Source organism: Flavobacterium sp. LAR06, assembly GCF_041946075.1.
Classification (GTDB): Bacteria; Bacteroidota; Bacteroidia; order Flavobacteriales; family Flavobacteriaceae; genus Flavobacterium.
In genome coordinates, this window is record NZ_JAUTYT010000022.1 from 1 (window position 1) to 57671 (window position 57671).

The window sequence follows — 57671 nt, forward strand, 5'->3', positions numbered from 1 at the left end:
GAGTGAGAAAAATAGATTTTTTCCTGTTCAGATTATCTAATCTTTTTGCCTAATCCCCAACTTTTGCGTATGATCCTAAATTTAACCGCAAAGAACGCTAAGATTTACGCAAAGGGCGCTATGTTTTTCTGTAAAAATTGAAATGGATTTTAGATAACCAAGACATAGCCAACGGTTTCAACCGTTGGAACATCATATGTAAATAGAAAGTGAATATACAAGTCTTAATCCTTGCGGTTAATCCTAATTGGAATTTGGACTCGAGCGCTAGCGACAGGTGAAGCAATTTTAAAAAATTGGAATTTCAAAATTTCCCTAAAAGTATTAAAAAACAAAAAACCCGAATATTTCTATTCGGGTTTTAAACGTGGTACCTCCAGGGATCGAACCAGGGACACATGGATTTTCAGTCCATTGCTCTACCATCTGAGCTAAGGTACCGTGTTGTGCTCATTGCGGGTGCAAAGATAGAATCATTTTTCGTTTATCCAAAACATTTTTTTAAAAAAATCAATTCGTATCTTCGCAGTGATAAAAAAACAAACATGGTTTTAGCGGTTGATGTTGGAAACACTCGAATTAAAGCGGCTGTCTTTGAGGGTAGTACTGTTCTTGAAAATTTTGTTTTTGAGAAAAATAAGCTCGAAAAAAAAATAAAAATAATTTTAGAAAAATTTCAAAATTGCTCGGATTTGGTTGTTGCTTCAGTCGGAAACGTCGAAAAACAATCTTTTTTGACATTCGAAAATCAGCTAAAAATCCATTTTTTAACACATGAAGATGTTTTTCCTTTTATAAATAAGTATGCAACGCCAAAAACTTTAGGAATTGATCGAATGGTTTTGGCAGCCGGAGCAACTTTGCAATTCCCAAAACAAAATAGATTGGTTGTTGATGCCGGAACTTGTATAACCTACGATTTTATCGACGAAAATGATAATTATCTGGGCGGAGCGATCTCGCCAGGCTTGAGATTGCGTTATGAAGCATTACATAATTATACTGCCAAACTGCCTTTGCTGACACTGGCTGCTCCTGAATCCTATATAGGAAACTCTACAAAAGAAGCGATCCATTCCGGAGTTGTTAACGGGTTCGTCTATGAGATTGATGGTTTTATCGATGAATATCGGGAGAACTTTTCAAATTTTATAATAATTTTAACGGGTGGGGATGCAGAATTTTTGGCTAAACGATTAAAAAATACCATATTTGCCAATTCAAATTTCCTACTGGAAAGTTTGAACCAAACATTTCAATATAAAATCGACAATGATTAAAAAAATTATAATAAGTGCTTGTTTACTTATCTCGTTCGTTTCATTTGCTCAGCAAGGTACAGCTTCTCCTTATTCTTTTTACGGAATTGGTGATGCAAGATTTAAAGGTACACTCGAATACAGATCGATGGGTGGGGTGGCAGTAGAACAGGATAGTACCCACTTGAATATTGATAATCCTTCAAGTTATGCAAGTTTAATGCAAACTACATTCACGGTTGGAGGAAGTTTTGGGACATCAACGTTAAAAAATAGTAACCAATCTGAAAAAGCACAAAGAGCTACTTTTGATTATTTAGCAGTCGGAATTCCAATGGGTAAATTTGGAGCGGCTTTTGGTCTGGTGCCATTGTCTTCTGTCGGCTATAAAATTTTAAATAACAATTCAGATGTAAGTGGTGCCACAAATAGTCAGTTTGAAGGAAAAGGTGGTGTTAATAAAGTGTTTTTTGGTCTGGGTTATAAAATAATGCCAAACTGGAATATTGGAGCAGATGCGCAATATAATTTTGGGCAAATTACAACAACAAGTGTTGAGGGTATTACAGACGTTGCAAGTGCAACACGTGAAACGAATCAATCTGAATTGTCTGGTCTGAATTTTAATATTGGTACGATGTATCAGAGAAAGATTTATAAAAAGATGAGTTTGTTTACTAGTTTAAGTTATACTTTTGCTAGTACTTTAAGATCTGATAATGAACGAATTATTTTTGTTTCTGGAGATCCAGATCCTTATGAATATCCAAAAACGGAGACTGATTTGAAATTGCCTAATAAATTGACGATTGGTGTTGGGGTTGGAGAGGCAAGAAAATGGTTAGTTGGTACTACGTTAGCTTTTCAGGGTGATGGGCAATATGCTAATTACTATAACTCTAGTGATGATGTTCGTTACGAGAAATATTCGAAATATGCAATTGGAGGTTATTATATTCCAAACTATACTTCGTTTTCAAGTTACTTCAGTAGAATTACTTATAGAGCTGGTTTAAAATATGAAAAAATTGGTTTAGTAATTAATAATCAATCAATTAATGATGTCGGAATGACATTGGGAGCTGGTTTTCCAATTACAGGACAATTTTCAAATGTGAATTTAGGTCTTGAATTTGGTAAAAGAGGAACTACGGATGCTGGTTTAATTCAGGAAAATTACTTCAATTTTAGTTTAAGCTTCTCTTTTAACGACAGATGGTTCGTGAAAAGTAAATTCAACTAGACATAAGCTTTTATGTTTTTTTAAGCTCATTACAATTTACTACATTTGGCAAATGAATTTACCAAAGAAATATATTATAAATGCTGTCACAGTTCTTGCTGTGACACTGTTTTTTGGATGCGAAAGTAATTTTAAGGAAGTTCAAAAGATTAACTTTTCAGAATTTGTTCCAGGAAGTGATAATGATACAGTTGATATAAAATACACTGATTCCGGACGCATTACAGGGGTACTTAAAAGCCGAAAAATGCTTGATTATTCTAATCTTGAATTTCCGTTTACTGAATTCCCAAAAGGGATTGATGTTACACTGTATGATAAAAAACAAAAGCGTACTTTTATAAAAGCAAATTATGCCGTTTCGTATAAGCAAACTGGTATTATAGATTTGCAGGGAAAAGTAAAAATTACTTCAGAGACAGGTCAGATGCTCGAAACAGAACAGTTGTATTTTGATCAGAAAAACGAATGGTTTTACACGGAAAGAAAATTCAAACTTACCGATGCTAAAGGAGTGTCAAACGGTCAGGGAATTGATTTCAGTAAAGATTTTAAGGTGATAAATTCACAACGAATAACAGGCGAATTAGAAGCTAACGAATAAAATAATTATGGGTTACTTAAAATATACACAATACGTTTATATCGCATTTGCGGTTTACTTTATTTATGATGGAGTTATCAAGTTGAATGAAGGTAGTGAAAACTATGCCTTGAGCTTTATAATTGCCGGAATGGCGGTTTTTATGTTTTTCTTCAGAAGAAAATTTGTCAAGAAATTTGATGATCGTAATAAAAAACAATAAAAATGGAAATTAGTATTATAATACTTTGTTTAATACTATCAGCCTTTTTTTCAGGAATGGAAATAGCCTTTATTTCCTCGAACAAAATTTATCTTGGAATAGAAAAGAAACAAGATAATTTTGCTTCACAAATTCTAACTAAACTTACTGAAAATCCTTCAAAATTTATCGCCGCAATGTTAATTGGTAACAATGTTGCTTTGGTAATCTACGGGTTTTTCATGGGTGATTTGGTTTTAAGATGTATAGCCAAAGTAGGTTACCATTTTTCAGATATTACCAGTTTACTGATTCAGACTATTATTTCAACTTTTATAGTTTTGATTACGGCTGAATTTCTTCCGAAAGTTTTTTTTCAAATTTATGCCAATTCATTAATTAAGATTTTGGCTGTTCCTGCTTATTTATTTTACAGGTTATTCTATTATATTTCTACCTTTTTTATCTGGATTTCAGATTTTGTTTTAAGGAAATTTTTCAAAACAGAAGGAGATCAGGTTCAGTTGTATTTTAGTAAAATTGAGCTTGGAAATTATATTACAGAACAAATGAATTCTGTTGAAGATGATGACGAAGTGGATTCTGAAATTCAGATTTTTCAAAATGCATTAGAATTTTCGGGTGTAAAAGCGCGTGATATTATGACGCCACGTACCGAAATTGTTGATATTGATTTGTTTGATAGTATCTCGGATTTAAAATCGCTCTTTATAGAAACAGGTTATTCTAAAATTGTAGTAAGTCAAAATTCTCTTGATGATATTGTGGGATATGTGCATTCATTTGATTTGTTTAAAAAGCCAAAAACAATTAAATCAGTTTTAATGACGGTGGAGTTTGTTCCTGAAACTATTTTGATAAAAGACGCTTTAGGCATTTTGATTAAAAAGAGAAAAAATGTTGCTGTTGTTTTAGATGAATACGGAGGTACTTCCGGAATTGTTACAATAGAAGATATTGTGGAGGAACTATTCGGAGAAATTGAAGATGAGCACGATTTAGATGAAGAACTAATTGAGCAGGAATTGGGAGAGGGTAAGTATTTGTTTTCTACCAGATTAGATGTGGAATATTTGAATGAGACTTATAAATTGATGATTCCTGAAGAAGACTCTTACGGTACTCTGGGAGGATTTATTGTAAACTTTACGAAGGAAATTCCTCAGAAAGGGGAAGAAATTACAATAGATCACTATCATTTTGTGATAGAAGAAGCTACAAATAAGAAAATTGAATTGGTAAAAATGACAGTAAAAGAGTGATTTCTTTTATTAATTGAAAAAATTGTGCAAAATAAATTGCTAGTTGTATTGTTATTAACTAGATAATTGTATTTTCGCAAACTGAATATAAAATTAACGATAATAAAAATGGCAGTTTTAGCAAAAATTAGACAGCGTTCCGCTTTATTGATAGGAGTTATTGCACTTGCATTATTTGCATTTATAATACAAGATCTAATCGGTAAAGGGACATTTAGTCAAAGTTCAAAGGATGTGGGAAGCATCGACGGAAAAGATATTTCATTTGAAGACTTTAGAGTTAAAGTTAGTAATGTTGAAAAAAGTGGGCAAGGGATAACTTCCACTGAAGCTGCAAACAGAGTTTGGGATCAAGAGGTTTCAATCGCATTATTATCAGCTCAGTTTGATAAATTAGGATTAAGAGTTGGTGAAAAACACTTACTTGAAGTTTTGAAAGCAGATCCAAATATTGGAAAAAATCCTATGTTCCTAAATGCAGCAGGTATGTTTGATGTTGTGAAATTTAAAGAGTATTTCAAAACAAATCCTGAAGCGGCACAATATATTTCTGAAAAAGAAAAAGATGCTGAATTAAATGCAAAATTTCAAATCTACAATACGTTAATCAAATCTGGACTTTACACAACTGCTAGTGAAGGAAAGTTGAAATACGAAATGGAAGCTAACAAAGTAAACTTTGCTTACGCTGGTGCATTGTATTCTTCTATTAAAGATAGTGAAGTGAAAATTTCTGATGATGAGATTGTTGATTATATGAAGAAAAACGAGAAAAAATTCAAAGCGGATGAAACTCGTGAAATTCAATATGTTTTAGTAGAAGATAAAGCTTCAAAAGAAGATGAGGCTGAAATTAAAGCTAAAATCACAGGATTATTAAACGGAAGTGTTGTTTATAATGCTAAAACTGGTAAGAATGATACTTTGGCAGGTTTTAGAAATGCAACTAACATCGCTGAATTTGTAAATGCAAATTCTGATGTACCTTATGATTCTACATATGTACCTAAAAATAGTTTACCTGCAGTAGATGCTGATAAATTATTCAGTTTGCCTGCTGGTGCAATTTATGGACCTTACGTTTTTGGAAGATACTACGCAATTTCTAAGTCTTTAGGATTTAAAGCAGGAGTAAATGCAAAAGCAAGTCATATCTTAATTGGTTACGAAGGATCTCAAACTCCTAACCAAAAAGAAAAAAGAACTAAAGAAGAAGCTAAAGCTAAAGCTGAAGAGATTTTAGCTCAGGTTCAGGCTAATCCTGATAGTTTCATGATGTTAGCTTTTACAAGTTCTGATGATTCATCTGCACAACAAGGTGGTGATTTAGGATATTTTGGTCCAAACCAAATGGTAAAACCTTTCAATGATTTTGTATTCAGTAACGGAATTGGAAAAGTTGGTTTAGTAGAGACTCCTTTCGGATTTCACATTATTAAAATCACTGATAAACAAGACGGAATTCGTTTAGCTACAATCGCTCAAAAAATAGAGCCATCTGAAGCTACTTCTGATAAAGTATTTACATTGGCAACTAAATTCGAAATGGATGCTGCTGATAAAGATTTTGCTGCTACAGCAAAAGAATTAGGTTTAAAAGTTGCTGCTCCGGTAACTGCCAAAGCTATGGATGAAGCATTTGGTCCATTAGGAAACCAACGTAACATTGTTAGATGGGCATTTGATAAAGAAACTAGTATTGGAGATGTAAAACGTTTTGAATTAGCTAATATTGGTCACGTGATTGCTCAGTACAAAAGCGAAAACAAATCAGGTTTAGTATCAGTAACTTTAGCTAGACCATATGTTGAGCCAATATTGAAAAACAAGAAAAAAGCTGAAATGTTAAAAGCTAAAATGACAGGATCAAGCCTTGAGGCTATTGCTAAAAGTGCTGGTGTAGCTGTTCAGCAAGCTGCTAATGTTACTATGGATAATCCAGTTTTACCTGGTGGAGTTGGACAAGAGCCAAAAGTTGTTGGAAATGCATTTGCTTTAACTGCAAACAAAATTTCTGCTCCAATTGAAGGGAATACTGGTGTATATGTTGTAAAAAATATCAGTACTGTAAAAGCTCCGGCAATTGCTAACCATGCAGAATATGTTGCTAAAGTAAAAGCTCAAAGCGCATCTGATGCAAGCAGAATTTTACCAGCATTGAAAAACAATGCTAAAATTGAAGATAACAGACTGCAATTTAACTACTAGTATTTAGTATTTAATTATCATATAAAACCCGAAACATTTAAATGTTTCGGGTTTTTTGCTTTTACTTGTTTTTTAGAATAATTACTTACGCTTTTTTATTTAATTATATAGGAATAATCGAAATATAATTTAAAAAATTTGTGATATTCAAAATTTAACAGTTAATTTGCTCGAATTTTCGTTTTAGAAAAGTGGATTTGATTTAGTGAATGTTAAATAAAAAGTGTGGAAAAATGATAAAAAATTACCTTAATAATCAGGCGTTTAATGTTTTTCATGTTTAGTTTTTTTAAAAGAAAGCCTAGAGTATATTCCAAAATAGAGAACCATATTTATGGAATAATAACGGAACTTTTAAAAGTGAGCAGCACCGACATCAATGTCGATGAGCTAGGAGGTAAATATTATTTAAGTAACGAAGAACAGCATTTTAAAGTCACCATATTAAGTAACGATTATGTTATAAGACTGACTAATACACGCGATTCTGTTGCCGAAAAATATGATAAGACTTTTGTTGAAGATGTCTTAAAAGCGGTAAAAGAAGAGAAGCATCGTAGGATGGAATTAGTATACGATTCTATTAATAATAGTATCGAAAAAATGGCAGAACGTTTACATAATACGCTTATTGAATCTAATGAGCAGGAAAGTCAAAAAGTTCGTCGTTTAGAAACAAAACATGTTAAAAGCAAAAAAGTGAATTATTAAATTCACTTTTTTTGCTTTTAAATAGTGTCAGAATTTACTGTTGTAAAATCATTTCATCATAAGTTAGGATTGTTTCATATCCTTTTTTTGTAAAATATTGTTTTGGGTTTTCTTTTGAAATTGCCATTACAAAGTCGCCACCCCAAGCGCCAAGACTTTTGACTACCCCATTAAAATCTGGAAATGCAATTTCTTTAATAGTTTCCAGTTCAAGAATATTGCTCAAATGAATTTCGTGTTTTTCTACAAAATGGGCAAACTCGTTAAGTGTTTTTGCTTCGAGAATAGCTTCGGTAATTTTATTGTTGTCCAGGATGTTTTTAGCTAAATTTTCATTTTTATTGTTGTAATAAGCAGTGATTGCTGCTTTACTACTTTGTTTCTTATTTAGGTAAACAAAAAAAATGTTTTTAGTGAATTTGGGATTAAATTCTGTTTTTTCTACAATTGGAGTGTTTTGCTCTATTTGATAGATAATTGGTGTGTTGTTTTGAGCGCACGCAATGTCATAACCGCTGCCTCCAAAACTATTTTTAAGCAGTGTATAAGCGTCAGTCTTGGTCCATTGTGCTATATTGTTTAATAATGTAGATGAAGTGCCTAGACCCCAATTTTTTGGAAATGTCAAATGTGTACTAATTTCATACCCTTCAGCATTATTTATGAAATCAGTGTTTAAAAGATAGGCTTCATGTAGAATAGTAATCAACGTAGTTTTAACAGTTTCTATTTTTGCTTCAACATTGTTTGTAATTTCAGCAAAAGAAATAACATCTTCAAACCAGAGTTGATCATCATAATTGTAACTTTTCCATTTTACTTCTTTGTTGAAGCCACTTTCAACAACTAAATCCTGACCAAATTTTGTTGGTAATGCAAATGCTTTAGCTCCGTCTAAAACTAGATATTCGCCCGTTATTAAGAGTTTTCCGTTACTGTAAAAGGTTGTTTTCATTCAATGAAATAGCTTCTAATTATTTTCTTAAGTTTTCAATAAATTCAGCAACAGCGCTATGAGAAACTGCATTTTTCTTAAAATGTGATTTTATTAGATAGCGTTCTTCTTCGTTGGCTTCAAATTGATTAATGATATTATTTAAGTGCATTTTCATATGCCCTTCCTGAATTCCTGTCGTAGTTAACGAACGTAATGCAGCAAAATTTTGCGCCAAGCCTGCAACGGCAACAATTTCCATTAATTCTTGTGCAGAAGGTTTTTCAAGCATTTCCAAGCATAATTTTACCAACGGATGTAAAGAAGTAAGTCCGCCAACTGTTCCTAAGGCTAGCGGAATCTCTAACCAGAAAGTAAATATTCCTTTTTCGATTTTAGCATGCGATAGACTCGAGTACTGACCATTTCGAGAAGCATAAGCGTGAACTCCTGCTTCAACTGCTCTAAAGTCATTTCCTGTAGCGAGAATTACAGCATCAACCCCGTTCATGATACCTTTATTGTGGGTTACAGCTCTAAAAGGCTCAACTTCGGCAATTTGAACGGCCTGAACAAAACGTTCTGCAAAATCCTGTGGATTGGTAATGTGTTTTTCAGTTAGGTCTTCAACTGGGCATGAAACTTCTGCTCTTACAAGGCAATTCGGAACATAATTGGATAAAATGCTCATAATTACTTTAATATTTTCGTCATCTGAAAAGAGATCAGATTGCTGAAATTCTTCTTTTAAAGTTGTAGCAAATTGTTCCAGACAAGAGTTAATGAAGTTAGCACCCATACTATCTTTCGTTTCGAAAGTGGCATGTAGCTGGTAGTAATTTTCAAGTAAACTTCTTTTGTCTTTAAGTTTGATGTCTAAAATTCCGCCTCCGCGCTGCTGCATATTTTTGGTAATATTTTGCGTCTCAGAAAAGAATTTTGATTTTATTTTGTCAAAGAAAGATTGTAGTTTATCGGCGTCTCCATTGAATGTAAAATGTACCTGGCCAATCTTTTCAGTACTAATTATAGTTGTTTTAAAACCGCCACGAGTAGACCAATATTTTGCTGATTTTGAAGCTGCAGCAACAACTGAACTTTCTTCAATTGCCATTGGGATCGTTTTGTATTCTCCGTTGATTAAAAAATTAGGAGCAACTCCAAGTGGAATATAGAAGTTTGTGATCGTGTTTTCGATGAATTCATCGTGCAATTGTTGTAGCTTGTCGTCTGAATTCCAGTAATTTCTTATAATATTTAGGGCTTCTTCAGGAGTTGAAAAATACTCATTTGCGATCCAGTTTATTTTTTCTTTTTTGGATAATTTCGAAAATCCGGCAACAGCGTTGTTCATTCTCAGTATATTAAATAATAATGTGCTGACAAAGATACCAATTTAAGGGTTTTGTTTGCAATCTATTTAAAGTTTGAAAAGTACGCAATCGTTATTTTTTTTAACATTTAACACTTAAAATGTGTATTATGTTTATTTTTTTTACTAAAATTGGGCTCTTTTTATATTTAAAATAATTATAATGAATACAAGTAAAATAACGGTAGTACTTTTATTTTTGGTTGCTACTGTCTTTGGACAACAAAAAATTACTGTCGAAAACATTTATGGCGGGACATTCCGGGCAAAAGGAATGGATGAATTACAATCCTTAAAAAATACAGATCAATATACTGTTTTAAATGTTGATCAGGCCAGCAGAAGCATGCAGATCGATTTGTATGATTTTGCAACTCTAAAAAAAGTATCAAATTTAATCGATACTAAAAATCACAAAGAACTTTCAGACGGAATTGATAGCTATACTTTTGATGCTTCAGAAAAAAAGATTTTAATTGCTTGTCATTCTAAACATATCTTTCGCCACTCTTTTACAGCAGATTACTTTTTATACGATATCGCTTCAAAGTCACTAGTCAAACTTTTTGATTTTCAGATTCAGGAGCCAACTTTCTCGCCTGATGGAACTAAAATCGCTTATGCTAGGGAAAATAATCTTTATGTATATGATGTAGCTTCTAAAAAAGTAACAACAGTTACAGCTGATGGGAAGAAAAATGCCGTAATTAACGGTATTACGGATTGGGTTTATGAAGAAGAGTTTGCATTTGTACGTGCTTTTGACTGGAGTAAAGACAGTAAAAAATTAGCCTATATTCGTTTCGACGAAAGTGCAGTTCCGGAATTTTCTATGTCAATTTTTCATAAAGATTTGTATCCAACAGTTGAAACGTTTAAATATCCAAAGGCAGGAGAAAAAAATTCAGTAGTTTCATTACATATATACGATGCGGCTGCAAATGCAACTAAGAAAGTTGATTTAGGAAATTATAATGACTTCTATATTGCAAGGCTGCAATGGACAAATGATAATAATGTATTATCAGCGCAGGTTTTAAATCGCCATCAGGATAATCTTGATTTATTATTTGTAGATGGAACAACGGCCGCTGCAAAAGTTGTTTTAAATGAAAAAGACAAAGCTTATGTTGATGTTACAGATAATTTGACATTCTTAAAAGACAATAGTTTTATCTGGACAAGTGAAAAAGACGGTTTTAATCATATTTATGTTTACGATAAAACCGGAAAACTTAAAAATCAGGTTACAAAAGGAAACTGGGAAGTTGTTTCATACTATGGTTTCGACGAAAAAAATAAAACTATTTTCTATCAATCTACGGAGAATGGTTCAATAAACAGAGATATTTATCGTATTGGTTTAGACGGAAAAAATAAATTACGTTTAACTTCAAAAGTTGGAACAAGTGCGGCGACTTTTAGTCCTAATTTCCAATTTTTTATTAATACTTTCTCAAGTAATTTACAGCCTACAACTTATACTTTAAACGAGGCAAAAACTGGAAAAGAAATTCAGGTAATCGAAAACAATCAGGCTCTTGCCGATAAATTGAAAGCTTATAATCTTCCAGCAAAAGAATTCTTTGTTTTAAAAACAGCTAAAGGGAATGAGCTTAATGCATGGATTTTAAAACCAAAAGATTTCGACCCTTCTAAAAAATATCCAGTTTTCATGTACCAATATTCTGGTCCTGGATCTCAACAAGTAAACAACGATTGGAATAATTCAGATGATTATTGGTTTTTATCGCTTACTCAACAAGGTTATATTGTTGCTTGTGTAGATGGTAGAGGAACTGGTTTTAAAGGTGCTGATTTCAAAAAAGTTACTCAAAAAGAACTTGGGAAATATGAAGTTGAAGATCAGATTGATGCTGCAAAAGTGATTGGAGCTTATCCGTATGTTGATGCTTCAAGAATTGGAATCTTCGGATGGAGTTATGGAGGCTTTATGTCGTCAAACTGTATTTTTCAAGGAAACGATGTTTTCAGAATGGCAATTGCAGTTGCTCCGGTAACGAACTGGCGTTTTTATGATAGCGTTTACACAGAAAGATACATGCAGACTCCACAAGAAAATGCAAGTGGCTATGATCAAAATTCGCCAATAAATCACGTTGATAAATTAAAAGGTAAGTTTTTATTGATTCACGGATCAGCAGATGATAACGTTCATGTGCAAAATTCAATGCAAATGATGGAAGCTTTAATTCAGGCGAATAAGCAATTTGATTCTCAGATATATCCGGATAAAAATCACGGTATTTACGGTGGTAAGACGAGAATTCAGCTTTATAATAAAATGACTAACTTTATCAAAGAAAATTTATAGAATAACTTTATTAACCTTAAACAAATAATGAATAATATGGGAGAAACTCAAGTAAAAACTGCGCATCCAAAAGGACTTTGGGTATTGTTTGGAACGGAGATGTGGGAGAGATTCAATTTTTATGGGATGCGAGCTTTATTGACTTTATTTCTTGTAAACTCATTATTAATGAAGGAGGAAGAAGCTTCATTGATTTATGGTGGTTTCCTTGGACTTTGTTATTTAACGCCAATGTTGGGTGGTTTTGTAGCAGACCGTTTTTTAGGAAATAGAAATTGTATATTATTGGGTGGATTATTAATGGCAACAGGACAAATGTTGTTGTTTACCAGCGGAAGTATATTTGAAAATAATTTACCTTTAGCTAAAATCATCATGTATTCTGCCTTAGGAGTTATTGTTTTTGGTAACGGATTCTTCAAGCCAAACATTTCGAGTATGGTGGGAAGTTTATATCCTAAACAAGAGAAAACAAAATTAGATAGTGCTTTTACTATTTTCTATATGGGAATCAATATCGGGGCTTTCTTAGGTCAGTCGATTTGTCCTTTGTTGGGAGATGTTAAAGATGCTGGTGGGATTAGAGATATCCATGCTTTTAGATGGGGATTCATGGCGGCTTCTTTGGCAATGCTTATCGGAACAGTTCTTTTTTACTTCTTGAAAAACAAATATGTGGTTTCTCCTGAAGGAAGACCATTAGGAGGTTTGCCTTCTAAAAATGAAGCTTCTGATTTTGAAGAGGGAGAAGCGCAAAAAGCTAATTTTTCAAATAAATCTTTAGCAATTGCAAGTCTTGCATTTATCGCGTTAGGATTCTTTTTCCATTATGTTGTAGGCCAGAATTTGATTTATACTTTGATTTATTCTAGTGGATTGTCATTGGCGGGATTAATTATTTCCGATACTTCATTGACTAAAATTGAAAGAGACAGAATTATTGTAATTTATATCGTTTCGTTCTTTATTATTTTCTTCTGGGCGGCTTTTGAGCAAGCTGGTTCATCGTTAACTTTTATTGCAGATAACCAAACAGACAGAAACTTCTTTGGGTTTTTAATGCCTCCATCAATGGTTCAGATTTTTAATGGACTATTTGTTGTAATTATGGCAGTACCATTCAGTATTTTATGGGATACTCTTAGAGCAAAAGACAGAGAGCCTATTTCTCCGGTAAAATTAGCTGCAGGACTAGTGATAATCTCGATTAGTTTCTTCATGATTGCGACTCAGGTTTCTTACATTGGAACTTCTGGTTTGTTATTGGTAAAATGGCTTATATTATTATATTTCTTAAATACATGTGCTGAATTATGTTTATCTCCAATTGGTTTGTCATTGGTTGGTAAATTATCTCCAAAACGTTTTGCTTCATTGCTTTATGGAGTATTCTTTTTGTCAAACGCTTCGGGTTATGCTTTAGGTGGAACTTTAGGTTCTATCTTGCCTGCAACTGGAGATAAATTTGCAAAAGCAAAAGAATTAGGAATTGATCTTCAAGCAGTCTTAGATAACAAAATTACACCAACTCCTGAGCAATTAGCTTTATTGGATCAACACCAAATTAGTGCTCATAACCACTTTTTTGCTGGATTTGAAATTCATAACTTATATGAGTTTTTTATGGTATTTGTGGTTCTTACGGGTATTGCGGCAATTATATTATTTGCATTGACTCCATTCTTGAAAAAAATGATGCACGGTGTTAGATAATATGGAAAACAATACAATTACTCTAGAGCAAATACAAAATTTTGAAGGCAAGTACCCAAAACAATTGTGGTACTTGTTTTTAGTTGAAATGTGGGAACGTTTTTGTTTCTACGGAATGAGAGGTGTTTTGGCATTTTTTATGGTAGACCAATTAGGTTTACTTGAAGGAAAGGCCAATCTTCAATACGGAGCTATTCAGGCTTTTGTTTATGCTTTTACTTTTATTGGTGGAATATTCGCTGATAAGGTTTTAGGTTTTAAAAAATCACTTCTTTTCGGTGGTATTATTATGATTTTGGGGAATTTGCTAATTGCGGCTTCTCCTCATGATTTCTTTTATTACGGAATAACTTTGTCTATCATCGGAACAGGTTTCTTTAAGCCAAACGTTTCTTCAATGGTGGGTGAATTATACCATGAAAGTGATGGGCGTAGAGATGCGGGTTACGGACTTTTTTATGCTGGAATTAATATTGGAGGAATGCTTGGAGGTGCGATTCCAATTTATTTAGGAAAAAATTATTCCTGGAGTTTATGTTTTCTGTCGTCGGCAGTGGTTATGATTATTGGAGTGGTGACATTTCTTTTAACTAAAAAACATTTGGCTCCAATTGGGAATTCTCCTTTAGAGAGTCAAGCTCCTAAAAAAAGGAGAATGAAGGAAATTGCAGTTTATCTGGGTTCTATAATTGTAATTCCGTTTATATATATCATGGTAATTAATTCTGATTATACAGATTATTTCATGTATACGATTGGGGTAATTGCAATTGGTTATTTCTTGTTCGAGTTAATACGAATTAAAGATAGAAAACAGCAATACAAATTATTGGCCGCATTCATTTTTATCTTTGGATATTTTATGTTTATGGCAATTTCTGAACAATCCGGAGGATCTTTATCGTTATTCGCGAAAGATAATTTATCAAGCAAATTGTTGTTTTTTAATATCGATCCAAACGTGGTTAATAATAGTATTAATTCAATGTATGTTATTATTTTCAGCCCGTTAGTTGGTTTGTTGTGGATCGCTCTTTATAAAAGAAAAATTGAACCAAATACGGTTATCAAATTTGGACTATCCTTTATATTATTAGCAGCTGGTTTTTTTATTTTTTATAGTGCCAGGTTTTTTGTTGATCCTCAAGGGTTGAGTTCTTTAAATGTATTTGCTTTAGGTTACTTAATTTATACGCTTGGAGAATTGTGTATTGGTCCTATTGGAATGTCTGTAATTACTAAGTTGTCGCCTAAACGTTTGTTTGGAATGATGATGGGATTATGGTTTCTTTCTAGTGCTTTTGGACAATTAGCGGCAGGGAAGCTTGGTTCTGAAATGTCTAATGCAAATACAGGAGCAACTTTAATGTCTAAACTTATAGCTTACACTGATGGGTATTATCAATTAGCGCTTTATTCGCTTATTGCGGGTATCATTTTAATAGTAACAACACCTTTGATCAAAAAATTAATGCAAGAAGTAAAATAGACGATATTTAGCAATAGATATTTTGTTTAAATTTGTAGAAAATTAATGCAGCATGAAAAAAATATTATTGATTATCTTGTTTTTAACTGGTGTTTTTTCAATACAGGCACAGGAGTTGAAATGGTATACAGATGTAAGAGAAGCTATTACTGAAAGTAATAAGGTACATAAGCCAATGTTGATGTTTTTTACAGGAAGCGATTGGTGTGGATGGTGTATTCGTTTGCAAAATGAAGTTTTAAAAACGCCTGAGTTTACAAAATGGGCAGCTGAAAATGTAGTTTTAGTTGAATTGGATTACCCTAGAAGAACGCCTCAGGCTCCGGAAATAAAAAATCAGAATAACGAATTGCAACAAGCTTTCGGAATTCAGGGGTTTCCTACGATTTATTTTACAAGTGCGGAAGCAATAGACGGAAAAGTAAATTTTAAAGGTTTGGGTCAAACTGGTTATGTTGCTGGTGGTCCTACAGCATGGTTAGCAGTTGCTAACGGAATTGTAAACCCTAAAAAGTCTTAATGGATAATTTTTTTTTAAAATATATTTGAAATCCCTATACTTTGTATAGGGATTTTTTTTTGTTTAGTAAGAAAAGGTATCTTTAATTTTGTTTTAAATTGTTGATTTAATATTTATTTATAATTAAAAAAACACATAATGTATTTTTTGTATTAATTAAAATTGGAAAATTAAAATATTATGTTAATTTCGTCATGCTAATCTAACCAAAACCAAAATAATATGATCAAAAAATTACTTATCCTACTATTTTTTTTAGGTTCATTTTTTATGCATGCTCAGAATTTAGTTTGGAGAACTAATATGAGTGATGCTATTGCTATTAGTAATGAACAAAGAAAACCAATGTTAATTTTATTCACTGCCTCAGGTGTACCGGAAAATCTTCAAAATGAAATATTTAAAACACCAGACTTTGCCGTTTGGTCACGTGATAATGTCATTTTAGTAAAGCTTGATTTGTCTGATTCATCTGCTTCTGATGGGGATAAAGAGCAAAATGTAAGACTTAAAAATGCTTTTGGTGTTGAAGAACTGCCTGAAGTTTGTTTTGCACTGGCATCTATCCGCAAAAACAAAACTACTTTTAGTGCTCTGGGAAAAATTGCCTATAAGCCTGGTGGGGCAAAAGCATGGATAGCAGAATCAAATGCGCTTTTACATCCAAGCGAATAATATTTTAATTATTTTTTTAGTTTAATCTATAGAATCCCTTTTCATTTGTAGAATGAAAAGGGATTTTTTTATAGCAGGAAGTTTTCCAGTGTTGTTGAAATGAATAGGAATTGGAGCTATCTGCGATAACTGTTTTTGGATGTAAATCTTCCAATACGCGATCTAAGTTTATTTTTGGAGAAGCTGTCAGTACAAGAATATCTGGTTTAAGTTTCTTTTCATAGATGCCGGAACTATCGATCAACAAAATTTTCTTTCCATCAAAAAATATACATTTTTAATTTTATTTATCGATTTCAAAACTCCAAAATTGGCAACTAAATAGACTTGTAACGCGTCGTTTTTTGATTCTTTTTCTGATAACGTATTACTTGTAAAAAGGTTGATGTCTTTGCCAATTCTTTCAGTAATTATGGTTTTTTTCTTCGCATGGAAAACAATAAATTCTTTTTTACTTTCAATTTCTTTTTTGGTTTGTATGAAGTTAATCTGAACCAGAACTATAGTAACTAGTGTAATAACAAGCTTGTTGTAACAAGGTTTTTTTAACCAAGTGATACTTGCTACTAAAAGAGAATGAAAGAAATAATAAGCCAAAGGAAATTGATAGTACTGAAATTATAATTGGAGGTGCCCAATAATACGCTGCTAGAATGCCAAAAACGTAGCCAAACATTATTTTAGCCAATGGGAAATCTAATACTTTCATGCTATAAAAGTATTAAAAATTTGTAAGAAAAATAATATATTAATATTAATCAACAACTCTGTTAATCTGAGCAAAAGAATTTTTGTAATACGGCTCTTTTGTCGACGAAATTATAACACCTTTTGAAGTCGAGGAATGTACAAATTTTATCTCGTCTGACTTTACTTCCGTAATTAATCCAACATGATTGATTTGTCTGCTTTTATTGGTTTTGAAGAAAATTAAATCGCCTTTTTGGGCATCATCAATATTAATTATTTTTCCAATTTTAGACTGCTCATAAGAACTTCTGGGAAGTTTTATATTTTCAGATTCAAAAGAAGTAAACACTAATCCGGAACAATCAAATCCGCTTTTTGTAGTTCCGCCGGCTTTGTATTTTACTCCAATATTATCTGTTGCATTCTCAATTAAATGATTGACGATATATTTGTTTTCCTTCTTTGTTTCTTTATTACTTACCGCATTTGAAGTTGATTTACAAGAAGTAAAGACAAGAGTTAGTAGAAGAAAAATGAGTGCTTTTTTCAAAACAAGAAATATTTAAGGTTGCTTTAAATCGGCGACAATTAGTTTAGCCGTTTTTTTACTGGCACCAATTCCTCCTAATTTGTGCTCTAAAATGTCATAATTTTTAAGCAGTTTTTCACGATAATGAGGTTCAAGTAATTTTTGAAGTTCCTCTTTAATACGTTTCGTGTTGCAATCAGCCTGAATTAATTCGGTTACAACTTCTTGATCCATAATTAAATTGACCAAAGAAATATATTTTAGTGTAATAATTCGTTTTGCAATTTGATAAGATATATTGCTTCCTTTGTAACAAACAACTTCAGGTACTTTAAAAAGAGCGGTTTCTAGAGTTGCGGTTCCTGAAGTTACCAAAGCAGCGGTAGAAGAACGTAGTAAATCATAAGTTTTATTCGAAACAAATGCGATATTTTCGTTAGAAATAAATTGCTTATAAAACTCATATTCCTGACTTGGTGCACCTGCAATTACGAATTCATAATCCTTAAAGTCGTCAACAACACTAAGCATTACACTAAGCATTTTGGTAATTTCCTGTTTGCGGCTTCCTGGCAAAAGCGCAATAATAGGTTTGTCTCCCAATTGATTTTCTTTTCTAAAAACAGCTTCGTCAAAAGGAGGCTGATTCTGAATAGCATCGATTAATGGATGCCCCACAAAATCTACAGGAAAATGATGTTTGTCTTCATAGAAGCTTTTTTCAAAAGGCAAAATCACAAACATTTTATCGACATCTTGTTTGATGGCTTTGATTCTGTTTTCTTTCCAGGCCCAGATTTGAGGTGAAATATAGTAATGAGTTTTGTAGTTGAGTTCTTTAGCCCATTTTGCGATACGCATATTAAAACCAGGATAATCAATAAAAATGATAACGTCTGGTTTGAATTCCAAAATATTTTTTTTGCAAAAAGTAATATTACTTAAAATAGTTTTCAAATTAATGACAACTTCAATAAAACCCATAAATGCCAATTCACGATAGTGTTTTACTAAAGTTCCGCCGGTTTTTTGCATTAAATCGCCGCCCCAAAATCTAATATCAGCCTGAGGATCTTCCTCATATAATGCTTTCATTAAATTAGAACCATGTAAATCTCCGGAAGCTTCACCAGCAATGATGTAATATTTCATATGATTTTTTTTTGCAGTGCAAAGATAAGATTTAAATAAACAAAGTAGAAATTGCCAGAACAATCACAGCCAAAACCACGCCTCTCGCCATCAATTCTTTATCTCTTTTTAATAAAATTAAAAATACAGCTAAGTCTAAAAGAGTACCAAGGGTAATTATTTTTCCTAAGTAACCGTAATGTTTGATAGTTTCAAGTCCTGATGAAAGATTAAAAGTCGTAAAGAATGTGATAAACAAATAACTGCCAAGAAGTGCAGTGAAAATTCCGATAATAAAACCAATAACAATGTCTTTTTTATTCATTTAATTTCCAGGTATTAAGTTGTTGCATAGTATGATGTGCTGTTAAATCAAATTGAACAGGAACAACTGAAATGTAGCCATTTTCCAGAGCCCATTCATCAGTGTCTTCCCCTTTGTCTTCGTTTGTAAATTTTCCTGTAAGCCAGTAATAATCCTTTCCGTAGGGAGTTTGGCGCTTGTCAAATTTTTGGGCATAATACGCTTTCGCCTGACGACAAATTTTTATCCCCTTAATTTCCTTTTCCTTTAATTTCGGGAAATTAACATTTAAAACCACTCCGGTAGGTAATTTATTGGCAAGAGTTTCGAGTGTGATTTTTTTGACAAACGACTTAATTGGTTCAAAATCGGCATTCCAGTCAAAATCTAGCAACGAAAAACCAATAGCCTGAATACCTTCGATTCCGGCCTCAACTGCGGCACTCATTGTTCCTGAATAAATGACATTAATAGAAGAATTTGAACCGTGATTGATGCCTGAAACGCATAGATCAGGTTTTCGATGCAGAATTTCATTTACTGCCAGTTTTACACAATCTACAGGTGTTCCGGAGCAGCTGTACTCCATTACACTGTCATTTTCTTTTGAAATTTTATCCAGAAATAAGGTGTTGTTGATGGTTATGGCATGTCCCATTGCGCTTTGAGGTTTGTCGGGGGCAACAACGATTACTTCGCCAATAGTTTCCATAACACTGATCAAAGCCCTGATTCCGGGTGCTAAAATCCCGTCGTCATTAGTAACTAATATCAAAGGTTTTTCATTTTTCATGCGTGGATGTCATTTGTGAATTGTCAAAATTAAAGCTTGTTAAAGCAAATGTAGTAACAGATTTTGGTAGAATACTAACAAATAAATAAAAATTGTCAACTAAATTAAAGAACGTTTTCGTGCATTAAACATTTTTATATCTTTAACAAAAAATTATAGTGAACTTGGCTGTCGTGGCATAGTTTTTACCGTAACTTAGATTAAAAAATTGATGAATGCTATTATTAAATTTATGAAAAGAAATTATAAAATACTTATAGCCGTATTATGCTTGTCATTAACCTTATTTGCTTTTAAAATAAATGCAGATAAGACAGAAGATCCGGACCCAAACAGAGATAAAACACTTTTAGAATTACTTGCATTCGTTATTGAAAAAGGACATTATAGTCCGGCAGAAATAAACGATGAGTTCTCTAAGGGAATTTTTAAAGATTATATTGATGCTTTAGATCCTTCAAAAAGGTTCTTTTTACAGTCTGATATTGACGAATTTAAGCAATATGAGCTGCAATTAGATGATCAGTTTTTGAATAAAGACCTGACGTTTTTCAATCTGACTTATACCAGATTGATGAAGAGAATGGAAGAGAGCAAAAAACGTTACAAAACGATTTTGGCACAACCTTTCAATTATAACGTTGATGAGACTTTTAATGCAGATTATGAGCATCTTCCGTATGCTAAAAATGCTGTGGAAATTAATGAAAGATGGAGAAAACAAATCAAATTATCTACACTTTCATCTCTTGTTACTAAACAAAAAATAGAGGAAGATAAAAAGAAAACAGATCCTGCTTACAAGGCAAAATCTTTTGAAACTTTAGAAAAAGAAACTCGTGAGAGTTCTTTAAAATCTTTAGATGATAACTTTAGTTTAATTAAAGATTTGAACAAAGAAGATTGGTTTTCTGTGTATGTAAATTCGATCATGACACGTTTTGATCCACATACAAGTTATTTTGCACCAGAAGAAAAAGATCGTTTTGATGTTAATATCAGTGGAAAATTAGAAGGAATCGGCGCGAGATTAACAAAGAAAAATGATTTTACTCAAATTGATGAGTTGATTTCTGGTGGTCCAGCATGGAAAGGGAAACAACTTGAGGCTGGAGATTTAATTTTGAAAGTAGCGCAAGGAAATGAAGAGCCTGTAGATGTTGTAGGTATGCGTTTGGATGATGTTGTGAAAAAAATTAAAGGACACAAAGGAACCGAAGTAAAACTGACAGTTAAAAAAGTAGATGGAAGTATTAAAGTGATTTCAATTATTAGAGATGTGGTTGAAATTGAAGAAACATACGCTAAATCAAGTATCGTAGAAAGAAACGGATTGAAATACGGGGTTATTTATTTGCCTAAATTCTATATTGATTTTGAAAATAAAGATGGCCGTGATGCCGGAAAAGATATTGCTCTTGAAGTAGAAAGATTGAAAAAAGAAGATATTAACGGAATTGTACTTGATGTTCGTGATGATGGAGGTGGGTCTTTGTCTACAGTAGTTGACATTGCAGGTTTATTTATTGAAGAAGGACCTATTGTTCAGGTAAAATCTGCAGGTAAAAAGAAAGAAGTTTTATACGATAAAGATAAAAAGATCGAGTGGGACGGACCATTAGTAATTATGGTAAACAGTTTCTCCGCTTCGGCTTCAGAGATTTTGGCTGCTGCAATTCAGGATTACAAACGTGGAGTAATTATAGGAAGTAAACAAACTTATGGAAAAGGTACAGTACAAAACGTTTTAGATTTAAACCAATTTGTTCGTAATGCAAATTATGGAGATTTAGGTGCTTTGAAAATTACCGGACAAAAGTTTTATAGAATCAATGGTGGTTCAACTCAGTTAGAAGGTGTTCATAGTGATGTGGTAATGCCAGATCGTTATGCTTACTTAAAAATGGGTGAGCGCGATATTGACAACGCAATGCCATGGGATAAAATTGATCCGGCTGATTACAATACCTGGACATCTAATGAGAAATTTAATCAGGCAATTGCAAATAGTAGAAACAGAATTGCAGGTAATGCTCAGTTTAAATTAATTGAAGATAATGCGAGGTGGATTGATGTTAAAAATAAAGAAAACACTTACAGCTTAAATATCGATAGCTTTAAAGCAACTCAGGAACAAGTTGAAAATGAAGGCAAAAAATACAAACCAATTTCAGATTACAAAAACAATTTGGTTTTTAAATCTTTACCTTATGAGGAGCTTGAAATGAACAGCGATGCTACTTTAAAAGAAAAGAGAGAAGCCTGGCATCAGGCATTAGCTAAAGATGTTTATGTTGAAGAAGCATTAAATGTTTTGGATGATTTACAAACGAAAGGTTTAGTGAAAAATAGTGTTAGTCCTAAAATGAAAAAAGATAAATTAGTTAAATCTTAATTTTACAAAGATAATTTGTTATTAAACGCTCCGAAAAATTTATTTTTAGGAGCGTTTTTTTTTGTACGTTTAATGAATAAAGATAGCTTGTAAATGAGGAATTATATTTTGTTAGGTTTGATGATTTTGGTGTCGATTTCATGTAAAAAAGAAACAGTAGGAAGCAATGTCAAAGATGATTTAAAAGAGACTGAATCTAATTTTGTGTCCAATCAGAGTAGAACAGATTCGATGTATACTTTTGCTTATTTGCCAACGTCAACAACTGAACAAATTGTAAAACATAGATATTATACACTTTCGTATAATGAGAAATTCGAACAAGCCGAATGGGTGGCTTATGAATTGAAGAAAGAATATCTTAAAAATAATGATTTTAAAAGACCTTATTTTATCGAAGATCCAAAAGTAACAACAGGTTCTGCTGATTGGAGGAACTATAAAAATTCAGGTTATGACAAGGGACATCTTTGTCCGGCTGGTGATATGGAGTTTAATAAGGATGCCTATATTGATACATTTTACACTTCAAATATCTCACCTCAAAAACATGATTTTAATAGTGGAATCTGGAATAGATTAGAGCAGAAAACACGTTATTGGGCTGAAAAGTATAATGATATATATGTCGTAACAGGAGGTGTTCTGAAAGATTCAGATAAAAAAATAGGGACAGAAAAAGTTGCTGTCCCTAAATATTTTTATAAAATCATTTTAGCTAAATCAGGGAAGGAGCATAAAGCAATTGCTTTTTTGGTTCCGAATGAAGAGAGCGATAAGTCACTTTATGATTTTGTTGTTCCAATTGAAACTTTAGAAAAAATGACCGGAATTGATTTCTTTCCCAATTTAAAAAATTTAAAAAGTAGTAAGAGTTTTTAGTTCCCCAATAGTTTGTGATGGGTTTTCGGCTTTAAAAACAAAGCTTCCGGCAACTAAAACATCTGCTCCTGCTTCTGCTAATTGTTTTGCATTTTTGCTGGTTACACCGCCATCAATTTCAATAATTGTTGAGGCATTTTTGCGTGTAATTAAAGCTTTTAGCTTTTCCACTTTAGCATAAGTGTTTTCAATAAATGATTGTCCTCCAAAACCAGGATTCACACTCATAATAAGTACTAAGTCAATATCGTTGATTACATCTTCTAATAAATCAATATTAGTATGAGGATTGATGGCAACTCCCGCTTTCATTCCTTCAGCTTTAATAGCTTGTAGCGTTCTGTGTAAATGAGTGCAGGCTTCATAATGAACTGTTAGGATATTGGCACCTAAATCAGCAAAAGTTTTAATGTAGCGGTCTGGATCAATGATCATTAAATGTACGTCGATTGTTTTTTTAGCGTGTCTTGAAATCGCTTCTAAAACGGGCATTCCAAAAGAGATATTCGGTACAAAAACCCCGTCCATAATATCAATGTGAAACCAATCAGCCTGACTGTTATTGATCATTTCGATATCACGTTGTAAATTAGCAAAATCAGCTGCAAGAACAGAAGGGGCAATAAGTGTATTCTTCATTTTTTGTAGTTGTGTGTTGTTTTTACAAAGGTAGATTTTAGTTTCTTTAAAATGAAATTAGATTTCATTTTTTGAACCATTAAGAGGTTAAGGAAATAAAGCTTTAGATGCTTAATGATATTTGTTCTCAATTAGTTGAGAGTTTTTGCTTAATGAAACTTAATGTCTTAATGATTCATAATAATACAAATAAAAAACTCCGGTAATCAGCCGGAGTTTCAATCATCAATCAAAAAACGAACAGTCAATCAAACTGTTGTTTGCTTTACGGTCCAATATAGGCAGTTTCGCAATAAATTCCAAATTCCAATAAAATAATTGGGATTTGGAATTTCTAATATTGGATTTTGTGGGGTTTTATCCCAAATAAGTTTTAAGAATTTTACTTCTTGAAGTATGTTTTAATCTACGGATTGCTTTTTCTTTAATCTGACGTACACGTTCACGCGTTAAGTCGAAAGTCTCTCCAATTTCTTCTAATGTCATTGGATGCTGATCACCAAGACCAAAGTACAAACGAACAACATCAGCTTCTCTAGGAGTTAATGTTTCTAGTGAACGTTCAATTTCAGTACGTAATGATTCGTGAATTAATTCTCTATCCGGGTTTGGAGATTCACCAGAACGTAAAACGTCGTAAAGGTTAGAATCTTCTCCTTCAACAAGAGGTGCATCCATTGATAAGTGACGGCCAGAGTTTTTCATAGACTCTTTTACGTCGTTTACAGTCATGTCAAGTTCTTTTGCAATTTCTTCAGCAGAAGGCGGACGCTCATTAGATTGCTCTAATAACGCATACATTTTGTTGATTTTATTGATAGAACCAATTTTGTTTAATGGTAAACGAACGATACGAGATTGTTCTGCCAAAGCCTGAAGGATCGATTGACGAATCCACCAAACTGCGTAAGAGATAAATTTAAAACCACGTGTTTCATCAAAACGTTGAGCGGCTTTAATTAATCCTAAGTTTCCTTCGTTAATTAAATCAGGAAGTGTTAATCCTTGATTTTGATATTGTTTAGCAACCGATACTACGAAACGTAGGTTGGCTTTTGTAAGTTTTTCTAAAGCTCTTTGATCACCAGCCTTTATTCTTTGTGCTAATTCTACCTCTTCATCAGCGGTAATTAGGTCAACTTTTCCGATTTCTTGTAGATATTTATCTAACGATGCAGTTTCACGATTGGTTACCTGCTTGGTGATTTTAAGTTGTCTCATTTTCTTGTCTCCTTATTTTTAAAGTGTACAAATGGTTATACGTAAGAAGTTTCAAAAAGGTTACAACGATTTGAAAAAAAAATAAAAATTCCCGTTTCTGGCTTGTTGAAACGGGAATTTTTATTGTAAATGAAAGTTTTTAATTGGCGGCAGTGTCCTTTATTTCAATAGTTTCTCTTAATGATACAGGAGATCCATTTTTCGCAAATCCTTCGAGTGTGATTTCAAATATGCCTGAATTATCAGAGGTGTAGAATGTATTATTATTGTTATTGCCATCTAGTTTTACTTCTGGATTCCAAAGCAATTGATTTCTAAAATCTGGAATTCTTTCGTTATCAGCAGCATTAGAATAATCAATTTTATGATATATTTTTTTTAACTGTGGTCTTAATATGGAAGTATTTACAATTGAGCTTTCCTTTTGAGTGCTTTTAAAATCTTTGTCGAAAGTAGAAAAAATAATTACTCCGTTAAATGATTTTGCCCCTACATAATATCGTCCTACAATTAATTCAATTTTATATACATTTTTCATGTTGTAGGTCATCAATTCAGTCTGATTCTCCAAGTATAATCCATCAACAAGTACTAAGGCAGATTCCGGCAATTGTGGAAAAACACTAGCGTCATTTACGTGCAAATAAACTTTGTCACCTTTTTGCTTGTGATATATTTCGGTCGCAACTTCAGTTATAGTTTCTTTTAAGGTTTTAAATCTGGTATAATCATCTAAAACATACTCTTTTGCTATAGGATAATAAAATGGATCATAGCTTGGCGCTTTGACAATGTTGTCTGTTTTTTTGTGATAGTAAGCATTTTCTATTTGGCTTGATATTGATCTGTTTACCAAGCTTTCCTTTATTATATAAGATAATGGAGAATCTGCATTAAATGTTAATTTAGAATATTCTATTTTAGGTAATTCGTCTACCAAAATAGTATAATGAGATGCATTATCATCAATAATTTGAACTGTAATGGCGGCATTGTAATTTGCTTTGTCTATGCTAAAAATAAACTTCCCATTGCTGTTTGTTTTTACTACTTTAAAAGCAAATGATTTACCGGGAAGTGATAAGGCAACAGTAATATTTTCGACTTTATCGCTGCCGTTTAGAGAAGTAATTTTTCCGGAAATAATTTCACCTCTTATTTCAGGTAGAATAATATTTGAATCCTGATTGAGAAGTGCAACTGTATTATTTTGGCTGAAAGATGAAAAATTGGTTGCTGTAATTTGATCATTCACAGGCAGATTGTCTATTTTTCGAACAGATAATGAATAACTTCCGTCTTTAAAAACAGGGTTGACAGGTTCAATTTTTAACGATACTAATTCGCGGTTACCAAAGCTTTTTTTGTTAAGATTGAATTTTACATTCTCATTAGTAATGCTTTTTTCTGTTAAAGTCGATTGGCTTCCATTTGCAGTAATATTGGTGCTGTTGGTAGCAATTACATTTGATATAGCTTCTTTTTCGCTTGACTTAAAAGGATTAATAATCGTAATGTCTATTTGGAAAAAATCTGTAGTTGGTTTGTTTAGCATCCAATCGGTATAGCCAATTAATTTATAATTCCCTGTTTTTAAATTTGTGGGTATGAAATAGTCTCCTTGTCCATAAGAATTTTCTAAGGCGACTTTAGCTTTAAAAACCGAATTTTTATTACTGTCAACAAGTTCTATATAAGCAATTTTGCTAATGATGCTAGGTGTTTTATCTGAAGATTTTAAGCAATATATTTTGTATAATAAGCTCTCTCCTGAAACAAATGTTGTTGCATTTGCATGGATAAATACTGTTTCGTCTAAAGCAACGATCGATTGTGCGCTGGTTAATTGCGTATTAATTAATACAAACAATAATATAAGGTGTTTTAATTTGTCCAAAATGAAGGTATTTCGTTAGATGAAAAGGAAGTGCAATCGCCACATTCTACAGGAACCATGTAATAAAAACTGGATTCTATATTGTATTTATATGTAATAGCATTAGCAGTAATTCTATCAATTAAAACATTGCCACGACATGGAATAGGCATACTAAGACCAAAGCAAAATTTAAATTCTTCTTCGGTACAATCTGTATAGTATGGCGGAAGTGTTTCTCCAGGAAATAAATCAGAATAATTAAAAAATATTCTTTTTGATGAAAATGATGATACTTCAAAAAAGCCAATTACTTTTTCACCAGTATTAGAAACACATTTTAAATTTCCGTTGATAAAACCTGGCTGTTTAGGAGATAATACACTAGCCGAACTAGAAATTTCTTTCATCGTTTTACGAAAGGTATAGGATTCTAAATTTTGCACATATTGCTTCACCAGGATGCTGTAACGATGGCTGATGATATAATTTTGATCACTGATAAAACGAACAGGAAAGTTAACGCGATCTTCTTGCAAATTTGTTGTAGTAGTTAAAATGATATCATTTGAGGCTTTAGTACTGTAACATATTCTGGTATTAGGATCGTTAGGCTCTAATCCAACTGATTGAGGACCTGTTACTACTAATTTTTCCTGGCGGTATACAGGTGCGATAATTTTATAGGTCTCTTCATACTCGTATCTGTAGTATTTTGACGTATTGCTCGGATCATAGTTGTTTACTCTGATTTGAACTCCTCTTCCTTCTTTGCTGTCTGTAACAACGGTAGGAATGACGCTTTCAATTTGATTTTCAGTAGTAAGAGTTTCGTTTGAAGATTGATAAACTTTACCATTCTTGGTTTTTATTTCTAAAGTATAAATTCTGTTTGGCACAGCTTGAAAATCGGCTTCTGACACATAGATGTTATTTTCTTCTTTAAAAGCATATACAGTTCCTAAATCGTCTTTAATCGTTACTGTGGCACCTGTTTCATTTACAACTCCGTCGTCTTCAAGTTTGGCAGTTTTAGACAGTTTAACTTCTTGTTTTTTTAATTCATTAGTTATAGTTGCCTCGACAACCAGAGCTTCTTCATAAGTGTCTGATTGTAATACATAAGTCTCTGTGCAGCTGCTCAAAAAAAGACTCAGTACTAGAAGGAGGGCGTATTTATTTTTATAAAATGTTTTCATGATTTTTGAATCCGTTTGGGATATTAAAATTTAAAGTTATAAGTAATACTAGGAACAGGAATAGAAAAAATTGATGTTTTATATCCCTTCACTTTACCGCTAGGATCTGTTACAAAATAAATTGAATACGGGTTATTGCGGCCTAACACATTGAAAACAGATATGTTCCAGAAACTATGAGCTAGTTTTTTTATCTTATGGTTTCCTTCAATGTTAATTCCGATGTCTAAACGAATATAATCCGGAATTCGGTATTTATTTCTATCGCTATAAAGAGTGTATTCTGCTCCTCCATAATTATATGTTCCAATAGGAAATGTAATTGGTCTTCCTGTTTGATATAAAAAGTTGGTCGAGAAACTATATCTTTTTGTAAATTTATAATTTAATACGGCACTAAAGTCATGAGGTTTGTCAAAATTTGATGCGAAATATTTACCTCCGTTTACCTTTTCTTCGTTAAATTGACTATCTAATTTTATAAGAGATCTTGAATAAGTATATCCGATCCATCCGTTTAATTTTCCTACTTGTTTTTTTACTAAGAACTCGATTCCATAGGCTTTTCCTTCACCTTGCAAAAGTTCAGTTTCTACATTTTCATTTAATAATAATTGTGCTCCAACTTTATAATCGAGAATGTTTTTAGATCTTTTGTAATAACCTTCCAAACTCAATTCATACTCTTCGTCTTTAAGGTTTTTGTATAATCCTAATGAGACTTGTTGTGCGCTTTGAGGTTTTACATTTGCGTCCGATAATTTCCATGTATCGGTTGGCGATTGTGTAACATTACTAGACAAAAGGTGAATGTATTGTCTTGTCATGTCATAACTTGCTTTGATTGAAAAGTCTTCAGCAAAGAAATACCTTGCAGCTACACGAGGTTCCAGCCCTCCATACGTTTTTACAACTTCATTTTTGCCATAATGCTCTGTTCTGGTTACTGTTGCGTCATTTAAAGGTAGGCCTTCCTGATAAAAATTCACATCAGCTTCTCCTAATGAAGCATAAAAAGAATATCGAAGACCTAAATCGACAAGTAATTTTTCACTTAATTTATAATTGTCGCCAAAATAAACAGCAGATTCCAGCGCTTTCTCTTTTGCTATATCAGTCGGGACTAATGTAGCATTTGGATTAGTAGGATGCTGGTATCCTGGAGAAATGTTATATAATTTGCTTGCAATTCCGTATGAAAAATTGTGTTTTTCATTAAATGCATAATTGAATTTTAATTGCAATTGCGATTCGTTGATCTTATAGCCAAAATCAAATGAATTGATGTCATCAGTATTATAATCAATATTGAATTTGTATTCGCTGTTTGTAAAAAGAAGAGCAGATTTATGTCTTTTACTAAAAGTATGATCCCATTTAACAGAAGCTAATCTATTACTGTATTTGTAAACCGAGTCTGAACTAATGCTAAAACGGTCATGGCTGTAATATATTGTAGCTTCTAAATTGTTGTTTTTGTTGATGGCATTATTGTATTTTAGAATTCCGTCATAAAAACCAGCTTGACTGTTTTTAAGGTTTTCGTCGTCTAAAGTTTTTAATATCCAGTCCGAATAAGTTGCTCTCGCTCCAAAAAGAATGCTCGATTTGTTTTTTTGTATTGGAAGACCAAAACTTAAGTTTGATGTAACAGGGCCTATGGCGCCTTCTCCTGAGAATTTTTCAGGATTTCCATTCTTTGTCGTAATATCAAATACAGATGAAAGTCTTCCTCCAAAATCGGCAGGAATACTTCCTTTGTAAATATCTGCTTTTTTCGCTGTATAAGGGTTTATTGCAGAGAAAAAACCTAAAAAGTGTTGTGGATTATAAAGGACTGCATTGTCAAGAAGAATTAAATTTTGATCTTCTTTACCACCTCTTACGTTAAAGCCTGCAGATCCTTCTCCGGTAGTTTTAATACCCGGAAATGTTGTTGCTACTTTTAATATATCTCTTTCGCCTAGAATTAATGGAACGTTTTTCATTCCTTCAATGTCAATTGAAACCAAGCCTGATATAACAGTTTCTGTGGTTTTTTGTCCTTTTTTCTTAATTACAACTTCATCCAGCTGATTTGATTTTTCATTGATGTCGATGTCTAAATTTCCGTTATCATATACAATAACCGTTTTTGTAATTTCTTTGTGGCTTAAAGATTTTATTTCAATAACGTTTACTCCTCTCGGTAATTGTAAGCTATAATGACCATCTAAATCAGTAGAAGTACTAATATTTTTGTTTTTTACTTTTAAAAATATGTTTGGCTCTGGCTTGCCGGTTTCTTCGTTTTTAATAGTTCCGGTCAGTGTAAAATTCTTTTTCGTTGCATCCTTATTTTCTTTTCCTATAAAAACGACTGCAGCTTTTTTTGTTACACTATAATTGTTTAGAGTATCTAATTGCTTGTAAAAAATTGGATTTTCTGAATCACCGTTTTGGTCATTTACATTTTCGGGAGGTGAATCTGTAAAAAAGTTACCGGGCAAATTTTCATGAATAGTGTTGTTTAGAGTTAAGATTATTTTGTTTTTCAGAACAACATAATTTAAATCTGTTTTGGCTAAAAGTTTATTTAATATTTCATCAATTGTTGCATTGTTGAAATTTTCAGAAATTAAAATTTTGTTTGCTTCAACCCAAGTCGGATCAAAGTAAAATTTATAAGATGTAGAAGATTCAATAGCTTTTAATGCAGTTAATAAATTTTGATCTTTAAAACTTATAGTTAGTTTTTCCTTTGAATCTTGAGCAAATGATAAATTAAAGGACAGTAAAATAATTAAGGCGAGTATAGTTTTTTTCATTTGTCTTATTTATTTTGATTTGAAAGAGAGTTATTAATATATTTCATCAAATTTTTCATAAATTGATTTGGATCAGATTTTCTAATATCTCTATTCATTAAATAAAACTCATTGATTTGTTTCTTTTGGTTTGGAAATATTTTTACGATTTCACCTTTACTGTCTACTTTATATAAGTTTTTTTGATATGATAAGTAATAAATGCTGCTCGGCTTGAATTGGTAATAAATACCATCTTCTCTAACTTTTTTCTGCATTAATTTGCTGTGCTTGATATAAAAAACAAAGTCATTGCTGTTTTCTGATACTTCGTAATAGCCCGGGGTGAAATTGGGTAAATTAAATTGTTCTTTACTTAGATTTACAAATTTTTGATTATATATCGAAAAAGATTGGACTTTTTCTTTGATAAGGCTTATTCCTAGTAAATCGGAATTGCCATGTGGATTCAAAATTAAAATATCTCTATATATGTCATATTTAAGAGCAGTTTCATAGTATATCTGTCCTTCATAAGACAATGAGCCTTTTTCAAATTTGTCATCAATATAATAGATATGTCCGTCCGAAGTCCTGAAAGGGTCGGTATATAATATCCCGTTGTTGATGTCTAGATTTTCTTTTCCTACAGTTTTGTCATACAAATTATAGATGTCTATTTCTTTGCTGGTTTGACTGTGTATTGAGCAAATGTTTAGTAATAATCCAAAGAATGTTAGGATTGTTAACTTTTTTTGATAATTTTTCAAAGGATTGTACGGTTTTATTAATTTATTTTGGCGATTCCAAAAGTATTAAAAAAAATATAACAAAGTGTGGTGTGAAATGTTAAATTGTAATAAAATATTTATTCTTTTAAACGAAAAACCCCAATTCAAATAAATGAATTGGGGTTTTCTATGAATAAACCTTTAGTAAACTAAGATCTGATTACTCTTTTTTCTCCTCACGTGGAGGTCTTTGTAAAAGCGCTTTTCTTGACACTTTTTCTTTTTTAGTTTTAGGATCCACTCCTAAGTATTTCACTTCAAATACATCACCCATGTTTACAACATCAGTCACGTTTTCAGTGCGTTCCCAAGCTAATTCAGAAACGTGTAATAAAACTTCATTACCTGGTGCAGCAGTATATTCTACAACAGCTCCAAAATCTAACATTTTAATTACTTTTACTTCGTAAGCTTCTCCCATTTGTGGTTTGAAAGTGATTGACTTAATTTTAGCCAATACTGCTTCAATTCCAGCAGGATCTGTACCTAAGATTTCGATAACACCTTGCTCATCAACTTCGTTGATTACAATAGTTGTTCCTGTAGCTTTTTGTAATTCCTGAATTACTTTTCCACCAGGTCCAATTAATGCTCCAATAAAGTTTCCAGGAATAGTTCTGGTAATGATTTTTGGTGCATGAGCTTTTACATCAGCTCTTGGTGCAGCAATAGTCTCAGTTAATTTTCCTAAAATATGTAAACGTCCTTCACGTGCTTGCCCTAAAGCTTGCTCCATAATGTCGTAACGTAAACCATCAATTTTGATGTCCATTTGACAAGCTGTGATACCGTCAGCAGTTCCGGTTACTTTAAAGTCCATGTCTCCTAAGTGATCTTCGTCACCTAGAATATCAGACAATACAGCAAATTTTTCACCGTCAGTAATCAATCCCATAGCAATTCCAGAAACTGGTTTTACCATTTGAACTCCAGCATCCATCAAAGCCATTGTACCAGCACAAACTGTTGCCATAGAAGAAGAACCGTTAGATTCTAAAACTTCGGAAACAATACGAATTGTGTAAGGACAATCAGCAGGAATCATATTTTTTAACGCTCTTTGAGCTAAGTTACCATGACCAACTTCTCTTCTTGAAGTTCCTCTTAGTGGTTTTGCTTCACCAGTAGAGAAAGGAGGGAAGTTATAGTGTAAGTAGAATTTCTCTTCACCTTGTTCAGATGGAGAATCAATTTGGTTAGCTTCTCTAGAAGTTCCTAAAGTTACTGTCGCTAAAGCTTGAGTTTCTCCACGTGTAAATAAAGAAGAACCGTGAACTCTTGGTAAATAATCAGTTTCACACCAGATTGGTCTGATATCTGTAGTTTTTCTACCATCCAAACGGACACCTAATTCTAATACTACATTACGAACAGCTTCTTTGTTTGTTTTGTAGAAATATTTAGAAACTAAATCTCCATCAGCAGCTAATTCTTCTTCAGTAAATAAAGCTTTTACTTCTTCTTTTACTTCAGCAAATGCAGCGCCTCTTTCGTGTTTAGCTGAACCAACTTTTGCAATAGCATAAATTTTATCGTATGCTGCAGCTTTTACTTTTTTATAGATTTCTTCGTTTTCTTTCTCACCTTCGTAAGTACGAATTTCTTTTTTGCCAAAAGCAGCTTGTAAACGCAATTGCGCCTGAATTTGTACTTTAATAGCTTCGTGAGCAAATTTAATTGCCTCAACCATTTCAGCTTCTGAGATTTCTTTCATCTCACCTTCAACCATGGCAACAGAATCCATAGAAGCTCCAATCATCATATCGATGTCAGATTTTTCTAATTCTACTCTGCTTGGGTTGATAACAAATTTTCCATCGATACGTGCAACACGTACTTCAGAAATTAAGTTATAAAAAGGAATATCTGAAACTGCTAATGCTGCAGATGCCGCTAAACCAGCTAAAGCGTCTGGCATAACTTCTTCGTCATGAGACATTAATTGAATCATAACTTGTGTTTCAGCATGGTAATCGTCTGGGAAAAGCGGACGTAAAACACGGTCAACTAATCTCATTGTTAATACTTCGCTATCACTAGGACGAGCCTCTCTTTTGAAGAAACCTCCTGGGAAACGACCTGCTGCTGCAAATTTTTCGCGGTAATCTACCGTTAATGGTAAAAAGTCAACCGCTGGGTTAGAAGTGCGAGCTGAAACTGCTGTTGCAAGAATCATTGTGTCGCCCATTCTTACTACTACCGAACCGTCTGCTTGTTTAGCTAAACGACCCGTCTCGATTGTGATGCTTCTGCCATCACCTAAATCGATCTTTTCTACAAATAATTGTGGAATCATAATTTTTCCTTATTGGTTATACAATGGGTTTTAGTTGTGTTGTAGTTGTTGTGTGTAGTTGTTGTTTCTAAAACCCAATGAAAAACCAAACTTTTTTTCTTAAAATGCTTGTAATGTAAAAACAAAAAGAGGCACTTTCGCACCTCTTTTCTATATTGATTATTTTCTGATATTCAATACTTTGATAATCTCACGATATCTGTTGATCTCTTTCTTTTTCAAGTAATCCAACAAAGCTCTTCTTTTACCTACTAATAGTACAAGTGAACGCTCAGTGTTATAATCGTGACGATTTTTTTTCAAGTGCTCAGTTAAGTGTGAAATTCTGTAAGTGAACAATGCAATCTGACCTTCTGCGCTTCCAGTGTTTGTTGCAGCACCGTGTTGAGCGAAAATCTCTTCTTTCTTTTCTTTAGTTAAATACATTCCAATATTATTTAATGATTTTTATGTATGTCTCTACAACTTTTGTAAGACGGGTGCAAAATTAGAACTTTTTTTTGAGAAAATAAATTTATAAACTGAAAATTTTAATGATTAGCGAATTTAAGGTACATAAAATCTTTTATTTGTTGATTTTGAGGTTGTTTGTTTTTAAATATCGCTATTTGAAACTGCTTTTAACGGTTACAAACTACTTTTTCTTTTCTGCTTTTTTACCAGTTTGTTTTTCATTTAATGAAGAATAAGAGAGCTTCGTATTATTTTCGTCTGAACTTACTCCCGAAATTAAAATACCTCGATCATAATTATTGATAAAAGTGGTCTTTCGTAAAATGTCATTTCCCTGCCAGACACCTTGTTTCAGTCCATCTTTAACAACTCCTTTTTGTGTTATAAATTTATCAGTTTCCTCATATTCTCCATTTCCATCAACCACGGTTTGATTTTTATCCGGATCCCAGAAATTAAGGATTAAAGTTTGAGATTTTTTAGTTTTTGGATCCCAAAAATTCTGCTTCTCGCATTTTTTAATTTGGTTTTCATACCAGTTAATCTCTTTGCCTTTTTTGTGATCTTCGGAATAATCTACAACAGATTCTTTTGCGCCATTTTTATAATAGTAAATAAATTGGCCATCTTTTTTCAAAATGTCTTTATCTAACGTTGCGCCTGTCATTTTCTTTCTTCCGTTTTTGTAAAAGTCAGTTACAACATAGCGGACGCTTTTTTGAGAATAATTGGTAATTACTCTGGTGTAACTATAGTTTTCTGGTGTAGCTTCGCGATCTAATGAGTCAAGAAAAATTTTCTTTGAGACTACATTAATTTGTGCAGATGTATTGAGTGAAAGGACTAGAAGAAATAAGATGAATAATTTTTTTTTCATTCAGGTCTATTTTTCTACTAAAAATACTGCTTTTAAAACAGTTTTGCAACCTCTTGATTTACAAATTCCAAAAATCGTTCGTCGGCTTCAGTAAAAGGGTCAATAACATGACTGTCAATATCAATCTGACCAATGTTTACTCCATTCACAAACAGAGGAACCACAATTTCTGATTTTACTGTAAAGCTACATGCAATATAATTGTCCTGAGCAGCTACGTCCGGAACTACAAAATTAGCATTGCTTTCTGCAACTTGCCCGCAGATACCTTTTCCAAAAGGAATTACGGTATGATCAGTTTCTGCTCCAACATAGGGACCAAGATGTAAGGTTTTGTTTTCGTGATTCGCAAAATAAAAACCAACCCAGTTATAGTATTCTACATTTTCATTTAATAACTGACATATTGCCAATAATTTTTCGTCTCTTTCTGCGTTGTTATCAATAACAATAGCGCTTATTTTTGGTTGTAATTCCTGAAATGTCATGATATAAAATTTTATACAAAAGTATTTAAAGCTAGTCTCAAAAAATACATAAATTTGAAAAAAAAATCTCTTGAAAAAATATTTAATACAATTTAAGCCTTTTCTTGTTTTTATAGGCACCTTCTTTTCAGCTTATATTGTATTGACTTTACTTTATAAGTTTTATTTAAATAGTTTCGCGGCCAATGATGTTGATGGAGCAACTAGTATTGTTAGTTATAATGTAGAACGGCTAATGCACTTGTTTAATTGTGATGTCCTTATTCAGAAAAGTGTATTGCATCCTTATTTTGAAGTTTGGTATAATAAAAAATATACGATTAGAATTGTAGAAGGCTGCAATGCAATAAGTGTCATTATTTTGTTTGTGTCTTTTATAATTGCTTTTTCCGGAAAACTCAAAACAACTTTACTGTTTGTAATAACTGGAAGTATTTTGATATATCTTTTAAATGTGATTCGGATTGCAATTTTGACCGTTTTGTTATTTCGTTTCCCTGAAAAGGAACATATCTTGCACGGCGTTTTATTTCCTTTAATTATTTACGGATTGGTTTTTATCTTATGGGTATTTTGGGTAAATAAATTTTCGAAATATGCGAAGTAATATAAGGAAGTCTGGGGTTGAAATTCTAACGGCAATATTTGTAGTACTATGTTTTGGATTAATCAGGACATTTGAAAATCAATTGTTTTATGATCCGTTTTTAGAGTATTTTGAGCTGGATTTTAAAAATTTACCATTTCCTCAAGTTGACGTTTTTAAACTTTTCTGCGGACTCTTTCTGCGATATTTTTTAAATACTATTTTATCATTAATACTTATTTATGCATTATTTCGTGATGGAGAAATTTTAAAGTTCAGTACTTTTCTTTATTTGTTTTTTTTAGTGATACTTTTTGTTTTGTTTTTTGTTATTCTGAATTATTTTCCTGACGCGAACTGGCTGCTTTTTTATGTACGTCGATTTATCATTCAGCCCATATTTGTTTTGCTTTTTATTCCTGCATTCTATTATCAGCAACAAAATTTTAAAAAATAACATTTCATTAAATCTTTTCTGCCGTTTTTTAAATAGTTTTGCAGTATGAATTTAAAAAAGTGCACAGGATTATTTTTAGCGTTCCTACTGTTGGTCTCCAACATTGGGTTTGCTTTTGATGTGCATTATTGTGGAGGGGAAATAGCATCTCTTTCCTTAAATACATCGGCTGTGGCTGCTCCGGAAAAAAGCTGCTGCGGATCTGCGGAAAAAAAATCATCTTGTTGTAAAGATAAAGTGGTACACATCGAAAAGAAGTCGGATAATGCTACTTTCAAAATATTCTTTTTTCAAATTGCTTTTCCAGCAGTAATTCAGGAATATCAACCAATTGCTTTTTTGTCAATTCCGAATTTTAAAAGCAATCAAATCATTTCGTATTATTCTGATGCGAATGCGCCCCCCTTATTCAAATTATACAATCAATATATTTTCTACTCCTGATTTTAATATTTTAGAATCAAGTCTTTCTGTGGCTTGTGGTGTGCTGTTTTAGTTTTTCTATTGAGGATAAACTTCAAAAAAAACAGTTTTCTAATTACTATTAAAATCATTTTTTATGCAAAAAAATATCATGCTGTTGGGTATGATTTTGCTTTCAGTATTTGTTTTTTCACAAGAAGATTTACAGGAAGTAAAAGTTACTAAAAAGCAAAAAGGAATAAAAAAATCCTATACACTTACATCCAACACAACCATAATTACAAGTAAAGAGCTGCTAAAAGCCGCTTGCTGTAATCTGGCTGAAAGTTTCGAAACCAATCCATCAATCGATGTTAATTTTTCTGATGCTCTAACAGGAACCAAACAAATAAAAATGTTAGGTTTAACAAGTCCGTATTTAATGATCACGGAAGAAAATATCCCATCAGTTCGTGGTGCTTCTCAGGCTTATGGATTATCATTTACGCCCGGAACCTGGATAGAAAGTGTTCAGATTACAAAAGGAGCGGGGAGTGTTATAAACGGTTATGAAAGTATTTCGGGACAAATAAATACCGAGCTTTTAAAGCCGCTGAGCGATATTCCTTTTTTCCTAAATGCTTATGGATCTACGGATGCCCGTTTTGAATTGAATACACACTTCAATAAAAAAATATCCGATAAATGGGCGACGAGTTTATTTGTTCACGGAAATACCCGCGTTGCCAAAAACGATATGAATAATGATGGATTTTTGGATAATCCATTAGGAAAACAAATCAATGTTTTAAACCGATATCAATATTATGATCCCGAAAGTGGGTTGGTGAGTTTTATCAATTTCAGATATATGAATGATAAAAAACAAACCGGTGAAGTTGATTTTGATAAAGACAGAGATCGTGGAACAACCAATCATTGGGGGTCAGAAATCAATACAGAACGTTTTGATGTATCGACTAAAATCGGGTATGTTTTTAAGGATATGCCTTACCAGAGTATTGGTTTCCAAAATGCTTTTAACAGTCATAATCAAAATTCTTATTTTGGTTTGAATCTGTATGATATTAAGCAGAATAGTTTTTATTCGAATTTGATCTTCAATTCGATTATTAATAATACGAAGCACAAATTCTCAACAGGTTTAAATTTTACCTACGATCAATATCAGGAATTTGTGAACGTGACAGATTACAGCCGAATTGATAATTCGGTTGGGGCATTCTTTGAATATACCTATGATAATACCGATAATTTCAGTTTGATATTAGGAGGGAGAGTAGATAACCATAATCGACTGGGATTTTTTGTAACGCCTCGTTTGCACATGCGCTATAATCCTTGGGAGAATGGGGTGATTCGTTTTTCTGCCGGAAGAGGAAAACGTTCTGCAAATATTTTTGCAGAGAATCAACAGTTGTTTGCAAGTTCCAGAACGTTTTCAATATTAGATAATAATGGAAAAATTTACGGCTTGAATCCTGAAATTGCCTGGAATTACGGCGTTAGTTTTTCGCAGAAGTTTAAACTTTTTAATAAAAATGCCGAAGCTGGTTTTGATTTCTATAGAACTGATTTTCAAAATCAGGCTGTTGTCGATTTGATGCAAAGTCCGCAAGATGTTTTGTTTTATAATTTAAAGGGAAGTTCTTTTGCCAATAGTTTTCAAGTGGAATTCAATTACGAGTTAATTCATAATCTGAATTTAAGAACTGCCTACAAATATTATGATATACAAACAGATTATTTGAAGGGAACTTTTCAACGTCCGCTTCAGGCAAAACATCGTTTTTTAGGAAATTTAGAATATGAGACTCCAATGGATGATGATAAACAATGGAAGTTTGATTATACTTTTAATTGGTCAGGAGAACAACAATTACCTTATACGGCATCGAATCCGGTAGAAGACCAGTTTCCTGAATTTTCACCTTCATACGCTGTCATGAATGTTCAGGTTACAAGGGTTTTTTCGCCAGTTTTTGAAGTATATATTGGAGGAGAAAACATCGGGAATTATAAACAGGAGAAAGCAATTTTAGGTACCGAAGATCCATTTGGACCAAATTTTGATGCTTCCATAGCTTACGCACCAATTTTTGGACAAATGTATTATGCGGGATTACGCTTCAAAATAAAATAAGAAATACAATATCAATTTTAAAATCAATTACAATAACACTAAATAACTAATACAATGAAGAATTTAATTTTAATTGCAATGATCACTTTTTTAGGTTTTTCAGCTCAGGCTCAAACAAAAAAGAACAAGAATTTAAAATATACTACCGAAGTTAACGGAAACTGTGAGCAGTGTAAAAAGCGTATTGAAAAAGCGGCCTTTAGTGTACCTGGAGTAAAGACGGCCAGCTGGGATATCAGTTCGCATCAGTTAACAGTTATTTTGAATGAAGAGAAGAGTTCTCCAGAGGATTTAAACAAAGCAATTGCAAAAGTAGGTCACGATACCAAAGAAGTAAAAGCAACACAGACAGATTACGATAATTTACATACATGTTGTAAGTACGAAAGAGATTAATATTTTTTAGAAAGCCAAGCCAATGCTTGGCTTTCTTTATCGTTAATTTATCTTTAAAATGCCGTAATTTATTGTGGTTAAACTAAATTATTCTTACTTTCACAAACTTATAAATGTAACCAAACTCATTTTATGAATAATTTTGATTGGACTCAATTAGTCAACCCTGAATTTTATATAACTTTAAGTATCGGCGGTTTTCAAATTGGTTTATACATAGTGCTGTTTATCGTTTTTGCTGAAACAGGACTTTTTGCAGGTTTTTTTCTTCCCGGAGACAGTTTGCTTTTTTTATCAGGGATATACAGCCGCGATTTAGTTCAAAATGTTGTTTATATTCCGAGTGATTTTATCAATGTTTTTTTGCTTTCGACACTAGTAGCTATTATGGGTGTTTTAGGAAATATGACAGGTTATTGGTTTGGTGCTAAAAGCGGTTATTATTTATTTAAGAAAGAAGATACTTTTTGGTTTAAAAAGAAGTACTTGTTGCAATCAAAAGATTTCTTTGAAAAATATGGCGGAAAGGCAATCATATACGCGCGTTTTTTACCAATTTTCAGAACTTTTGCTCCAATTATAGCGGGTATTGTTTCTATGGATAAAAAGAAGTTTATGTTCTTTAATGTGTTGAGCTCTTTTTTATGGTCCTTTATATTAATTTTTTCTGGACATTATTTATACGGTGTCTTTTTAAAGCAAGGAATAGATCTAAAACATCACATAGAATATATTATCGTAATTATTATAATTATATCTACCTTTCCTGTGTTGCTTAAACTGTTAAAGAAAAGACCAATAGAAAAAATATAAGACTACAAATTCTAGATATAAAAAAAGTCCGAAGTTTTAACTTCGGACTTTTTTTATATCTAGAAGAACCAAGTTCTTTTGTTGTAATAATTCAAAGGATTCTAAATTCATTTTATTGGAATTTGGTCCCGAAGTTTCGGGATAAAATTGAAATTTAAAATTACCATTCATTTACTTTGTTGGCATCCATTTTTAGGAATATAAACAATAGAATCGTGAACCCCCAGAGTCCGGAACCTCCATAAGAAAAGAAGGGTAGTGGTACTCCAATAGTCGGAAATATTCCGATAACCATTGCTATGTTTACAAAGAAGTGCGTGAATAAAATAGCGGCAACACAATAGCCGTAAACCCTGCTGAATTTTGTTTTTTGTCTTTCTGCTAAATAAATAACCCGTAAAAATAGGCCGGCAAAAAGTGCAATCACCACAAACGAACCAGCAAAGCCCCATTCTTCACCAACTGTTGTAAAAATATAATCGGTATGTTGCTCTGGTACGAATCCTCCTTTGGTCTGAGTTCCTTCCAAGAAACCTTTTCCAATCCAGCCTCCTGATCCAATCGCAATTTCTGATTGATTGGTATTGTATCCAATACCTTTCATGTCAACACTTTTTCCTAACAAGATATTAAAACGATCTCTGTGGTGTTGCTTAAAAACATTATCAAAAACATAATCTACAGAAAAAACAAAGGCAGAGATACCAAGCAATATTATGCCGCTTAAAATAATGTTTCTGTCGACAACTCTTCCTTTGAAATGAATAATCATAAGAACGGCCAAGGCAATTAAAATAACGACATAAGGTTCTAAAACAAGTGTAAGGACAAATAATAAAATGGTTATGAAACCTGTCCAGACATACCATGACGGTAAACCTTCTCTATATAATACAATAATAAAAATACTGTAAATAAGAGCGCTTCCGGGATCGGGTTGGGGTAAAATTAGTAATACTGGTAAAAAGACAATGGCTAGAGCCTGAATTTGCCTGTTTACGTCTTTTAGATTAATTTGGGTGTCACTTAAATATTTGGCCAATGCCAATGAAGTTGCAGCTTTAGCAAACTCAGAGGGCTGTAAGGTGAAGCTTCCTATGGCGTACCAACATCTTTGACCGGCAATTGTTTTTCCAAATACAAATAATCCTGCCAACGATAATAGAGAAACTCCAAAAATAATACTGGCATATTTTTCATAGAACTTTCCATCAACAAAAAGGACAACGAATATTAAAGGAATAGTACAACCAATAAAAATTAATTGTTTTTGATAAGTTCCTTCTGTCGATAATAATGATGAAGAATAAATGTTCAGCCACCCTAATATTACTAACGCAGTATAGATAAAAACACTTATCCAGTCGATGTTATTTTTTACACTTTGATTTTTCATTTGAAATAATCTTTGTTAGTTCTTTTTAGTGGTGTCTACTTTTGTTTTTTTAATTTCTGTTTTCGGAACTACTGCCTTTGGAACAATAATTTTAGCTTTTAAAACAGAATCTTTAGGTGTAGTTTCAATAGCGCTCGCTTCATTCATACCTCCTAATTTTGCATATTCAACAGCTAAACTTTTGTTTAAAACTCTAGTTTCTAAATCAGTTCTGGTGATCTTTTTTCTTAAATATTTTTCAATCATTAAACTGGCGATCGGACCTGCAACAGTTGCGCCAAAACCTCCATTTTCAATCATAATGGCTATTGCAATTTTCGGATTGTCTTTTGGGGCAAAAGCCACAAAAATAGAGTGATCCTTTAATTTTGTTCTAACACCACCTATTTTCGTGTAGTTCTCAGCAGTACCTGTTTTTCCACAAATATCAATTCCTTCTACTTTAAGGGCATAAGCCGTTCCTTTATTATATACATCAAATAAACCTGCTATAACCGGCGGGAAATACTTTTTGTCAATAGTAGTTTCGTGTTTGGTTGTAAATTTAGCGTCTATTTTTTTGCCTTCAATCTTTTTAATGATATGAGGGGTATAGTAATAACCCTGATTTGCAACTGTTGCCATCATGTTGGCTAGTTGGATAGGTGTCATTAAAACTTCTCCCTGTCCAATTGAGTTAGAAACAATTGTTGTACTTCTCCATCCACCATTCGGATATATTTTTTTATAGGTTTTAGAAGTTGGAATATTTCCTCTTTTACCTGTTGGTAAATCATATCCCATAAACTGACCTAATCCAAAACTTTTTACGTGATCACTCCAAATATCTACAGCCTTACCAGGATTATTGTATTTATTGATGGTTAACATGTAGGATTGTGCAAAATAGGTATTACAGGAATTGTAGATACCATTATTTAATTGATGCGGTCCAAAACCGTGGCATTTCATAAAACGACCTCTACCATAGCTAAAACCATGGTGACACATAAAAGTGGTGTGCTCATCAATTACACCTTCCTGAAGCGCTACCAAACCTGTTAAGATTTTAAAGGGTGATCCTGGCGGGTATTCTGCCAGAAGTCCTCTGTCGTATAATGGTTTTGCAATCGAATCGTGATATAAAAGTGTGTAATTTTTAGATTTTTGTCTTCCAACCATAATTCCCGGATCATAAGACGGAGCCGTAACTAATGCTAAGATTTCACCTGTTTTTGGTTCAATGGCAACAATTCCACCTCTTTTGTTGATCATTAATTCTTCGCCGTACTTTTGTAATTCAGCATCAATAGTTATATTGATGTCTTCTCCGGCGACAGCGATCGTATCATATTTTCCGTTTTTATAGGAACCTATTTCTCGGTTGTATTTATCTTTTTGAATGTATTTTACACCTTTTATGCCGCGTAAAACTTCTTCGTAACTTTGCTCAACCCCTTGCTGTCCGATTAAATCTCCACTATTATAGTAAGGATTTTTGGCAATTAATCTTTCGTTTACCTGAGTAATGAAACCAAAAATGTTTGCGCCATAATCTACCTCGTAATCACGAAGCGATCTTTTTTGGAAATAAAATCCATCAAACTTTCTTATTTTTTCCTGAAAGGCAGCAAATTCACTTTTGTTTAATTGTGATAAAAACACAGAAGGTAAACGAGGGCTATATACTCTAGCTTTAGCAACTCTTTTTTCGTAATCTTCTTTAGTAATATTTAATAAAGTACAAAATTCGTCAACATTAAGATTTTCTTTAATGTCGCGAGGAATAACCATAATATCATAAGAAGCCTGATTGGCAACTAATAATTTACCATATCTGTCATAAATATAACCTCTTTCAGGATAGTCATACTGTTTTTTTATCGCGTTATTCTCTGATTTTAATTTGAATGAATCATCAATAATTTGCAGATAAAATACCCTGATCAACAGCAAAGATGCTGCGATAATAATTAAGGAGGGCAGCAAAACTTTTCTCATCGTTTATTGGGCTTAATAAGATATATTATTATGATTGAAATAATTATTGTAAAAATGGTGCTAAATAGGGTTCGGAGTAAAATATCCCAAATAAATTTAAACTGAAACGCTTCGAGAGTAAATAATATTATGTGATGTAATAAAACGGAAACAAGTATGAACGAAAAACGTTCAGGTGTTAGTGATTCATTTAGTTTTATCGTTTGATACTCATAACTCAGTCCAAATGAAAATTTAAAGATGTAAGGCCTGTAATAAGCGAGAATAACACATGCAGTAGCATGAATTCCTCCCGAATTACAAAACATATCCATCGTAAGACCAAGTAAAAAACTTGAAATTATTAAACCTGATCTGTTGCTGTTTACAGGATAAAGAATAATATATAGAATGTACGGAAAAGGACTTATGTATCCTAAGAAATTCATATTGTTAAAAATAACAATCTGAATTGCAAGTAACATAATGAATCGAAAAATATTGACTAACAATGCGCTATTCATCTTTTTCCTTGTTTTCTAAATTAATAAGTTCTTCTCTATCTTTACTCTTGATAACATATACGTGGCCTAAGTTTGTCATATCGTTGAATAACTTAACTTTTATGACATAATAGCTTGTGCCTTCTTTTTTGTATACAATATCCACTGTGCCAATATTAATTCCTTCAGGAAAAATTACAGATTGTCCACCTGTGACAATGGTGTCTCCTTTTTTTACAGAAGCTAGTCTTGGAACATCTTCTAACTGAACAAATCCTGTGCTTTTTCCATTCCAGGTCAACGAACCAAAGTGATTGGATTTTTTTAGCTTAGCATTGATCTGTGATTTCATATTCAAAATACTTATCACTGTTGAATATCTTGGTGATGTATTGTCTACCACTCCAATAATTCCTAAACTATTAATTACTCCCATATCTGGTTTAATTCCTTCATTTGCTCCGGAATTTAACGTAATGTAGTTTTCGTGTCTGTTATAAGAGTTGTGAATTACTTTTGAAACAATAATATCTGCAGGTTTTACACCTTTTATACTATCTGGTAACGGTAATTTGCTAGTGTCCTCTTTGTTAAAAAGGAGACTTTTTAATCTTGCGTTTTCAAGTACAAGTTCGTCGTTTTCGGTTCTTAAATTCAAATATTCATTCACATGATTGATTCTTTCGTAAACACCTCCGCTTAAAAAATTAGCCGAGCTGATTACTTTGCTTCTGTGATAGGAATGCGATTGAATTGAGAGAGCCAACGAAATACCTAAAAGCAGCAAAAACAGCAATCGATTACTGTTTCTTATAATAAAATTAAAAATTTGCTGCATTTCTTGTTTGGTTATTTTGTTTCAGGATATGCTTTTTGGGTTCCAATTTTATTAGAGTCAAATTTGATTATTTGACTCTAATAAAAAAATATTGGTTATTATTTTGAATCTTATTTAATTAAGATACTTTTAAATTTTGCAATGTTTTTCAATGCCATTCCAGTTCCACGAACTACTGCTCTTAAAGGATCTTCGGCAATGTAAACAGGTAAGTCTGTTTTTAGTGAAATACGTTTGTCAAGTCCTCTCAACATAGATCCACCACCAGCTAAGTAAATACCTGTGTTGTAGATATCGGCCGCTAATTCAGGAGGAGTTTGCGATAAAGTTTCCATTACAGCATCTTCAATACGTTGAATTGATTTGTCTAATGCTTTTGCGATTTCACGGTAGGATACATCTACTTGTTTTGGTTTCCCAGTAAGTAAATCTCTACCCTGAACTGACATATCTTCTGGAGGACCGTCTAAATCTTCGATAGCAGCTCCAATTTGAATTTTTATTTTTTCAGCAGTACTTTCTCCCACAAAAAGATTGTGTTGTGTACGCATGTAATACACGATATCATTTGTGAAAACGTCACCTGCAATTTTTACAGATTTATCACATACAATTCCACCTAATGCAATTACAGCAATTTCAGTTGTACCACCTCCAATGTCAACAATCATATTACCTTTTGGCTGCATGATGTCGATACCAATACCAATTGCTGCTGCCATTGGCTCATGAATCAGGTAAACTTCTTTTCCGTTTACTCTTTCACAAGATTCTTTTACAGCTCTCATCTCAACCTCAGTGATTCCAGAAGGAATACATACTACCATTCTTAAAGCTGGAGTAAACATTCTTTTTTTCAATGCCGGAATGCTCTTAATGAACATATTGATCATTTTTTCTGAAGCATCAAAATCGGCAATTACACCATCCTTCAGAGGCCTTATGGTCTTGATGTTTTCATGCGTTTTACCTTGCATCATGTTGGCTTCCTTACCAACAGCAATGATTTTGCCTGATATTCTGTCACGTGCAACGATTGACGGACTATCAATAACAACTTTATCATTATGAATGATTAAAGTGTTTGCGGTACCAAGGTCTATCGCAATATCCTCGGTCATGAAATCAAAAAATCCCATAAGTTTTTTAGGGGTTTAAAATGTTATAAATAATTATCGAACAAAGTTAAACAAATTAATGTTTAAAATGACGTGTTCCTGTAAATACCATTGCAAGATTATTTTCATTGCAATAATTGATGCTTAATTCATCTTTTATTGATCCTCCTGGCTGAATTACAGCTGTAATTCCCGCTTTTTTAGCTAATTCTACACAATCCGGAAAAGGGAAAAATGCATCACTTGCCATTGAAGCTCCTGTCAGATCAAATCCGAAAGCTTTTGCTTTATCAACAGCCTGCATCAAAGCATCAACTCTTGAGGTCTGACCCGTTCCTGATGAAATTAAAGTTCCGTTTTTAGCAAATACGATTGTATTTGATTTTGTGTTTTTACAAATTTTAGAAGCAAAAATTAAATCTTCTATCTCTTGTGCAGTTGGCTCTGTGATAGTAACGGTTTTTAAATGCTCTTTAGTATCTGTAATATTATTTCTATCCTGAATTAACAAACCATTAAGACATGTTCTTACTTGTCTTGAAGGTAATTCAACTTCATTCTGAACTAATATAATTCTGTTTTTCTTTTCTTGTAAAACTGCAATTGCATCATCGTCATAACTTGGTGCAATTACAACCTCACAGAATAATTTATTGATTTCTTGTGCTGTAGCCAAATCAATTTTAGTGTTTGCAATCAAAACTCCACCAAAAGCAGATGTAGGATCGCAAGCCAAAGCTGCTAAATAAGCTTCGCTAATTGTTTTTCTTGAAGCTAAACCACAAGCGTTATTATGTTTTAAAATAGCAAATGTTGGTCCGTCAGTTTTAAATTCATTAATTAAATTTACTGCAGCGTCTACATCTAATAAGTTGTTGTAAGACAATTCTTTTCCGTGAACTTTTTTGAAAATAGCCTCAAAATCTCCAAAGAAAAATCCTTTCTGGTGTGGATTTTCGCCATATCTTAAAACCTGCCCGTCAGCAATGCTTTCTTTGTAGATGGTTTCATCTGTATTGAAATAATTGAAAATAGCACCATCATAGTGAGAAGAAACGTGGAATGCTTTTGTAGCCAATAATCTTCTGTTTTCTAATGTTGTTGCTCCGTTTTGTTCTGTGATCAAATCTAAAAGTAAACTATATTCATTTACTGAAGCTACGATTACAGTGTCTTTGAAATTTTTTGCACCGGCACGAATCAATGAAATTCCACCAATATCAATTTTTTCAATAATATCTTGTTCACTTGCACCAGAAGCAACTGTTTTTTCAAAAGGATATAAATCAACAATAACTAAATCAATCTGCGGAATATCAAATTCCTTCATTTGTTGAACATCACTTTCATTATCCTGACGATTTAAAATTCCGCCAAAAATCTTTGGGTGTAAAGTTTTTACTCTTCCTCCAAGAATTTCAGGAAATGAAGTTATATCTTCTACCGGAACTACAGGAATTCCAAGATTTTTAATGAAATCTTCAGTTCCTCCAGTTGAATAAAGAGTTACGTTTTGCTCGTGTAATTTTCTAACGATTGGCTCTAGTCCATCTTTCGAAAAAACAGATATTAATGCTGATTGTATTGTTTTAGTTGTACTCATTGTGTAGTTATGATTTTCAGACTGCAAAAGTAGTTTTTTTAAATATTATTTTAAAGAAAATTAATGTAACATTATCTTAAAAAAAACTACTGATGAGTAAGTTAACTTTTATTAGGTTTTTGATTTTAATTTATTGAATTTTACTTTATTGAAAAATACGAAAATATGCTGCTTTATTTAAGATTATTAAAGGAAAGTCTGAGCTTTGCCATAAATGCTTTGCGAAATAACAAATTGCGTACATTATTGTCGTTGTTGGGTGTTACAATTGGTATTTTTTCGATTATCGCTGTTTTGGCTGCTGTCGATTCTCTGGATCGTAAAATTTCTAAAGATTTGAGCAGCTTAGATAAAAATACAATTTATTTAATGAAATTTTGCTTTGGGCCATCAGAAATTCCGCAATGGAAAAGAGAGCAGTTTCCAAATGTGAAATATGATGAATATATCGCTTTAAAAAATTCACTCAACAATACACAGCAGGTCGGTTATCAGCTTTTTGTAAATAGAGAAAGTTTGAAATATGATTCAAAAACTGTTGCCGATGTTAATATGGTTCCTTCTTCTTATGAAATGGTTGACATTGACGGATTAACTTTTGATAAGGGAAGATTTTATACCGAATCGGAATCTAATTCCGGATCACCGGTAATTGTTTTAGGATATGAAATTGCCACCGGACTTTTTGGTTCTGATGATCCTATCGGAAAAAGTATTCGTTTGTATGGACAACGTTTTACTGTTATTGGCGTTATGACAAAAATGGGTGCGGGATTTTTTGGAGATAGTAATGATACATCGGTTTATTTTCCGGCAAATTTTTTACGCAGAATGTATGGCGATAGTGATGCCATGACACCAGTAATTGTTTTAAAACCGGTTAAAGGTGTCGATATGGATGCTTATAAAGCCGAAGTTGCACAAAAATTAAGAGCCATCCGTGGAATGAAAGCGGGTGAAATAGATAATTTTTTTGTGAATGTTCTTTCTGGATTTACTGATTTTATTGACGGAATTTTAGGTCAGATGAATGTTGTGGGTTGGATTATTAGCGGATTTTCTCTTTTAGTAGGAGGCTTCGGAATTGCTAATATTATGTTCGTTTCGGTTAAAGAACGAACCAATTTAATTGGAATTCAAAAATCATTGGGGGCGAAAAATCGTTTTATATTATTTCAATTTTTATTTGAAGCTATAATTCTTTCTGTTATTGGCGGAATAATTGGGCTTTTAATGGTTTGGGGGATCGCACTTGTTTTGACAAAAGTGCTTGACTTCGAATTCGTTTTAAGCTTTGGAAATGTAATTTTAGGAACTACGTTAGCAGCCATAATTGGGTTAATATCCGGAATTCTGCCAGCAATTTCTGCAGCGAACTTAGATCCTGTTGAAGCTATTCGAACTGGGATGTAGTAAGTTTCTTTTGTGTTATTAGTTGTGATTTTTTTAAAGGAGTAGATACTTACTTGGTAGGTAGAAATTTAAATCAATAAATAAATGAGCTTTAACTTAAAACCTGTCGATACTGTTGAGTCTATTTCTAGAGAAGATTTTAAAAAGAACTACTTAGATAAAAGGAAGCCTTTAATTATAAAAGGTTTAACAAAAGACTGGCCGGCCAGAGAAAAATGGACCACGGATTATTTTAAGGAAATCGCAGGGGATATTGAGGTAAAACTGGTTGATAATTCAAAAGCAGATCCTACCAAAGTAATCAATGCCTCTATTGCGAGTATGAAATTTGGAGAATATCTGGATTTAATAAAAAGAGAGCCAACGCAACTCCGTATATTTTTCTTCAATCTTTTTAAACACAGACCAGAATTAATAAATGATGTAAAAGTCCCAAAGGAATTAATGGGCGGTTTTATAGAAAGTATGCCTGCTATGTTTTTTGGAGGTTCAAGTGCTTTTACTTTTTTACATTATGATATCGATTTACCGCATCTTTTTCATACCCATTTCGGAGGAAGAAAGCATATTATATTATTTGATTATAAATGGAAGAAAAGACTTTATTGCGTTCCAAATACTACCTATGCTTTAGAAGATTATGATGTTGCCAATCCGGATTTTGAAAAATTTCCCGCTCTAAAAGGTGTAGAAGGTTATGAAGTTTTTCTGGAACACGGAGATACTTTGTTCATGCCAACCGGAATGTGGCATTGGATGCGCTACGTAGATGGTTCTTTTTCATTAAGTCTTCGTGCATGGGATCGATCGATAACACGAAAAATGGCCAGTGTCTGGAGTCTATTCATGCATGGTGCAGTAGATAGCGCTATAAAAATAGTTTTTAGAGAGCGTTATGCTATATGGCGTGAGAAACTAGCTTTTAAAATTGCAGAAAAAGAATTGAAAAAGGATTTGAAAAAGACAGTGTAATTAAGGAATTTATTGTGGATGGAAAGTATTTTTTCCTTTATAATTTGGGTTTTATGAATGGAAGTATTATTCTGTTTTGATTCCATTTAATATCTTCATAATTGTAAAATTCATTGTTTTTCTTGTATTTTAAAACTGTATCTTCTTCTTGTGTTGTTCTTCTTGTAGAAAAAGATCTTAGTTGGTTTTCATTTAAATAAGAAAGCAGAGCATTATTTTTTATAGTATCATTTTGAGACGCAATTACAAGCATACGTTTCATTTTATTTCTACTTGCAACATTTTGTTTTATAAAATCAACAATGCTATTATTTGGAACTTTAATTATCTCAATTGGTTTAATGTTAAAGAAATCTGGAATTGTATCTTTTTCAGATGGAATGCAATGCCAAGGCGTATATTCTTTTTGATAAAAATAAAAATCGCCTTTTTGATCTATAATTAAATTATTGTAAGAGTAAAATCCAGAAGGAGGGGGTGGAATTTTTTTCTTTTTTAATTCATTTAATAATTTGCTCTTTTCGATTGAAATCACATAAGAAGTGTTTTTTTTCTGGCTTTCTTTCTTGTTGCAATTCAAAAAAATAAAACAAACCATAAAACCAATAAAAACTCGCGTCATAGAAATCAGATTTAAAATAAAGATATAAAAAAATCCCATTTGCAGAGCGAATGGGATTTTATATGATTTAGAAGTTTAAAACTATCTAATTGTATTATTTTGAATCAAATCGATATACAAGTTAATCTTGTCTTTTAATTCTTTTCTAGGCGTGATAAAGTCAAGGAAACCGTGCTCTAAAAGAAACTCAGCAGTCTGGAAACCTTCTGGTAAATCTTTACCAGTTGTGTCACGAACAACACGAGGTCCGGCAAAACCAATCAAAGCACCTGGCTCAGAAATATTAATATCTCCTAACATAGCGTAAGATGCAGTTGTTCCTCCAGTTGTTGGATCCGTACAAAGTGAAATGTAAGGTAATTTAGCTTCTGCTAATTGCGCCAGTTTTACTGATGTTTTAGCTAATTGCATTAACGAATAAGCCGCTTCCATCATACGAGCTCCACCTGATTTAGAAATCATTACAAAAGGCAATTTGTTTTTGATTGCGTGATCAATACCTCTGGCAATTTTTTCACCCACAACAGCTCCCATAGATCCACCAATGAAGGCGAAATCCATACAGCAAATTACAAGCTCTCTTCCTTTAGATTTTCCTACTCCTGTACGAACAGCATCTTTAAGATGTGTTTTTTCCATTACATCTTTTAATCTTTCTGCATATTTTTTTGTGTCCACAAAATGCAGAGGATCTTTTGATGTCATGTTTTTATCTAACTCAACAAATTCGTTGTTGTCGAATAAAATTTCAAAATAGGTTGCGCTTCCAATTCGAACGTGAAAATCATCTTCAGGGCTTACGAATAAGTTTCTGGCTAATTCGTCTGCATCAATAATTTTTCCAGTAGGAGATTTGTACCACAATCCTTTCGGAACGTCCATCTTATCTTCTGTCGCGGTCGTAATTCCTTTTTCCTGTCTTTTAAACCAAGCCATTTCTTTTAGTATCAGTGTTCAGTAATAAAAATTTCAGTGTTCAGTAGTATTCAGTTTTAAGTATTCGAGCTGAATACTTAAAACTGTACACTGATTACTTTTTATAACGTGTTTACGTTATTTAAATCAGCAAAAGCTTGTTCAAGTCTTGCGTTGAATGTTACTTCGCTTTCACGAACCCATCTTCTTGGGTCATAATATTTTTTGTTAGGAACATCAGCACCTTCTGGGTTGCCAATTTGAGATTTTAAATAGTCAAGGTTTTTAACCATATAATCACGAATTCCTTCAGTATATGCAAATTGTAAATCTGTATCAATATTCATTTTGATAACTCCGTAGCTAATACCTTCTCTGATTTCTTCAAGTGTAGAACCTGAACCTCCGTGGAAAACGAAATCTACCGGGTTATGACCAGTGTTGAATTTGTTTTGAACAAAGTCCTGAGAATTTTTTAAGATTTTTGGAGTTAATTTTACGTTTCCTGGTTTGTAAACACCGTGAACGTTTCCAAAAGCTGCAGCAATTGTAAATTTAGGACTTACTTTAGATAACTCTTCGTAAGCATAAGCTACTTCTTCTGGTTGTGTGTATAATTTTGAACTGTCAACATCAGAGTTGTCAACACCGTCTTCTTCACCACCTGTAATACCTAGCTCGATTTCTAATGTCATACCCATTTTACTCATTCTAGCTAAATACTCTTTACAGATCTCGATGTTTTCTTCGATTGGCTCCTCAGACAAATCGATCATATGTGAACTGAACAATGGTTTTCCTGTTTCTGCGAAATGTTTTTCAGATGCATCTAACAAACCATCAATCCAAGGTAATAATTTTTTTGCACAGTGGTCAGTATGTAAGATTACAGTTGCTCCGTAAGCTTCTGCCAAAGCGTGAATATGTTTTGCTCCTGCGATTCCACCAGCGATTGCTGCTTTTTCTCCTGCGTTAGACAATCCTTTTCCTGCGTTAAATTGTGCTCCTCCGTTTGAAAATTGAATGATAACTGGCGCATTAAGTTTCGCTGCAGTTTCAAGAACTCCATTAATTGTGCTTGACCCCGTAACATTTACTGCTGGAAGTGCAAATCCTTTTTCTTTCGCATAATTAAAAATCTCTTGTACCTGATCTCCTGTAGCTACTCCTGGTTTAATATTGTGTGCCATTGTAATTTTTTTTAGTTGTTTTTAGGTTTTTAGGTTGCAAAAATAAGAATTAATTAGCATTAGAAAGGATAATTTATTCCAAAATTTAAAACCGAGTGCCCAAAATTGTACTCTTTGAACCAGCGGTCTCCCTTCTCATGCGCCGGATTATAAGTCTTGAAGCCTAAATCTAAACGAACAACAAAGAAGCTTAAATCGTATCGTAATCCGAATCCCGTCCCTAAAGCAATCTCAGCTAAATCGTTTACGTTGTTAAATTTTGCCTTCTCATCTGTAACATTATCGAGCACATTCCAGATATTTCCGGCATCTGCAAAGACAGCTCCTTTAACATCTCCAAAAACTTTAAATCGGAATTCGGCACTTAATGCAATTTTCATATTGGCCTCATTAAAATCGTCTAAAGCATCTGTGCTTCCCGGACCTAATGAGTAAGGTTGCCACGCACGATTATCATTTGAACCTCCGGAATAATAACTTCGTGAAAACGGAATATAATCTGAGTTACCAAAAGGGATCGCAATTCCGAAAAAGCTTCGAACAGCCAAAACTTTTTCTTTTCCAAAATCCCAGTGTTTAATATAATCGAATTCTGTTTTAAGATATTCTGAATATTCTAAGTTGAATATTACATAATTACCATTCACGTTTTTTTGAAGATTTGCTATATTTGAAACAGCAGATAACAAAGTTCCCGCCGATTCAATTTTTGCTTTAAATTGATAGAAATTATTATCAGCAAGATCTTTTTTTGTTGTTTTGGTAAACGTATAACTTGAGGCTAAAATAAAGTCATTTTCAGTCAGACGAACTCTTCGTTCTTCGATACTCTTCACGTCTTGATATTGTTCGTCTTCAGGTGTCAATACAGTCTTTTCGGTTAAAACATCATTAGTAAAACCGGTTGTTCCTGATGAAATTATTAGATTTCCATTTTCGTCAACATTGCTTGGTGTTGTATTATAAACATTTGCAATACCATTTAATTCATCATATGATGAAGTATAAACATTAAAATAATTGTCAGGGTTTAAATTACGTACAAATTGAGCATTCAGTACTTCAAGTTTAACGGTATTTAAACGTTTAGGTGACCAATTATAAGATAATCCGCCGGTAAAATTTTCCTTATCCAAACCAATATTACGTTGCTTTGAGAAACCTGCAGCAATACTGGTAGACGGAATCATTCTTTTTGGGATAATTTTTTCGGTTCCAAAAGGCATTAAGATTCTCGGAAAATTAAGCTTAGTATCAAATCCATATTCCGAGACATTAAAGAAATTATCATTAGGGTTGGCCATGTCTTTTGATGATCCAACATTTACACGAGCAGAAATTTCAAGTGTTTCAGCTCGGTTAAAAACATTTCGAATCGTTTCTGAAACACTGGCTCCAATTCCAAAATCCTGAATATTGGAATGTGTTACATCGAGAGTGGCTCCAAAACTATATTTTTTTCTTGGTGTCAGATAAACATTCGCAATTAAGGACTGCGCAGTAGAATCTCTTTTATCAACCTCATATTGTATAGAGGGATAATTAAAAATCTTCAGGTTGTTTAAGTAACGTGATGAAAGTGTTGTTCTTGTGTCAGAATAAGTGCTTCCTTTATTAATAAAAATGGCATCCGTAATAGCGCGCGGTTTGTATTTTAGTTTTTTGTAACTGTACAGATTAAAGTTTTTATAAGTTGTACTGTCTGTTATTTTGCTTTTTGCATTAGCTGCAGAATAATCGGTATAAATATTTACATCACTTATTTTATACAATTTAAAAGGTTCAGATCTGCTTGAATCTCTTTCCTGGATATTATTGTTACCAATTTTTAGATTAATGTCTGCTTTGTTTTTTTTGCCAATGGTATCAATATCAAAAGTAACATAAGTTGGTTGAAAGAAATAAGCACCGTGGTTTCTGAAATAAGTTGTTATACGGTTTTTTTCTTCTTCAAAATCAGAAGTTTTATATTGATTGCCGGATTTTAAGACAGAAGGCTCCGGATTTGTTTTATATAAAGAATCTAAGGCGGGAGTTAAAATAGTTGTTCTGATAGAATCTAAAGTATAACCTGGCCCGGTAAGAATATTGTAATTGATTTTTGCTTTTTTTGGAGCAATGCTATCAATCGTATAATCTGTTTTTACATTGAAATAACCATTGTTGAAATAGTAGAATTTTAAACGTAATAATGTTTTTTTTGTTTTTGTAGTATCAATAATAACCGGTGGTTCACCAGTGTTTTTTAAGAATTCATGAATACCTTTATATAAAAAGGATTGCCCAAGACGATCGACTTGTTTTGCTGATAAAAATTTTGACTGACGCTCATACAAGCCTGGATTATTTTTAAATTTAGCCTGATATGTAGAATCCGGATTTAAATTAGCTAAATTGTATAAATTTAAACGCAATTTATAACCTAGTAAAGTACCATTTGGTTTTTGATACATCTGATTTGATGCAGTTTCATCATTGGTGCTCTTCCCATTTACAAGAATATTATTTTTTACAAGAAGCTTTTTTCCATCAGGAACTCTTTTTACAGCATCACAAGCGCAAATAAATATTGCTATTAGAATAAATGCTATTATTTTTGTGGAATTCTTTTTCAAGTGTTTTTAAATATTTAATTCAAAAGTACATTATTTTATGGTTAGTAAAAACCAAATAAAACTTATAACAGGTTTACATCAAAAAAAGCAGCGTTTCGCAAATCAATTATTTTTTGCCGAAGGAGTAAAGGTAATTCAGGAATTGTTGGAATCCAATTTTGAATTAGAACATTTATACACGACTTTAAATGATTTTGAGACTGTTCAGTCTTCAAAGCGCACGCTTATTAATGAGCAGGAACTCAAAAAAATAAGTGCTTTGGCAACTCCAAATTCTTGTTTGGCTGTATTCAAAATCCCTGCCGAAAATAAAATAATCGACTCAGGATTAATCATTGCTTTAGACGATATTAGAGATCCCGGAAATTTAGGAACAATTTTACGTCTTTGCGATTGGTTTGGTATCAAACAAATCATTTGCTCTAAAGAAACAGTAGATATTTATAATCCAAAAGTAGTACAAGCTACAATGGGGTCTATTGCCAGAGTAAATGTTAATTACATTGATCTGAAAACTTTTATCACACAAACAAAATTACCGGTCTTTGGAACTTTTATGGACGGTGATAATATCTATCAGTCTAATCTGCCTCAAAGCGGAATCATTATTATGGGTAATGAAGCCAATGGTATTTCAGCAGAAATAGAAAAAATAGTAACCAGCCGAATCTCAATTCCAAGATTTGGAGAACTACAAAAAACAGAAAGTTTAAATGTAGCTACTGCAACAGCAATTATTCTTAGTGAATTTAAACGAAATAGTTAAGAATTTGTTTTAATGAAAAGTGAAATTTATTAAAATTGCTCTTGATTTCATTGAGTCAATATTATCAGTGTATCCGCTCGGCTGACCTGGATTGTCGCGAATTAATTCATCTGTAATTCCGAACATACCTCTGATTGAAGGAGAGAAAATAAAATACTCAGAGAAAATATCAATTCCAAAACCTAGTTCGTATGCTGCTGTCCAAGGTTTTACTCTGAATTTACCCTCGTAGTTGTCTTCTTTAGATTTTGAATTGCTGGACAAGTTTAATGTTGTTGACATTCCCCCAACTAAATACGGGCGGATGTTTCCGGTACGTAGTGCTGAAAATTTCAATAATAACGGAAAGTGAATATAAGTACTGTTTACTTCTCTTAAGTAATCTTTTTCTAAATCTCCAACTTCCGGAAAATATAAATCGCGTTTAGTATAATATAAACCAGGCTCAAAACGCAAGTTTAAGTACTCTTGCAGTCTTAAATCAGCTACAACACCCACATTGAATCCGGTTGTTTTTTTTACTTGAATATCTTGTTCTGGAGGAGTTTTGTAGTCAAATTTAAAATCAAAACTATTAAAGCCCAGGTAATAACCAAAATACAGGCGTTGTTTTTGCCAGTTTTCAAGATTGATTATAGGGTCCTTGCTAAACATACTCTTAGCAAATTGCGAATATCCTTTTGTCGATAAGACTAATAAAAGTAAGATTACTGTTTTTTTCATACTATTTTTTAGAAGCAGAATAAATGGTTGCAACTCCAAAAGTTTGAGGCATTGCCACAACATCTATAAACCCAATTTTTCTCAAAATATTGTTTAAAGCTTCTCCGTAAGGAAAAACAGCCGCAGATTCTGATAAATAGCCATATGCTGAATTATCTTTTGAAAATAATTTTCCGATTATCGGAAGTATATTTTTGCTGTAAAATCTATATCCTTGTTTATATGGAGTTTTATCAGGAACTGAAGTTTCTAAAATAACAAATACACCACCCGGCTTTAAAACTCTTAAGATTTCAGAAAAACCTTTTTCTAAGTTTTCAAAATTTCTAACTCCAAAACCAAC

Annotated in this window: 51 protein-coding genes and 1 tRNA gene (1 of these 52 running past the window's edge); 23 read left to right on the forward strand and 29 right to left on the reverse strand. The window is 32.7% G+C overall.

All coding sequences use genetic code 11. From position 1 onward, the window contains the following. Positions 1-368 precede the first annotated feature (368 nt). Positions 369-441 (reverse strand) — tRNA-Phe (locus Q7C23_RS21890). A 104-nt stretch (positions 442-545) separates the two neighbouring features. Between Q7C23_RS21890 and Q7C23_RS21895 the strand changes: the two genes are divergently transcribed. The 7 genes from Q7C23_RS21895 to Q7C23_RS21925 all read left to right on the forward strand — a co-directional run bounded on the left by Q7C23_RS21895 (position 546) and on the right by Q7C23_RS21925 (position 7489). Then, entirely contained in the window at positions 546-1280 is a 735-nt protein-coding gene (locus tag Q7C23_RS21895; RefSeq protein ID WP_375034507.1) for a type III pantothenate kinase, read from the forward strand. Further along, a complete protein-coding gene (locus Q7C23_RS21900) occupies positions 1273-2502 on the forward strand; it encodes a hypothetical protein (RefSeq protein ID WP_375034508.1) in 1230 nt (409 codons plus the stop codon). The genes Q7C23_RS21895 and Q7C23_RS21900 overlap by 8 nt, the downstream gene beginning before the upstream one ends. Positions 2503-2554: 52 nt before the next feature. Beyond that, positions 2555-3106, forward strand: a complete 552-nt coding sequence (gene lptC / locus Q7C23_RS21905) for an LPS export ABC transporter periplasmic protein LptC (RefSeq protein WP_375034509.1) — start codon at positions 2555-2557, stop codon at positions 3104-3106. Between the two features lie 7 nt (positions 3107-3113). Beyond that, positions 3114-3308 carry a hypothetical protein gene (locus Q7C23_RS21910; protein ID WP_194658185.1) on the forward strand — a complete coding sequence of 65 codons (195 nt, stop codon included), beginning with the start codon at positions 3114-3116 and terminating at the stop codon, positions 3306-3308. Between the two features lie 2 nt (positions 3309-3310). Further along, on the forward strand, positions 3311-4570 hold the full coding sequence (locus Q7C23_RS21915) for a hemolysin family protein (RefSeq protein WP_375034510.1): 1260 nt from the start codon (positions 3311-3313) through the stop codon (positions 4568-4570). A 108-nt stretch (positions 4571-4678) separates the two neighbouring features. Further along, positions 4679-6778, forward strand: a complete 2100-nt coding sequence (locus tag Q7C23_RS21920) for a peptidylprolyl isomerase (protein ID WP_375034511.1) — start codon at positions 4679-4681, stop codon at positions 6776-6778. Positions 6779-7138: 360 nt separating this feature from the next. After that, complete coding sequence (locus tag Q7C23_RS21925; protein ID WP_375034512.1) at positions 7139-7489, forward strand: hypothetical protein; 351 nt, start codon at positions 7139-7141, stop codon at positions 7487-7489. A 34-nt stretch (positions 7490-7523) separates the two neighbouring features. Here the strand turns inward: Q7C23_RS21925 and Q7C23_RS21930 are convergent, their stop codons facing one another. Both Q7C23_RS21930 and Q7C23_RS21935 read right to left on the reverse strand, forming a co-directional pair. Further along, positions 7524-8444: a GYDIA family GHMP kinase gene (locus Q7C23_RS21930; protein WP_375034513.1), complete on the reverse strand. Its 921-nt coding sequence runs from the start codon at positions 8442-8444 to the stop codon at positions 7524-7526. A gap of 19 nt (positions 8445-8463) precedes the next feature. Further along, complete coding sequence (locus Q7C23_RS21935) at positions 8464-9777, reverse strand: hydroxymethylglutaryl-CoA reductase, degradative (protein WP_375034514.1); 1314 nt, start codon at positions 9775-9777, stop codon at positions 8464-8466. 181 nt (positions 9778-9958) lie between these two features. On the opposite strand from Q7C23_RS21935, the gene Q7C23_RS21940 reads away from it, so the two are divergent. The 5 genes from Q7C23_RS21940 (at position 9959) to Q7C23_RS21960 (ending at position 16527) form a co-directional block, all read left to right on the forward strand. Continuing rightward, positions 9959-12130, forward strand: a complete 2172-nt coding sequence (locus tag Q7C23_RS21940; protein ID WP_375034515.1) for a S9 family peptidase — start codon at positions 9959-9961, stop codon at positions 12128-12130. Between the two features lie 36 nt (positions 12131-12166). Continuing rightward, on the forward strand, positions 12167-13843 hold the full coding sequence (locus tag Q7C23_RS21945) for a peptide MFS transporter (protein ID WP_375034516.1): 1677 nt from the start codon (positions 12167-12169) through the stop codon (positions 13841-13843). Position 13844: 1 nt separating this feature from the next. Continuing rightward, on the forward strand, positions 13845-15332 hold the full coding sequence (locus Q7C23_RS21950; RefSeq protein ID WP_375034517.1) for a peptide MFS transporter: 1488 nt from the start codon (positions 13845-13847) through the stop codon (positions 15330-15332). Positions 15333-15384: 52 nt separating this feature from the next. After that, on the forward strand, positions 15385-15852 hold the full coding sequence (locus Q7C23_RS21955) for a thioredoxin family protein (RefSeq protein WP_375034518.1): 468 nt from the start codon (positions 15385-15387) through the stop codon (positions 15850-15852). Between the two features lie 222 nt (positions 15853-16074). Continuing rightward, positions 16075-16527 (forward strand): thioredoxin family protein, encoded by a 453-nt coding sequence (locus Q7C23_RS21960; RefSeq protein ID WP_375034519.1) that lies wholly within the window; start codon positions 16075-16077, stop codon positions 16525-16527. Between the two features lie 754 nt (positions 16528-17281). Here Q7C23_RS21960 and Q7C23_RS21965 read toward each other — a convergent pair. The 4 genes from Q7C23_RS21965 to surE are packed head-to-tail and all read right to left on the reverse strand — an operon-like array spanning position 17282 to position 19974. Next, positions 17282-17767 carry a C40 family peptidase gene (locus Q7C23_RS21965; RefSeq protein WP_375034520.1) on the reverse strand — a complete coding sequence of 162 codons (486 nt, stop codon included), beginning with the start codon at positions 17765-17767 and terminating at the stop codon, positions 17282-17284. A 12-nt stretch (positions 17768-17779) separates the two neighbouring features. Next, entirely contained in the window at positions 17780-18898 is a 1119-nt protein-coding gene (lpxB, locus tag Q7C23_RS21970; protein ID WP_375034521.1) for a lipid-A-disaccharide synthase, read from the reverse strand. Positions 18899-18929: 31 nt separating this feature from the next. After that, complete coding sequence (locus Q7C23_RS21975) at positions 18930-19202, reverse strand: hypothetical protein (RefSeq protein WP_375034522.1); 273 nt, start codon at positions 19200-19202, stop codon at positions 18930-18932. Continuing rightward, positions 19195-19974, reverse strand: a complete 780-nt coding sequence (gene surE / locus Q7C23_RS21980) for a 5'/3'-nucleotidase SurE (protein ID WP_375034523.1) — start codon at positions 19972-19974, stop codon at positions 19195-19197. Before surE ends, Q7C23_RS21975 begins: the two co-directional genes overlap by 8 nt. A 211-nt stretch (positions 19975-20185) precedes the next feature. Between surE and Q7C23_RS21985 the strand changes: the two genes are divergently transcribed. Together Q7C23_RS21985 and Q7C23_RS21990 are read left to right on the forward strand one after the other, a co-directional pair. Next, positions 20186-22369, forward strand: a complete 2184-nt coding sequence (locus tag Q7C23_RS21985; RefSeq protein ID WP_375034524.1) for a carboxy terminal-processing peptidase — start codon at positions 20186-20188, stop codon at positions 22367-22369. Positions 22370-22462: 93 nt separating this feature from the next. Next, entirely contained in the window at positions 22463-23251 is a 789-nt protein-coding gene (locus tag Q7C23_RS21990; RefSeq protein WP_375034525.1) for a DNA/RNA non-specific endonuclease, read from the forward strand. Here Q7C23_RS21990 and rpe read toward each other — a convergent pair. The 10 genes from rpe to Q7C23_RS22040 form a co-directional block, all read right to left on the reverse strand. Continuing rightward, a complete protein-coding gene (gene rpe, locus Q7C23_RS21995; RefSeq protein ID WP_375034526.1) occupies positions 23228-23890 on the reverse strand; it encodes a ribulose-phosphate 3-epimerase in 663 nt (220 codons plus the stop codon). The genes Q7C23_RS21990 and rpe overlap by 24 nt on opposite strands. Positions 23891-24247: 357 nt before the next feature. Further along, a complete protein-coding gene (locus Q7C23_RS22000) occupies positions 24248-25111 on the reverse strand; it encodes an RNA polymerase sigma factor RpoD/SigA (RefSeq protein ID WP_007804760.1) in 864 nt (287 codons plus the stop codon). Between the two features lie 139 nt (positions 25112-25250). Continuing rightward, a complete protein-coding gene (locus Q7C23_RS22005; RefSeq protein ID WP_375034527.1) occupies positions 25251-26981 on the reverse strand; it encodes a hypothetical protein in 1731 nt (576 codons plus the stop codon). 14 nt (positions 26982-26995) lie between these two features. Further along, a complete protein-coding gene (locus Q7C23_RS22010; RefSeq protein WP_375034528.1) occupies positions 26996-28186 on the reverse strand; it encodes a DUF4249 domain-containing protein in 1191 nt (396 codons plus the stop codon). Positions 28187-28209: 23 nt separating this feature from the next. Further along, entirely contained in the window at positions 28210-30993 is a 2784-nt protein-coding gene (locus tag Q7C23_RS22015) for a TonB-dependent receptor domain-containing protein (RefSeq protein WP_375034529.1), read from the reverse strand. Between the two features lie 5 nt (positions 30994-30998). Beyond that, a complete protein-coding gene (locus tag Q7C23_RS22020) occupies positions 30999-31742 on the reverse strand; it encodes a hypothetical protein (protein WP_375034530.1) in 744 nt (247 codons plus the stop codon). A 181-nt stretch (positions 31743-31923) separates the two neighbouring features. After that, positions 31924-34059 (reverse strand): polyribonucleotide nucleotidyltransferase, encoded by a 2136-nt coding sequence (locus tag Q7C23_RS22025; protein ID WP_194658158.1) that lies wholly within the window; start codon positions 34057-34059, stop codon positions 31924-31926. 159 nt (positions 34060-34218) lie between these two features. Next, the gene (gene rpsO / locus Q7C23_RS22030) at positions 34219-34485 is read right to left on the reverse strand and encodes a 30S ribosomal protein S15 (protein ID WP_026983900.1); all 267 of its coding nucleotides are present in this window, start codon (positions 34483-34485) and stop codon (positions 34219-34221) included. 208 nt (positions 34486-34693) lie between these two features. After that, complete coding sequence (locus tag Q7C23_RS22035) at positions 34694-35389, reverse strand: hypothetical protein (protein ID WP_375034531.1); 696 nt, start codon at positions 35387-35389, stop codon at positions 34694-34696. 32 nt (positions 35390-35421) lie between these two features. Next, positions 35422-35877, reverse strand: coding sequence for a GAF domain-containing protein (locus Q7C23_RS22040; protein WP_375034532.1), 456 nt, complete (start codon positions 35875-35877; stop codon positions 35422-35424). A gap of 70 nt (positions 35878-35947) precedes the next feature. Between Q7C23_RS22040 and xrtF the strand changes: the two genes are divergently transcribed. The 6 genes from xrtF to Q7C23_RS22070 all read left to right on the forward strand — a co-directional run bounded on the left by xrtF (position 35948) and on the right by Q7C23_RS22070 (position 40695). Further along, entirely contained in the window at positions 35948-36484 is a 537-nt protein-coding gene (gene xrtF / locus Q7C23_RS22045) for an exosortase family protein XrtF (protein WP_375034533.1), read from the forward strand. Continuing rightward, on the forward strand, positions 36474-36920 hold the full coding sequence (locus Q7C23_RS22050; RefSeq protein WP_375034534.1) for an exosortase F system-associated protein: 447 nt from the start codon (positions 36474-36476) through the stop codon (positions 36918-36920). The genes xrtF and Q7C23_RS22050 overlap by 11 nt, the downstream gene beginning before the upstream one ends. Positions 36921-36965: 45 nt before the next feature. Next, positions 36966-37364, forward strand: a complete 399-nt coding sequence (locus tag Q7C23_RS22055; protein ID WP_375034535.1) for a hypothetical protein — start codon at positions 36966-36968, stop codon at positions 37362-37364. A 115-nt stretch (positions 37365-37479) separates the two neighbouring features. Further along, complete coding sequence (locus tag Q7C23_RS22060; protein ID WP_375034536.1) at positions 37480-39486, forward strand: TonB-dependent receptor plug domain-containing protein; 2007 nt, start codon at positions 37480-37482, stop codon at positions 39484-39486. A gap of 54 nt (positions 39487-39540) precedes the next feature. Then, positions 39541-39882: a heavy-metal-associated domain-containing protein gene (locus tag Q7C23_RS22065; RefSeq protein WP_072970377.1), complete on the forward strand. Its 342-nt coding sequence runs from the start codon at positions 39541-39543 to the stop codon at positions 39880-39882. 132 nt (positions 39883-40014) lie between these two features. Beyond that, on the forward strand, positions 40015-40695 hold the full coding sequence (locus Q7C23_RS22070) for a DedA family protein (protein WP_072970378.1): 681 nt from the start codon (positions 40015-40017) through the stop codon (positions 40693-40695). 160 nt (positions 40696-40855) lie between these two features. Here Q7C23_RS22070 and rodA read toward each other — a convergent pair whose 3' ends face one another. The 6 genes from rodA to purH form a co-directional block, all read right to left on the reverse strand. Beyond that, positions 40856-42091 carry a rod shape-determining protein RodA gene (gene rodA, locus Q7C23_RS22075; protein WP_375034537.1) on the reverse strand — a complete coding sequence of 412 codons (1236 nt, stop codon included), beginning with the start codon at positions 42089-42091 and terminating at the stop codon, positions 40856-40858. Between the two features lie 15 nt (positions 42092-42106). Beyond that, on the reverse strand, positions 42107-44071 hold the full coding sequence (gene mrdA / locus Q7C23_RS22080) for a penicillin-binding protein 2 (protein WP_375034538.1): 1965 nt from the start codon (positions 44069-44071) through the stop codon (positions 42107-42109). Continuing rightward, positions 44068-44574, reverse strand: a complete 507-nt coding sequence (locus Q7C23_RS22085; RefSeq protein WP_026983889.1) for a hypothetical protein — start codon at positions 44572-44574, stop codon at positions 44068-44070. Before Q7C23_RS22085 ends, mrdA begins: the two co-directional genes overlap by 4 nt. Next, a complete protein-coding gene (gene mreC, locus Q7C23_RS22090; RefSeq protein ID WP_375034539.1) occupies positions 44567-45391 on the reverse strand; it encodes a rod shape-determining protein MreC in 825 nt (274 codons plus the stop codon). Before mreC ends, Q7C23_RS22085 begins: the two co-directional genes overlap by 8 nt. A gap of 110 nt (positions 45392-45501) precedes the next feature. Continuing rightward, positions 45502-46530: a rod shape-determining protein gene (locus Q7C23_RS22095; RefSeq protein WP_026983887.1), complete on the reverse strand. Its 1029-nt coding sequence runs from the start codon at positions 46528-46530 to the stop codon at positions 45502-45504. A gap of 55 nt (positions 46531-46585) precedes the next feature. Then, a complete protein-coding gene (gene purH, locus Q7C23_RS22100; protein ID WP_375034540.1) occupies positions 46586-48112 on the reverse strand; it encodes a bifunctional phosphoribosylaminoimidazolecarboxamide formyltransferase/IMP cyclohydrolase in 1527 nt (508 codons plus the stop codon). 165 nt (positions 48113-48277) lie between these two features. Between purH and Q7C23_RS22105 the strand changes: the two genes are divergently transcribed. Together Q7C23_RS22105 and Q7C23_RS22110 are read left to right on the forward strand one after the other, a co-directional pair. Further along, positions 48278-49525 (forward strand): ABC transporter permease, encoded by a 1248-nt coding sequence (locus Q7C23_RS22105; protein WP_375034541.1) that lies wholly within the window; start codon positions 48278-48280, stop codon positions 49523-49525. A gap of 84 nt (positions 49526-49609) precedes the next feature. Continuing rightward, positions 49610-50497: a cupin-like domain-containing protein gene (locus tag Q7C23_RS22110; protein WP_375034542.1), complete on the forward strand. Its 888-nt coding sequence runs from the start codon at positions 49610-49612 to the stop codon at positions 50495-50497. A gap of 37 nt (positions 50498-50534) precedes the next feature. Here Q7C23_RS22110 and Q7C23_RS22115 read toward each other — a convergent pair whose 3' ends face one another. From Q7C23_RS22115 to Q7C23_RS22130, 4 genes are all read right to left on the reverse strand, one after another. Then, positions 50535-51032 carry a hypothetical protein gene (locus tag Q7C23_RS22115; protein WP_375034543.1) on the reverse strand — a complete coding sequence of 166 codons (498 nt, stop codon included), beginning with the start codon at positions 51030-51032 and terminating at the stop codon, positions 50535-50537. Positions 51033-51200: 168 nt separating this feature from the next. Beyond that, positions 51201-52055, reverse strand: a complete 855-nt coding sequence (accD, locus tag Q7C23_RS22120) for an acetyl-CoA carboxylase, carboxyltransferase subunit beta (RefSeq protein ID WP_026983883.1) — start codon at positions 52053-52055, stop codon at positions 51201-51203. Positions 52056-52156: 101 nt separating this feature from the next. Next, complete coding sequence (gene fbaA, locus Q7C23_RS22125) at positions 52157-53224, reverse strand: class II fructose-bisphosphate aldolase (protein WP_026983882.1); 1068 nt, start codon at positions 53222-53224, stop codon at positions 52157-52159. A gap of 59 nt (positions 53225-53283) precedes the next feature. Beyond that, on the reverse strand, positions 53284-55839 hold the full coding sequence (locus Q7C23_RS22130) for a BamA/TamA family outer membrane protein (protein ID WP_375034544.1): 2556 nt from the start codon (positions 55837-55839) through the stop codon (positions 53284-53286). A gap of 37 nt (positions 55840-55876) precedes the next feature. Between Q7C23_RS22130 and Q7C23_RS22135 the strand changes: the two genes are divergently transcribed. After that, positions 55877-56605: a TrmH family RNA methyltransferase gene (locus Q7C23_RS22135; RefSeq protein WP_375034545.1), complete on the forward strand. Its 729-nt coding sequence runs from the start codon at positions 55877-55879 to the stop codon at positions 56603-56605. 9 nt (positions 56606-56614) lie between these two features. Here the strand turns inward: Q7C23_RS22135 and Q7C23_RS22140 are convergent, their stop codons facing one another. Further along, the gene (locus Q7C23_RS22140) at positions 56615-57328 is read right to left on the reverse strand and encodes a porin family protein (RefSeq protein ID WP_375034546.1); all 714 of its coding nucleotides are present in this window, start codon (positions 57326-57328) and stop codon (positions 56615-56617) included. A gap of 1 nt (position 57329) precedes the next feature. Next, positions 57330-57671 carry the 3' portion of a bifunctional demethylmenaquinone methyltransferase/2-methoxy-6-polyprenyl-1,4-benzoquinol methylase UbiE gene (gene ubiE, locus Q7C23_RS22145; protein WP_375034547.1) on the reverse strand. It continues 390 nt past the right edge of the window, so the window shows 342 of its 732 coding nt (coding positions 391-732); the start codon falls outside the window, past its right edge; its stop codon occupies positions 57330-57332.

Bases quoted from the DNA above. Each gene is read 5' to 3' on its own strand.
- Q7C23_RS22010 (WP_375034528.1), bottom strand. From the start codon at position 28,186: ATGAAAACATTTTATAAAAATAAATACGCCCTCCTTCTAGTACTGAGT.
- mrdA (WP_375034538.1), bottom strand. From the start codon at position 44,071: ATGAGAAAAGTTTTGCTGCCCTCCTTAATTATTATCGCAGCATCTTTG.
- rodA (WP_375034537.1), bottom strand. From the start codon at position 42,091: ATGAAAAATCAAAGTGTAAAAAATAACATCGACTGGATAAGTGTTTTT.
- lptC (WP_375034509.1), top strand. From the start codon at position 2,555: ATGAATTTACCAAAGAAATATATTATAAATGCTGTCACAGTTCTTGCT.
- Q7C23_RS22070 (WP_072970378.1), top strand. From the start codon at position 40,015: ATGAATAATTTTGATTGGACTCAATTAGTCAACCCTGAATTTTATATA.
- Q7C23_RS22015 (WP_375034529.1), bottom strand. From the start codon at position 30,993: ATGAAAAAAACTATACTCGCCTTAATTATTTTACTGTCCTTTAATTTA.
- Q7C23_RS22055 (WP_375034535.1), top strand. From the start codon at position 36,966: ATGAATTTAAAAAAGTGCACAGGATTATTTTTAGCGTTCCTACTGTTG.
- Q7C23_RS22110 (WP_375034542.1), top strand. From the start codon at position 49,610: ATGAGCTTTAACTTAAAACCTGTCGATACTGTTGAGTCTATTTCTAGA.
- Q7C23_RS22035 (WP_375034531.1), bottom strand. From the start codon at position 35,389: ATGAAAAAAAAATTATTCATCTTATTTCTTCTAGTCCTTTCACTCAAT.
- mreC (WP_375034539.1), bottom strand. From the start codon at position 45,391: ATGCAGCAAATTTTTAATTTTATTATAAGAAACAGTAATCGATTGCTG.
- Q7C23_RS21955 (WP_375034518.1), top strand. From the start codon at position 15,385: ATGAAAAAAATATTATTGATTATCTTGTTTTTAACTGGTGTTTTTTCA.
- Q7C23_RS21960 (WP_375034519.1), top strand. From the start codon at position 16,075: ATGATCAAAAAATTACTTATCCTACTATTTTTTTTAGGTTCATTTTTT.
- Q7C23_RS21920 (WP_375034511.1), top strand. From the start codon at position 4,679: ATGGCAGTTTTAGCAAAAATTAGACAGCGTTCCGCTTTATTGATAGGA.
- Q7C23_RS21930 (WP_375034513.1), bottom strand. From the start codon at position 8,444: ATGAAAACAACCTTTTACAGTAACGGAAAACTCTTAATAACGGGCGAA.
- Q7C23_RS22095 (WP_026983887.1), bottom strand. From the start codon at position 46,530: ATGGGATTTTTTGATTTCATGACCGAGGATATTGCGATAGACCTTGGT.
- Q7C23_RS22085 (WP_026983889.1), bottom strand. From the start codon at position 44,574: ATGAATAGCGCATTGTTAGTCAATATTTTTCGATTCATTATGTTACTT.
- Q7C23_RS22025 (WP_194658158.1), bottom strand. From the start codon at position 34,059: ATGATTCCACAATTATTTGTAGAAAAGATCGATTTAGGTGATGGCAGA.
- rpe (WP_375034526.1), bottom strand. From the start codon at position 23,890: ATGAAGAATACACTTATTGCCCCTTCTGTTCTTGCAGCTGATTTTGCT.
- Q7C23_RS21950 (WP_375034517.1), top strand. From the start codon at position 13,845: ATGGAAAACAATACAATTACTCTAGAGCAAATACAAAATTTTGAAGGC.
- Q7C23_RS22000 (WP_007804760.1), bottom strand. From the start codon at position 25,111: ATGAGACAACTTAAAATCACCAAGCAGGTAACCAATCGTGAAACTGCA.
- Q7C23_RS21915 (WP_375034510.1), top strand. From the start codon at position 3,311: ATGGAAATTAGTATTATAATACTTTGTTTAATACTATCAGCCTTTTTT.
- Q7C23_RS21935 (WP_375034514.1), bottom strand. From the start codon at position 9,777: ATGAACAACGCTGTTGCCGGATTTTCGAAATTATCCAAAAAAGAAAAA.
- Q7C23_RS22065 (WP_072970377.1), top strand. From the start codon at position 39,541: ATGAAGAATTTAATTTTAATTGCAATGATCACTTTTTTAGGTTTTTCA.
- Q7C23_RS22140 (WP_375034546.1), bottom strand. From the start codon at position 57,328: ATGAAAAAAACAGTAATCTTACTTTTATTAGTCTTATCGACAAAAGGA.
- Q7C23_RS22105 (WP_375034541.1), top strand. From the start codon at position 48,278: ATGCTGCTTTATTTAAGATTATTAAAGGAAAGTCTGAGCTTTGCCATA.
- lpxB (WP_375034521.1), bottom strand. From the start codon at position 18,898: ATGAAATATTACATCATTGCTGGTGAAGCTTCCGGAGATTTACATGGT.
- Q7C23_RS22060 (WP_375034536.1), top strand. From the start codon at position 37,480: ATGCAAAAAAATATCATGCTGTTGGGTATGATTTTGCTTTCAGTATTT.
- purH (WP_375034540.1), bottom strand. From the start codon at position 48,112: ATGAGTACAACTAAAACAATACAATCAGCATTAATATCTGTTTTTTCG.
- Q7C23_RS22135 (WP_375034545.1), top strand. From the start codon at position 55,877: ATGGTTAGTAAAAACCAAATAAAACTTATAACAGGTTTACATCAAAAA.
- Q7C23_RS21985 (WP_375034524.1), top strand. From the start codon at position 20,186: ATGAATGCTATTATTAAATTTATGAAAAGAAATTATAAAATACTTATA.
- Q7C23_RS22050 (WP_375034534.1), top strand. From the start codon at position 36,474: ATGCGAAGTAATATAAGGAAGTCTGGGGTTGAAATTCTAACGGCAATA.
- Q7C23_RS21975 (WP_375034522.1), bottom strand. From the start codon at position 19,202: ATGAATAAAAAAGACATTGTTATTGGTTTTATTATCGGAATTTTCACT.
- fbaA (WP_026983882.1), bottom strand. From the start codon at position 53,224: ATGGCACACAATATTAAACCAGGAGTAGCTACAGGAGATCAGGTACAA.
- Q7C23_RS21940 (WP_375034515.1), top strand. From the start codon at position 9,959: ATGAATACAAGTAAAATAACGGTAGTACTTTTATTTTTGGTTGCTACT.
- Q7C23_RS22040 (WP_375034532.1), bottom strand. From the start codon at position 35,877: ATGACATTTCAGGAATTACAACCAAAAATAAGCGCTATTGTTATTGAT.
- accD (WP_026983883.1), bottom strand. From the start codon at position 52,055: ATGGCTTGGTTTAAAAGACAGGAAAAAGGAATTACGACCGCGACAGAA.
- surE (WP_375034523.1), bottom strand. From the start codon at position 19,974: ATGAAAAATGAAAAACCTTTGATATTAGTTACTAATGACGACGGGATT.
- Q7C23_RS21900 (WP_375034508.1), top strand. From the start codon at position 1,273: ATGATTAAAAAAATTATAATAAGTGCTTGTTTACTTATCTCGTTCGTT.
- Q7C23_RS21990 (WP_375034525.1), top strand. From the start codon at position 22,463: ATGAGGAATTATATTTTGTTAGGTTTGATGATTTTGGTGTCGATTTCA.
- Q7C23_RS21910 (WP_194658185.1), top strand. From the start codon at position 3,114: ATGGGTTACTTAAAATATACACAATACGTTTATATCGCATTTGCGGTT.
- Q7C23_RS21895 (WP_375034507.1), top strand. From the start codon at position 546: ATGGTTTTAGCGGTTGATGTTGGAAACACTCGAATTAAAGCGGCTGTC.
- Q7C23_RS21945 (WP_375034516.1), top strand. From the start codon at position 12,167: ATGGGAGAAACTCAAGTAAAAACTGCGCATCCAAAAGGACTTTGGGTA.
- rpsO (WP_026983900.1), bottom strand. From the start codon at position 34,485: ATGTATTTAACTAAAGAAAAGAAAGAAGAGATTTTCGCTCAACACGGT.